This window comes from Pseudomonas sp. MF6767, assembly GCF_016405475.1.
Lineage (GTDB): Bacteria > Pseudomonadota > Gammaproteobacteria > Pseudomonadales > Pseudomonadaceae > Aquipseudomonas > Aquipseudomonas paracarnis.
Genome location: NZ_JAEKCY010000001.1, coordinates 227,685 through 283,505, shown reverse-complemented (window position 1 = coordinate 283,505; position 55,821 = coordinate 227,685). Strand labels below are relative to the sequence as shown.

The window sequence follows — 55,821 nt, the reverse complement described above, 5'->3', positions numbered from 1 at the left end:
TTTCCACCGGGCAATCGGTGAGTTTGGCCAGTTCGCCGATCTTCATCGCAGCAATCTCCAAATGGGTGCTTGACCCTATAGTGGCTACAGGGTCTTTACTTGGCAACAGGCACCTTTACGGACGCGACCTGATGAGCCACTCCATTCATACCCCGCACAAGCACGACCACAAGCATGATCACGATCACGATCACGATCACGCTCATGACCACGGCCATGATCACAAACATGACCATGGGCCCGCCAAACTCACGCCTGTGGATAACCACGGCCATTCCGGCTCCTGCTGCTCCGGCGCTGCCGGGCCTGCCATCGTGACCTTGAGTGAAGCGCCCACCGCCGGCTCGCGCCTGAGCACCTTCCGCATCGAAGCCATGGATTGCCCTACCGAGCAGACGCTGATCCAGAACAAGCTGGGCAAGCTCGCTGGCGTGCAGCAACTGGAATTCAACCTGATCAACCGCATCCTCGGCGTCACCCATGACCTGCCGAACACGGCGCCGATCATTGAGGCAATCAAGTCCATCGGCATGCAGGCCGACCCTATCGAAGAAGGCAGCCCCGCCGCCGCGCCGCCCGCCAAGAAACATTGGTGGCCGCTGGCGGTGTCGGGCGTGGGTGCCCTGGGGGCCGAGGTGTTGCATTTCACTGGTGTGGCACCCACCTGGGTAATCGCGCTGGTGGCGTTGGTGTCGATTCTCAGCGGCGGCCTTACCACCTACAAGAAGGGCTGGATTGCCCTGAAGAACTTCAACCTCAATATCAATGCCTTGATGAGCATCGCGGTGACGGGCGCGATCCTGATTGGCCAGTGGCCGGAAGCGGCGATGGTGATGTTCCTGTTCACCGTGGCCGAGTTGATTGAGGCCAAGTCCCTGGACCGGGCGCGCAACGCCATCAGCGGCCTGATGCAGATGACCCCGGAACAGGCCACGGTGCGCCAGGCCGATGGTTCCTGGCTGGAACAAGAGGTCAAGAGCATTGATCTTGGCGCGATTGTCCGAGTAAAACCCGGCGAGCGCATCGGGCTCGACGGTGAAGTCACGGCCGGCCAGTCCACCATCGACCAGGCACCGATCACCGGGGAAAGCCTGCCGATCGAAAAAACCGTGGGCGATAAGGTGTTTGCCGGCACCATCAACCAGGCCGGTTCCCTGGAGTACAAGGTCACCGCCGCGGCCAACAACTCCACGCTGGCGCGGATCATCCACGCGGTGGAACAGGCTCAAGGCGCACGCGCACCGACCCAGCGCTTTGTCGACAGTTTCTCCAAGGTCTACACCCCGGCTGTCTTCCTGTTTGCCCTCGGTGTGGCGGTGATTCCGCCGCTGTTCATGGCGGGCGTGTGGTTTGACTGGATCTACCGCGCCCTCGTGCTGCTGGTGGTGGCCTGCCCTTGTGCCTTGGTGATCTCCACCCCGGTGACCATTGTCAGCGGCCTGGCGGCGGCGGCGCGCAAAGGCATCCTGATCAAGGGCGGCGTGTACCTGGAGGGCGGCTACAAGCTCGACTACCTGGCCCTCGACAAGACCGGCACCATCACCCACGGCAAACCGGTGCAAACCGACTACCTGCCGCTGTTCCCGAACATCGAAGACAGCGCGCCGGCCCTGGCGGCCAGCTTGGCATCGCGTTCCGATCACCCGGTGTCCCTGGCGATTGCCAACGCGGCTGTGGATAAAAACCTGTCGACTCACGCTGTGGATAACTTCGAAGCCCTGGCCGGGCGCGGTGTGCGGGGTGATATCAACGGCCAGACCTATCACCTGGGTAACCACCGCCTGGTGGAAGACCTCGGTCTGTGTTCCGAGGCCTTGGAAGAGAAACTCTTTGCCCTGGAAAAACAAGGCAAGTCCGTGGTGTTGCTGTTGGACAAGTCTGGCCCGCTGGCGCTGTTTGCCGTGGCCGACACGGTCAAGGAGAGCAGCCGCGAAGCCATTCAGCAGTTGCACGACCTAGGCATCAAGACCCTGATGCTCACCGGCGACAACACCCACACTGCCAAGGCCATTGCGGCCCAGGTGGGTATCGACCAGGCCCAGGGCGACCTGTTGCCCACCGACAAGCTGCAAGCCATCGAAACCCTCTACGGCCAGGGCCATCGGGTGGGCATGGTCGGTGACGGTATCAACGACGCCCCGGCCCTGGCCCGTGCCGAGATCGGCTTTGCGATGGCCGCAGCGGGCACCGATACCGCTATCGAGACCGCCGACGTGGCGCTGATGGACGATGATTTGCGCAAGATTCCGGCTTTCATTCGGTTGTCGCGGCAAACGTCGAGTATCCTCAAGCAGAACATCGCCCTGGCGCTGGTGATCAAGGCGATCTTCCTGGCCGTCACGTTCATGGGCATGGCGACCATGTGGATGGCGGTCTTCGCCGACATGGGCGTGAGCCTGCTGGTGGTGTTCAATGGCCTGCGCCTGGTGCGCAAATAGAGGATGAGAGGGTGGTGTGCTGAGTGCTGAGTTAAAGGCGTTTTTCATGGTCGCCCGCCTGGGCAGCATTACCCAGGCGGCGAAGAAACTCGGCTTGAGCCAGCCCACGGTGACCACCCAGATTCGCAACCTGGAAAGCCACTACGGCGTCGAGTTGTTCTACCGTGGCGGCCGCCGCCTCACCGTCAGCGACGAAGGCGCGCGGCTATTGCCGATGGTCAAGGCGCTGTTGCAGCAGGAAGCGGATATCGAGTTTTTCCTGCGCAACAACGGCCAGGTCCAGGGTGCGCTGAGAATTGCCGCAACGGCGCCGTATTACATCCTCGATCTGGTCAAAGCCTTTCGCGAGCGCCTGCCCCAGGTGGACGTGTCGGTGGAAATCGGCAACTCCCAGCAGGTGCTTGAGGCGCTGGACGATTACCGCGTCGATGTCGCGGCCTCATCGCAATTGCTGGAAGACGCCCGTCTGATCCGCCGCGTGCTGGGCACCGACCCGCTGGTACTGGCGGTGCACCGCAATCACCCGTTGGCCAAGCTCGATCACGTACCGTTGAGCGCGCTAGTCGGGCATACCTTGCTGATGCGTGAAGCGGGCTCCACTACCCGCAGGCTGACGGAAGAGATGTTGAAGAATGCGGGCGTCGGATATGGGCCGTTGTTGGAGATTGGCAGCCGTGAGTCGATTCGCGAGGCGGTGCTGCGCAATATCGGCATCAGCATCATCGCCCGCCAGGAAGTGCCCCACGACCCGCAGTTGCGCGTGCTGACCATCGAGAATGCACCGCAGATTCCGGAGTATCTGTATTGCCTCAAGGAGCGCAAAGGAGCGCGCCTGCCGGCGGCGTTCCTTGGCCTGGCTCAGGAAATGTCACCCCTCTGATCGTTCCCACGCTCCGCGTGGGAACGCCGCCCAGGACGCTCCGCGTCCGTGACGCGGAGCGTCACTAGAGACATTCCCACGCAGAGCGTGGGAACGATCATGATAGCGGTCGTGAGTCCTACACAAATCCACCAATACCACTATCACCTCTTTTTGCCTTTCTGCCACACCCGCTACGCATTGCCCTCCTAGCATGGCCTTCATCCGTTCGATGAGGTGCCACCATGCACACAGCCCTGACCCAACCCGGCGCACCGATGAAAGTGCGCGCAATCCAGAAACGCTTTGGCGCCTTCACCGCGCTGGACAACGTCTCCCTGGACGTCGCCGCCGGCGAGCTGGTGTGTCTGCTGGGCCCTTCCGGCTGCGGCAAGACCACACTGCTGCGTTGCATCGCCGGCCTGGAGCGCCAGGACAGCGGTGAGCTCTACCTGGGCGAACGGGACGTGTCCCTGCTGCCACCCCAGGCGCGGGACTACGGCATCCTGTTCCAGTCCTATGCGTTGTTTCCCAACCTCAGCGTTGAAGCGAACATCGGCTACGGCCTCACCGGCAGCGGCCGCGATGAAGTGCGCAAGCGGGTCGCGCAGATGCTCGAACTGGTCGGCCTGGTGGGCAGCGAAAAGAAGTACCCCGGCCAACTCTCCGGCGGCCAGCAACAGCGCGTCGCCCTGGCCCGCGCACTGGCGCCGGCGCCGTCGTTATTGCTGTTGGATGAGCCGATGTCGGCCCTCGATGCCCGGGTGCGCGAGCACCTGTGCACCGAACTGCGCCAACTGCAGCGGCGCCTGGGTATCACCACCTTGATGGTGACCCACAACCAGGACGAAGCCATGTTGATGGCCGACCGCATTGCCGTGATGAACAACGGCAAGGTCGAGCAGTACGCCACGCCCCAGGAAATCTACGACCGCCCGGCCACGCCGTTCGTGGCGGAGTTTGTCGGCCAGGGCAACTGGTTGCCGTTCAGCCGTAACAGCGCCAGCCATGCCCAGGTGGGTGGGTTGAACATGCGCCTGGCTGAGGACGCGGGTGTCGCCCAGTCCGGCCGCTTGTTCTGCCGCCCGGAAGCCATTTGCGTCAACCCGCTGGTGCATGAAGAAAACCTGTTCCCGGCCAAGGTTCGCGAGATCACCTTTCTCGGCAACCGCTGCCGCATGAGCTTTGAGCTGGAACAATTGCCGGGCCATGCGTTGCTGGCTGAACTGGCGCCGGAAGCGATGCCGCGCCTGGGCGCCCAGGACATCTGGGTGGCGTTGCCGCCGCGCAGCCTGCAGGTGTTTGCCTGAGATGGGGGCTGTGATGACATTGCCGGTACCGCGCCAGGTGTCCCGCGCCGAGTGGGGCGACCGCCTCTTCGTGGTCGGCGGCAAGTGGCTCTGGCTGGGCCTGTTAGTGGTGGCGGTGCTGTTGCCGCTGTTGGCGATCTTCTGGCGCGGCTTCAGCAGCGAAGCCGGGCAGGGCGGTGGCCTGGTAGCCGCTCGCGAACTGCTGAGCAGCGCCAACTTTCACTGGTTGCTGGGCAATAGCCTGAAAGTTTCCCTCAGCGTGGCGGCCATCGTCGTGCCGCTGGCCTACTTGTTTGCCTATGCCCTGCAACGCACGCTGATCCCCGGCAAGTCCATCTGGCGCGGCCTGTCATTGCTGCCATTGATGGCGCCGTCGATGCTGCCAGGTATTGCCCTGGTTTATCTGTTCGGCAACCAGGGCCTGCTGCGCGGCTTGTTCTCGGAAAATATCTACGGTTTCTGGGGCATTGTGCTCGGTGAGGTGATCTACACCTTTCCCCATGCCTTGATGATTTTGCTGTCGGCGTTGTCCTTGGCGGATGCACGCTTGTTTGACGCTGCTTCGAGCATGGGCGCCAGCCCGGCACGGGCGTTTCGCAGCATTACCTGGCCAGCCACGCGCCAGGCGGTGTTCGCCGCTTTCTGCCTGGTGTTCACCCTGACCATCACCGACTTCGGAGTACCGGTGGTGGTGGGCGGCGATTATCAGGTGCTGGCGCTGGAAGCCTACAAGGCGGTGGTGGGCCAGCAACAGTTCGGTCGCGGCGCGTTGATCGGCATGGTGTTGCTGCTGCCGGCGCTGTTCAGCTTTGGCGTGGATGCGTGGTTGCGCCGTCGGCATGGCGACGCGATGAGCGGCCGCGCCCAGGTGTTCCAGCCAGCGCCATCGCGGCTGCGCGACGGGTGCTACCTGGCCGTCGTGCTGCTGATTTGCGCGGCGTTGCTGCTGGTGTTCGGCATGGCGGTGTACTCCTCGCTGGTGAAATTCTGGCCGTACAACCTGTCGCTGTCGCTCAACCACTACCAATTCGAAGACACCGCCGGCGGCGGCTGGCTGGCCTATCGCAACAGCCTGACCATGGCGCTGTGCACGGCGTTGATCGGCAGCGTGCTGATTTTCACCGGTGCCTACCTGATGGAAAAGACCAAGGGCCAGAAGAACCTCAACCTGGCGCTGCGCATGCTCAGCTTCGTGCCGATGGCCGTGCCGGGCCTGGTCCTGGGGCTGGGCTACGTGTTCTTCTTCAACCTCAACGGCAACCCGTTGCATGTGTTGTACGGCAGCATGGCGTTGCTGGTGGTGTGCACCATTGCGCACTACCTGACCACCGCGCAGATGACTGCAACCACCGCCTTGCGCCAGTTGGACGCCGAGTTCGAAGCCGCCGCGTTGTCCCTCAAGGCACCGTTGTACCGCCATTATCTGCGCGTCACGGTGCCGATCTGTCTGCCGGCGCTGCTGGACATCCTGCGCTACCTGTTTGTCTCGGCGATGACCACCGTCTCCGCCGCGATCTTCCTCTACAGCCCCGACACCATCCTCGCCGCCGTCGCCGTGCTGAACATGGACGACGCCGGCAATGTGGGGGGCGCGGCGGCCATGTCGACCCTGATCCTGTTCACCTCGGCCAGCGTCTCGCTGCTGCTGGCGTGGGCTTCACGTGGCGCGCTGCGCCGCTCCCAAGCCTGGCGCCAGCGCGCACCTGGCCAATAAACATCCCTGAAGGAGGTGCTCCATGTTCAAGCCCCTGGCGCTGGTCGCTGCAGTCCTCACGGCATTCAGTCTGAATGCCTTCGCCAAGACCGAGTTGACCGTGTACACGGCCCTTGAAGCCGAGCAATTGAAGACCTACAAAAAAGCTTTCGAACAGGCCAATCCCGACGTCGAGATCAAGTGGGTGCGCGACTCCACCGGCATCATCACCGCCAAACTGCTGGCGGAGAAAGACCGCCCCCAGGCTGACGTAGTGTGGGGCCTGGCCGCCTCCAGCCTGGCGATCCTCGATCAGCAAGGCATGCTCGACAACTACGCGCCCAAGGACCTGGACAAGATCGGCAAGCATTACCGCGACGCCGCCAACCCTCCGGCCTGGGTGGGCATGGACGTGTGGGCCGCCACCCTCTGCTTCAACACCGTCGAAGCCGAGAAGCAGGGCCTCACCAAACCGGTGAGCTGGCAGGACCTGACCAAGCCCGAATACAAGGGCAAGATCGTGATGCCTAACCCGGCGTCTTCAGGCACCGGCTTCCTGGATGTCAGCGCCTGGCTCCAGACCTTCGGCGAGAAGCAAGGCTGGCTGTACATGGACGACCTGCACCGGAACATCGGCCAGTACGTTCACTCCGGCTCCAAGCCGTGCAAGCTGGCGGCGTCCGGTGAGTTCCCGATTGGCATTTCCTTCGAATACCCGGCGGTTCAGCTCAAACGCCAGGGCGCGCCGCTGGAGATCATCCTGCCCAAAGAGGGCCTGGGCTGGGAGATCGAAGCCACCGCTGTGATCAAGGGCACTGCCCATGCCGACGCGGCGAAAAAACTCGCCGACTTCTCTGCCAGCACCGCGGCGATGGACCTGTACAAGGAAAACTTCGCCGTGCTCGCGCAACCGGGTATCGCCAAGCCGCAGACCGAATTGCCGGCGGACTATGAGCAACGGTTGATCAAGAACGACTTTGTCTGGGCTTCCAGGAACCGTGACAGCATCCTGGCCGAATGGCGTAAGCGTTATGACGGCAAGTCGGAAAAACAGTAACCGATCGTTCCCACGCTCCGCGTGGTAACGCCGCTCTGGACGCTCCGCGTCCGCTTTTAAAGGTCGTGACGCGGAGCGTCACCGGATGAATTCCCACGCGGAGCGCGGGAACCAGAGGACAGTATGAGTAGTGATCTGTTAGTCGTCGGCGCCGGCATCCTCGGTCTCTCCCACGCCTATGCCGCCGCCAGGCGCGGCCTCAAGGTCAAGGTGTTCGAGCGCAGCGCCATGCCATTGGGCGCCTCAGTGCGCAACTTCGGCCAGGCACTGGTCACCGGTCAACCACCAGGGCCAATGCTCGACCTGGCGCGGGAAAGCCGCGAAATCTGGGGCCAGTGGGCGCAAGCGGCGGGCCTGGCGCTCAAGCGCAATGGCTCCTACCTGTTCGCCCGCACCGAAGCCGAAGAGCATCTGCTCGAAGCCTTCTGCGCCGGGCGCGCGCGGGAGCACGGCTACAACGTCCAGCTGCTGCAAGGCGCTGCAATGAACGACCTGTACGCCGGCCAGTTCCGCCATCACCGCGCCGCCCTGCATGGCAAGGATGACCAGCAGTTGTACTCCCGCGAGGCGATCCCGGCGCTGATCCATTACCTGAGCCAGCACTTGAACGTGGAGTTTCACTTTTCCACGCTGGTACGCGACGTAGAGCCGGGCCAGCTGCACAGCACGGCCGGCAGCTTTCGCGGTGAGCAGATCGTTGTCTGTTCAGGCCACGACTATCAGACCCTGCTGGCCGAATCCATCGCCCCGCTCAACCCGCACACCTGCCGCCTGCAAATGCTGCGTGCGCGGCCGGTGCTTAATCTGAACCTGCAACACGCCCTGCTCACCGGCTTGAGTTGCGTGCATTACGGCGCTTTCGCCGACCTTCCGGAAGCCGCTGTGGTCCAGGCGCAGATCCTGCGCGAAACGCCGCATCTGCAGGAGCACGGCATTCACCTGCTGATCAGCCCCACGCCCCATGGCGAACTGATCATCGGCGACTCCCACCATTACGACAGCGACCCGTCGCCCTTCAATGCCGAGCGGATCGATGACTGGATGATCGAACTGGCGCAGCAGACCCTGGGGTGCAACATCCAGGTGGTCGAGCGCTGGCAAGGCGTCTACGGCGCTCGCGGCCCCGGGCCGTTTTCGTTTGTGCAGGCGGCACCTGGCGTCAGCGCTGCCTTGATGCACACCGGCGTAGGGATGAGCGTGGGGCCGGCCATGGCCGAGCGCAATATCCGCAGGTTATGGGGAGAAGCGTGATGAACCCGGAACAGGCAGGCATTGGCGGTTCAGGTCTGGTCCAGGCGTTGGGCCAGGGCTTCAACCTGCTCTTGGCGCTCGGCCTGGCTTAGTTTCGCGTGGGGGTTGAGGGATGACCATTGCGGATAGGCGCGGGCTTTGTTCAAGGCGTCGGGCAGTTTGCCCTCGCGCCAGGTTTTGTCCTGGGGCGTATCGACCTTGATGCTGTGCATTGCCGCATGGCCGCGCAGGTTCAGGGCCTTGAGCAACTGGCGCTGGCGCAGGGCTAGCAGGCGCAGCACGCTGTCGTCGACGGTCAGCTCGCGCTGGCCCTTGATCTTGCCGAGCAGGCGACTGCCGTAGCTGCGTGCGGTTTGCAGGGCGCCACCGGCGATAGCGCCTGCCAGGGCCGCGGCGCCAAGGGTCAGGCCGCCGACCAGTAGATCCACGCCAGCACCGGCAGCGGCTCCGGCAGCTATCCCGCCGCCGACCCGCACGCCAAGTTGCTTGAGGGTTTCGGGGTTGAACAAGTCATCGCCCCAGCGACCGTCGAGCAGCGGCAGGTCGCTGGCCGCCGCGTCCTGTGGGCGAAAGCCGAACAGTTTGAGCAGGGCTTCAACGCACTTTTGTTCGCGTTGGCGCACGGCCTTGCGTAAGTCGCTGACGGCTTGGGGCTCATTCTCGGTTGTCACACTGCGACGGCAGGCCGCGCAGTCGATCAACAGTTCGGCGATCAAGCGGGCGGCGCTTTGCTGGCGAGCCTGGCGCTGGGCTTCTTGATCGAGGATCAGGCGTTCCAACTGCGGCCGTGAGTTTTCCAGCAGCAGGGCCAGGCTTTCATACAGCCGGCGTTCGCCGTCTTCGGGCGGTGCCACGCTGTCAAAACGCACCAGCGCATGCAGGCCGAGGCGGGCCAGGGCTTCGCGCCAGTCCGGTTCGCGGTGGTCGCTGCTGCTGACAAAGTTGAGCACCGGCAACAACGGCTTGCCGCAACTGGCCAGCACTTGCAGTTCGTCGCGGTACTTGGCCAGCACCGGCTCGCGAGCGTCGATCACGTACAGGCCGGCATCGGAGGCCAGCAACTGGCGCAGCACCTTGGCTTCCTGTTCGAAACGCTGGCGCGCCTCGCTGCCTTCCAGGAAACGCGTCAGCCGCGCAGGGCCATCCAGGCGTTCGCCGGGGCGGTCGAGGCGTTCCAGGTAATCGAGCAGGGCGATGGCGTCTTCCAGGCCGGGAGTGTCGTACAGCTCCAGCAAAGCTTCGCCATCTACCGATAGGCGTGCACCTTCGACGTGCCGCGTGGTGCTGGGGCGATGGGACACTTCGCCAAAGCCGACATCACGGGTGAGGGTGCGCAACAATGAGGTTTTGCCCACGTTGGTATGGCCGACCACGGCGAGTTTCAGCGGTTTAGTCATGACCTGTCTCCAGCCAAGTGAGCGGCGCGCAATCGGCAAACGACACTTCAAGCTGTTGCAACGCGGCATGCCAGTCGCCCAGGCGCTCGGCGTCCAGCGCCTGGCCCGGTGGTGCCTGCAGCAGCCATACGCGAGTGTCGGTGGCGCTGCGTGCCAGCTCGGCGATCAGTGCCAGGCTGCCACGGTCGGGCGAGCGGCGCGGGTCACAGGCGATGGCCAGGCGCGCGGGTGGGAAACGGCTGAGTTGCTCCAGCAGTTTGTTGCGTGATTCGCGGCTGTCGAGGATGCCGGCGTTCTTGACGTTGGCAGGCAGTTTGGGGGGCCAAGGGTGTTGGTCGTCGAGTTCGATGGCGACCAGCAAGGCGCCATCACTCTCCAGCTCACTTGCGCCGCCGCTGATCGAGTGCAGGTGATCGGGCGCCACATCGTTGACCCCCAGGCGCTCGCTGCTGGGCATCAGGCGTTCGCGCAGTTGGGCGTAGCCGGGGAGGTTGAGGTCCAGGTGCAACGCTGCGCGCCCGCGTTTCCATCGCCACAGGCACAGCAAGGCAAGGATCAACCGCGGCAGCAGACCGTAGACCAGCAACACGCCCACCAGCCAGGCCGCCCAGGCCTGGCGGGCGCTTTCGATATTCAGCGCGGAGTCGCCGCTGGCGCGGATCATCTCCACGGTGGGCACATTGAAACCGAGCAGAGCCGGGAGTGTGCCGAGGGCCTGGGTCACGGCGACAAAGGTATCGGCGCCGAGAATGGTGGTTTCCCACACAAACCCATAGCGGCGGGTGGCGAGCAGAGTCAGCAGGATCACCAGGGCGCTGAGCAAGGCCAGCAACCACAAGCTGTTGACCAGCACACCCACCGCCCAGCGATTGAGTTTTTGCCGTTGCAGCAACAGCAACAACGCCGGGGCCAGTTGCGCGGCCTTGGCGTCACGGGCCAGTTTCTCGCTGAGCCACAACCACAGCCGGCCAAGGCTGGCGCTGTGTTCGCCGGCAAACAGCAGGCCCAGGGCCCAACTGATCAGCAAGATCAGGTTCAGGCCGAGCAGGCTGCCCAAGGCCCAGAACACATTCACCGGGGCCAGGCCATTACCCAGCGCGGCGAACGCCAAACCGGCGCCGCTGATGACGGCGACCGCCGCCAGTAACACCAGCGCCAGGCGTGCGCCTTGCAGCCAGCGGCTGAGCGCGGCGGCCAAACCATCGCGCTCGGCCAGGTGCAGCGCACGCTGCTGGATGCGCGTGGCCAGGTCGCCCCCGGCGGTGCGGGCCAAGCGGTTGGCTTCCAGGTCTTCCAGAGGGCCGGCGTGTTCTTCCCGCAGGCGCACGGTTTCTGTCAGCCAAAGTCTGTGCAGCGGGTTCAGTGCAGTCACGCGCCGTCCTGTCGTGTTGATGAGGTTGGAGCATAACCGCTGGCTCGCCGCTCTGGTATTCTCGTCGCCATGAAAAAAACTCTCCCTTTAAGCCTGATCGCAGCCCTCGGTGAAAACCGTGTGATCGGCGTCGACAACAGCATGCCCTGGCATTTGCCGGGGGATTTCAAATATTTCAAAGCCACCACCCTTGGCAAGCCGATCATCATGGGGCGCAAGACCTGGGATTCCCTGGGCCGACCGCTGCCGGGGCGCTTGAACCTGGTGGTCAGCCGTCAGACCGATCTTGTGCTGGAAGGTGCGGAAGTTTTTCCTTCACTGGGTGCAGCGGTCGAGCGCGCTGAGGAATGGGCCAAGGCGCAAGGCGTGGACGAGCTGATGCTGATTGGCGGCGCGCAGTTGTATGCGCAGGGGCTGGAACAGGCCGATCGCTTGTACCTGACCCGCGTGGCGCTGAGCCCGGGAGGGGATGCGTGGTTTCCGCAGTTTGATGGGAACCAGTGGAAGCTGGTGTCGAATGTCGAAAATCCGGCTGAAGGTGATAAGCCGGCCTACAACTTCGAGGTGTGGGAGCGCAACTAGTGTAGGAGCGAGCTTGCTCGCGAAGATCGTCAACGATGACGCGTGCATTCTGAATGAACGCGGCGCCCTCAGGTTCTTCGCGAGCAAGCTCGCTCCTACAGGTTATAAGCCTTTATGCCTGCGCCAGTTCGGCATGCTCATCGGCATCCAGCAACGCTTTATCCGTCTGCCCCATGATCTGGCTGGTAATCGCCCCCGCCGTCATCGAACCATTGACGTTCAACGCCGTACGGCCCATGTCGATCAGCGGCTCCACGGAAATCAACAGCGCCACCAGTGACACCGGCAAGCCCATGGCCGGCAGCACGATCAGCGCGGCAAAGGTCGCACCGCCGCCCACGCCGGCAACGCCCGCCGAACTCAAGGTCACTATCGCCACCAGGGTCGCGATCCACAGCGGGTCCAAGGGGTTGATGCCCACAGTCGGCGCGACCATCACCGCCAACATCGCAGGGTAAAGACCGGCACAACCGTTCTGGCCGATGGTCGCGCCAAACGAGGCGGCGAAGCCGGCGATGGATTGCGGGATGCCCAGGCGACGGGTCTGCGCTTCAATGCTCAGCGGGATGCTTGCAGCGCTGGAGCGGCTGGTGAAGGCGAAGGTCAGCACCGGCCACACCTTGCGGAAGAAGCGCAGCGGGTTGATCCCGGCCAAGGACAGCAGCAGGCCGTGCACCACGAACATCAGGCCCAGGGCCAGGTACGACACCACCACGAAACTGCCCAGCTTGATGATGTCTTGCAGGTTGGAACCGGCGACCACTTTGGTCATCAGCGCCAGCACACCGTAGGGGGTCAGCTTCATCACCAGGCGCACCAGGCGCATCACCCAGGCTTGCAGGGTGTCGATGGCGTTAAGGACTTTCTGGCCTTTTTCCACGTCGTCCTTGAGCAGTTGCAGCGCGGCAACCCCAAGGAACGCGGCGAAAATCACCACGCTGATGATCGACGTCGGCTTGGCCCGGGCCAGGTCGGCGAACGGGTTGGCCGGTACGAACGACAGCAGCAACTGCGGGATATTCAGGTCGGCAACCTTGCCCGCGTAATCACTCTGGATCACTTGCAGGCGCGCCATTTCCTGGGTGCCGGCCACCAGGCCTTCGGCAGTGAGGCCGAACAGGTTGGTCAGGCCGATGCCGATCAGGGCCGCGATGGCCGTGGTGAACAGCAGCGTGCCGATGGTCAGGAAGCTGATCTTGCCCAGGGACGAGGCGTTGTGCAGGCGCGCCACGGCACTGAGGATCGAGGCGAATACCAGCGGGATCACGATCATTTGCAGCAGCTGCACATAGCCGTTGCCGACCAGGTCAAACCAGCCGATCGAAGCTTTGAGCACCGGGTTGCCGTCGCCGTAGATCGTATGCAACGTCGCACCGAACAGCACGCCAAGCACCAGGGCGAACAGCACCTTCTTGGCGAGGCTCCAGTTAGTACGGCCAGTTTGTGCCAGGCCCAGCAACAGGGCCACGAACACCAATAAATTGAGAATCAGGGGCAGATTCATTGAAGCTCCGTTGAGAAGGCAGCCAATCGCGTGAGCCTGCGATTGCGAACCGGGAAGCCTAACAGCTTGAAATATATTGATTTAATACCAATATGGAATGGCGACTGTCGTTTTTGGAATAAGCGTTTGACGCCCAGGCGTATGCGCTTGGCGCAATCGCGACGTCAGCGGTCGCGCTCGGGCGATAAGTGTCATACGGATTTGTTAGCGTCGATGTCTTTCACTTGAGGGAGACAACGCCTATGAAGCTCGCGCCGAAACTACTGTTATCCGCCGCCTTTTGCCTCGGGCTCGCCAGCCAGGCGTTTGCCGCCACCGAGTTGAAACACTGGCCGGCACCTGCCGCCAAACAACTCAATGAAATGATCGCCGCCAACGCCAACAAGGGTAACTACGCGGTGTTCGATATGGACAACACCAGTTACCGCTACGACCTTGAAGAGTCCTTGCTGCCGTTCATGGAAAACAAGGGCCTGATCACCCGCGAAACCATGGACCCTTCGCTCAAGCTTATCCCCTTCAAAGACACCGCCGACCATAAGGAAAGTCTGTTCAGCTACTACTATCGCCTGTGTGAAGTCGACGACATGGTCTGCTACCCCTGGGTTGCGCAGATTTTTTCCGGCTTCACCCTCAAGGAACTCAAAGTGCAGGTCGACGAGCTTATGGCCTCCGGCAAGCCCGTGCCGGTCAGCTATTTCGAAGGCGACGTGGTGAAAAAATCCGAGGTACAGCCGCCAAAAGTCTTCACCGGCCAGGCCGAGCTGTACAACAAACTGATGGAAAACGGCATCGAGGTATATGTGATGACCGCCGCGTCCGAGGAGTTGGTGCGCATGGTCGCGGCTGATCCGAAGTACGGCTACAACGTCAAACCCCAGAACGTCATCGGCGTGACCACCTTGCTCAAGGATCGCAAGACCGGCGAGCTGACCACCGCACGCAAACAGATCACTGCCGGCAAGTATGACGAGAAGAGCAACCTCGGCCTGGAACTGACCCCCTACCTGTGGACCCCGGCGACCTGGATGGCCGGCAAGCACGCGGCGATCCTCACCTACATCGACGAATGGAAAAAACCAGTGATTGTCGGCGGTGACACACCGACCAGCGACGGCTACATGCTGTTCCACGATGTGGACGTGGCCAAGGGCGGCGTCCACCTGTGGATCAACCGCAAAGACAAGTACATGACCCAACTCAACGGTATGATCGCCAAGCACGCGGCGGCGCAAGCCAAGGAAGGGCTGCCGGTGACGGCGGACAAGAACTGGGTGATCGTCAAGCCGGAAGAGATCCAGTAAGACCGAGTCACCTGCATCGCAGACAAGCCAGCTTCCACCGTCGACCGCATTCTCATGTTGGGGAGCGGTCAACTGTGGGAGCGGGCTTGCCCGCGAAGGCGGTCTTAAGAACACCGCAGACTCAAAGGCAAAATAGATATCAATTGCGAACTAATCTCATTCTTTGCTAGCGTGCGCACTCCCTGAACCGTCCGTTCTTCTCAAGGTAGTGCTGTGTCCTCCTGGAATACGCAGATCGCGCGCCTGTTCGCGGAGCAGAAGAAAGCCCTCGAAGCCTTCGTCACGCGCCGCACCGGCAGCGCCCAGGTGGCTGCCGACCTGACCCAGGAATCCTTCCTGCGCCTGGCGCGCCTGGAGTCCGGCGAGAAGATCGATAACCTACCCGCGTTCCTCTTCACCATTGCCAGCAACCTGGTGCGCGACCACCAGCGCCAGGCTATCCGCCGCGAGCGTCTGGATGCCGGCGCACCGAGCGAAGAACTGCCCTGCAGCAACCCCGGTGCCGACGAACAACTGGCCGCCTATCAGCAGGAGCAACTGATGCAGGATGCGATCCTGGGCCTGCCCGAGGCGACTCGGCAGATCTTCCTGCTCTATCATGTCGACGAGCTTTCCTACCGCGAGATTGGCGAACGCCTGTCGATCAGCCCGCGCAGTGTGGAATACCAATTGCGTCGCGCCTTGATTGAATGCCGTGGGTACATCAAGACGCGCCTAGCCTGCGATGCACAAGGACGTCGGTCATGACTGCCCTGCCTACTGCTGATGTGTTGTTCGAAGAGGCGTCCGGCTGGTATTTCCGCCTGCACGCCGAGGACTTGACCCCGGCTGAAATGGACGCCTTTGCTGCGTGGCTCGGTCAGGGCCAGGCCCAGGATGATGCCTGGCAGGAAGTGCAGGCGATGCTCGGCGGCCTGCGTGAGCCGGCGCGCGTCATTCGCCGTGGCGAGCAGGCCAACTGGCGTAAACCGCTTCGGCGCTGGGCGTATGCGGCTGCCGTGTTGCTGGCCGTGGGCCTGATCGTGCAGAACACTCCCTGGCTTGACCGCTTGCGTGCCGACTACGCCACCGGCACTGGCGAGTCGCGCACCATCGAACTGGCCGATGGTTCCCACCTTCAGCTCAACACCGACAGTGCGGTGCAAATCCGCATGACTGCGGGTGAGCGGCAGATTCGTTTGCTGCGTGGCGAAGGTTTCTTCGATGTGACCAAGGACCCCGCACGGCCCTTCGTGGTGCAGTCGGGCGACGGCTGGGTGCGAGTGGTCGGCACCCAGTTCAGTGTGGCGCGGCGTGATGACCAGACGCGTGTGCAGGTGGCGCAGGGCAAGGTTGAAGTCAGTGCAGGGAGCGGCACGCCGGTCTATCTGGAACCGGGGCGGGCCGTGGAGTATCAGAGCCGGCACCTTGCACACGTCCACGGTTTCGACCCGGCCAGCGGCTTTGCCTGGCGTCAGCGGCAACTGGTGTTCCGTCAGCAACCTTTGTCGGTGGTGGTCTCTGAACTGAACCGTTACTGGCCCGGCAAGACGCTGGTGCTCGGTGATGCGTTGCGCAGTCGGGTAGTGTCCGGCGTGTTCGAAATCGACAAGCCCGATGCCGTGCTCAAGGCGTTGGAATACACCCTCAGCCTGCGTGCCGAGCACTACACCCCGTATTTGCTGGTGTTGCGTGAAGGCAATGCGTCCTGACGGCAATTTCTCAAAATATTTTCAGGGTTTCCCCGCAAGCCATCGTCCTTGATCACTGAGGCGTAAATAGTAAGCACTCTCAAGTAGTGCGGCGCCGATCACAGACTTTTGTACCGGGGAGCACCATTCATGGCACACCGATTCGCCACACGGCCCTTGCTGGCCTTGGCCATTTCCTTGGCCAGCTGTATCGCGCCGTCGTACCTGCAGGCCGCTGAGGCCAAGCAGGCCCAGACCTACCGCTTCGATATTCCCGGGCAGGGCCTGGACGCTGCGCTGGCGGCGTTCTCGGCGGTGACGCGGGTTCAGGTGCTAGTGAATGGGGAGTTGACCCAGGGGGTGATATCGCCGGGTGTGAAGGGCAACCTGGGGCAGCGTGAAGCCTTGGGGCAACTGCTCGGCGGCACGGGACTGAGCGCGGCGTTTATCAATGCCGATACCGTCACCCTGGAAAAACGTGTGGTACCAGGTTCTGCCCTGGAAGTGGGCGCCACCACCATCACGGCCGAACGCCTGGGCGTCACCACCGAAGGCACGGGCTCGTACACCACGGGGGCCGTGACCCTGGGCAAGGGCGAGCAAAAACTCAAGGACATCCCGCAGTCGGTCAGCGTCATGACCCGCAAGCAGATGGATGATCAGAACACCACCAAGCTCTCTGAAGTGGTCAAGCGCACGCCCGGCCTGACAGCGACCAAGTCTCCCGGCTCCGGTATGTTCATCTTCTCCCGTGGCTTCGAGGTTGGCACCCTGCAATACGACGGTGTGGGGATTCCACGTAACACTTACACCTTGGGCAGCTATCTCACCGAAAACATGGCCATTTACGACCGCGTCGAGACGCTGCGCGGCCCGGCCGCCTTGCTGCAAGGTGCCAACAGCCCCGGCGGCACCATGAACCTGGTGCGCAAGCGCGGGCAGCAAGCGCCGACGGCGACCATTACCGCCAAGGCTGGCTCATGGGACAACTACGGCACTCAGGTCGATGTCGGTGGCCCGCTGAACGCCGAAGGCACCTTGCGCGGACGCTTCGTGGCGGATTACGACACCACCGACTCCTTCGTCGACTATGCGGGCGGCTGGAACCAGACGGTTTATGGCGCCGTCGACTACGATTTCACTCCCGACACCACCGTCGGCCTGGGCATCAGTAACCAGAAGGGCCATTCGCGCCCCAACTTCATGTCGTTGCCCCGTTATGCCGACGGCAGTGATATCGGTCTGCCGCGTTCGACATTTGTCGGCGCCAGTTGGAACCGCAGCGTCAACAATCAGACTCAGGTGTTTGCCGACATCGAGCACCGCTTCAACGATAACTGGAAAGTGAAAGCCGCACTGGTAGCCATGGATGAGCACAACGACGCAACCTACCAGGCGACGTGGGACACGGTACCCGTCGGCGGTGGCACTGTGCCCTATGTAGATTGGATCACCGACTTCAATACCAAGAGCCGCGGCGCGGATGTGTATGTAAACGGCAAGTTTGAGGGGCTGGGCTTCCAGCAGGAAGTGGTGCTGGGCGCCAACTATTCCAAGCTCACCACCGACGACCAGTGGGCACGGGCTTCAAACCCCGGCGCGGATATCTTCAACATCGACCACAACCGCCCACAGCGCGACAAATACCAATTGTTCCAGGAGGGTGCCGCCTCGAAGAGCTGGTATGACATTCGCCAGAAAGGCATCTATGGCACCTGGCGTGTGAAAGCCCTGGACCCGCTGACGTTGATCGTCGGTGCGCGTACCAGTTGGTATGACTATTCCTACATTGGCCAGAGTGGTTTCAAAGGCACATATGGTGCCCCGCAGGACAATACCACCCAGTCCAATGGCAAGGTTACGCCCTACGCCGGCCTGGTCTATGCGCTCAACGAGCAGTGGTCGGCCTACGCCAGCTATGCCGATGCCTTTGAGCCGCAAACCAACCTGACCACCTCCGGCTCCCTGCTCAAGCCTATCGAGGGCAAAAACTACGAGTTGGGCATCAAGGGAGAGCTGGCTGACGGGCGCCTCAATACCTCGTTTGCGATCTTCCGTTACGATCAGGAAAACCGTAGCGTGCAGGACCTGCAAGGGCCAATGAACTGCAATGGTTGGTACTGCTCGGTCGCCTCTGGCAAGGTCCGCAGCCAAGGCTTTGAAGCCACACTCAGTGGTGAGGTGCTGCCAGGCCTGCAGCTGGCCTCTAGCTACACCTACAACACCACTGAATTCCTCAAGGACGACACCTACCAAGGCAAGATTTTCAGCACTTGGACCCCCAAGCACTTGCTCAAGGTCTGGGGTGATTACCAGTTGCCGGGCGATTGGCAACATTGGAGCGTGGGTGCCGGTGTGACCGCGCAAAGCAGCACCGAAGCCTATGACCGTACGTTCAGCGTGCCGGGCAATGCATTGTGGGATTCGCGGGTGGCCTACAAGATCAACCAGGAATTCACCGTGGCGGCAAACCTGAACAACATGTTCGACAAGAAGTATTACATCCCGGCCTACAACGCGAACTGGGGCAGCAATTACTACGGGGACCCACGCAATGTGATGTTCACCATGACCTATACCCCACAGTTCTAAAGCTTGACGCATCATTGCTGTAGGAGCGAGCTTGCTCGCGAAAAACTCAAAGGCACCGCGTTTATTCAGTAAGTACGCGTTATCGTTGACGCTTTTCGCGAGCAAGCTCGCTCCTACACTGGCATTAGGGGTAAGCCCCGTCCCATATGGGATTTCCAGGCATAAAAATGCCCCGCACCTGGCGGGGCTTTTTTATGCGCGGGGCTTACAGGCCGTCGAGCATGGCTTTGTTGCGTACGGCACCCTTGTCGGCACTGGTGGCCAACAACGCGTAGGCCTTCAATGCGGTGGTGACTTTGCGCGGGCGCTTCTCCACTGGCTTCCAGCCTTTCTTGTCCTGCTCAACGCGGCGTGCTGCCAGTTCTTCATCGCTGATCAACAGGTTGATCGAGCGGTTCGGGATGTCGATCAGCACCTTGTCGCCATCCTGCACCAGGCCAATCGCGCCACCGGCAGCGGCTTCCGGCGAAGCGTGGCCGATGGACAGGCCTGACGTGCCGCCGGAGAAACGGCCGTCGGTCAGCAGGGCGCAGGCTTTGCCCAGGCCTTTGGATTTCAGGTAGGACGTGGGGTAAAGCATCTCCTGCATACCCGGGCCGCCTTTGGGGCCTTCGTAGCGGATGATCACGATATCGCCTTCCTTGACTTCGTCCGCGAGGATGCCGCGTACCGAGCTGTCCTGGCTTTCGTAGATCTTGGCGCGGCCTTCGAAGACGTGGATGGACTCATCCACACCTGCCGTTTTGACCACACAGCCGTCGAGGGCGATGTTGCCGTACAGCACGGCCAGGCCGCCTTCTTGAGAGTAGGCGTGCTCGACACTGCGGATGCAGCCGTTTTCACGGTCGTCATCCAGGGTGTCCCAACGGGTCGACTGGCTGAACGCCGTCTGCGTCGGAATACCGGCCGGGCCGGCCTTGAAGAAGGTGTGCACGGCTTCGTCGTCAGTCTGAGTGATGTCCCATTTGGCGATGCCTTCGGCGATGGACTTGCTGTGCACGGTCGGCAGGTCGGTGTGCAGCAGGCCGCCACGGGCCAGGGAGCCGAGGATCGAGAAGATCCCGCCGGCGCGGTGCACGTCTTCCATGTGGTACTTCTGGATGTTCGGCGCGACTTTGCACAGTTGCGGCACGTGACGGGACAGGCGGTCGATGTCGCGCAGGTCGAAATCGATCTCGGCTTCCTGGGCCGCGGCCAGCAGGTGCAGGATGGTGTTGGTGGAACCGCCCATGGCGATGTCCAGGGTCATGGCGTTTTCGAACGCCTTGAAGTTGGCGATATTGCGCGGCAACACCGACTCATCGTTCTCGCCGTAGTAACGCTTGCACAGCTCGACGATGGTGCGGCCGGCCTGCAGGAACAACTGCTCGCGGTCGCTGTGAGTGGCCAGTGTGGAACCGTTGCCCGGCAAGGCGAGACCCAAGGCTTCCACCAGGCAGTTCATCGAGTTGGCGGTGAACATGCCGGAGCACGAACCGCAGGTCGGGCAGGCGCTGCGCTCGTATTCCGCGACCTTCTCGTCAGAAGCGCTGGAATCGGCGGCGATCACCATGGCGTCGACCAGGTCGAGGCCGTGGGAGGCAAGTTTGGTCTTGCCGGCTTCCATCGGCCCGCCGGAGACGAAGATCACCGGGATGTTCAGGCGCAAGGCAGCCATCAACATGCCGGGGGTGATCTTGTCGCAGTTGGAAATGCACACGATGGCGTCGGCGCAGTGGGCGTTGACCATGTACTCCACGGAGTCAGCGATGATCTCGCGGCTCGGCAGGGAATACAGCATGCCGTCATGGCCCATGGCGATGCCGTCGTCCACGGCGATGGTGTTGAATTCTTTAGCCACGCCACCGGCGCGTTCGATCTCGCGGGCGACCAGTTGGCCCAGATCCTTGAGGTGGACATGGCCCGGCACGAACTGGGTGAACGAGTTGGCAATCGCGATGATCGGCTTTTTGAAGTCGTCATCTTTCATCCCTGTGGCACGCCACAGTGCGCGCGCACCGGCCATGTTGCGGCCGTGGGTGGATGTTTTCGAGCGGTAATCAGGCATTGGAGCACTCCGGGCGGCTAATCAAGTACTAAAGGGGAGTGAGCTTCTAATTGACGACTGGAACACTCAGAAAATGGCCGTGTGTCCGGAAGTTGCCACTCGCGTCGCGGGATCGCCGCTTGCTTGGGCCTCGAGCTCATAAACCCGCCGGGGGATGACTGGCGATGAATAGGGCCGATTCTACACCGCTGGCGGCTGGAGGGAATGGGCGCAACCTTGAAGTTAGCCGCTACAGGACGTGCGGGTGGCGCCTTGCCCATGAGTTCAACGCAAGGGCGGCGAGGCTCAGGATCAGAAAACACAAGCCAAGCGAAGTACTCAACTGGTGGGTAAAGGTGCTGATAAACGCACTGATACAGCCGCCAGCAATGAACAGCACTGCCGCAACGGCGGAAGCCGCGGCTCCCGCATTGTCTGGAAACAGGCTCATGGCCTTGGAGTTGGACATGGGCCGGGTGATGGTGGTGCCCGCCGTGCAGAGCAGCATGGGCACCAACACTGTCGGGGTTGATAAGCCGAACAGGTAGGCCAACAGCAGTATGACCACGCCAGAGATAGCGATCAGAATCAGCCCGACTGCCATCTGGGTAGCCGCCGCCAGCCGTTTGTGCAGGACGCCTGCACAGAGGCCACCCACTACGTAGGCGGCGCCGTAGAGAAGCAAGGTCAATGAGTACTCATGGGGTGACAGCTTTAACTGGTCCATGAAAATGAGCGGTGACACAACGATGAATGAGAAATGACAGGCGAAGGTGATCGCGGAGATCGTGGCGTAGCTGGCGAAATGTCTGTTGGCGAAAACCTTGGCGTAGGCCCTGAAAATACCCCGCTCGCCTGGCGCGGTTGGAGGGAAGCCGCCATGCAGTAATCGGTGAGCCATAATCCACGTTGCGGCACAGAGGGCGATAAACGCGTAGAAGCTGGCTTTCCATCCCCAGTGCAATTGCAGCCATGCGCCCAGCACTGGGGAAATCGAGATGAAAATGCCTCCGGCCGTGGCCATTGCTATGCGCAACCGCTCCTGTTCCCTGCCGAAAAAAAGGTCCTGCACCAGCGCTTGGGACAGTATGAAACCACCGCAGCCTATGGCCTGAATGACTCGGAAGAACAGGAATTGGGGCGTGTTTCTGGCGGCCAAACACCCGACTGCACCCAGGATGGCTACTACCATACTGGCCAGGAGTAGCTTCTTGCGACCGATTCTGTCGGACAGCGGGCCGATCAGCAGCATTGAGCAGGAAAATCCAATGGCGAACAGGCTGACGGATCGAGCGATATGGGTGGTCGAGGTATGGAAGTGTTCAGCCAGGGCGGGAAAGGAGGGCAGTACGACGTCAAGGGGGAAGACGCCCAGCAAAGTCATGGTCATCAGCCAGAAAACCAAGAGCGGTTTTTCAGCCTGTGTAATTGCCTTCGACATGCGCGAGCCTCGGTTCCATGAGAGGGGCGAGGATCGAGTCTGCGCTACGGAAAGTCAAAGCCTGGGGCAGTACGACATTTCCTGAAAACCTGTAGGAACCCGAAAGTCCCTACAGGGGAACAGCATCAGCTATTGGGTAGCAACCGGCAGGTAATGCTCTTGATGTAGCGCGTCTCGACAATCGCCGGGTGCACCGGGTGGTCCGGGCCTTGGCCGCCGCGTTCGAGCATCTGGATGTTGCGGTCCAGATGGCGGGCGCTGGTGAGCAGGATGTTTTGCAGGTCGTCTTCCGGCAGGTGCATGGAGCACGAGGCGCTGACGAGGATGCCGTCTTTGCTGAGCAGGCGCATGGCTTGCTCGTTGAGGCGGCGGTAGGCGCCTTCGCCGTTTTTCATGTCTTTTTTGCGTTTGATGAAGGCCGGTGGGTCGGCGACGATCACGTCGAAGCGTTCTTCGCTGGCTTTCAGTTCTTTAAGCGCTTCAAAGACGTCGCCTTCGATGCAGGTCATCTTCTCGGCAAAGCCGTTCAGCGCGGCGTTGCGCTCTACGCCGTCGAGGGCGAAGGCCGAAGCGTCGACGCAGAACACTTCACTGGCACCAAAGGCGGCGGCTTGCACGCCCCAGCCGCCGATGTAGCTGTACAGGTCCAGTACACGCTTGCCCTTGGCATACGGGGCCAGGCGGGCGCGGTTCATGCGGTGGTCGTAGAACCAGCCGGTTTTCTGGCCCTGGATCACCGGGGCTTCGAATTTCACGCCGTTCTCTTCCAGCGCCACCCACTCCGGCACCAGGCCGAACACGGTTTCGACGTAGCGGTTGAGGCCTTCGGCGTCACGCGCGGCGGAGTCGTTCTTGAACAGGATGCCGCTGGGCTTGAGTACTTGGGTCAGCGCGGCAATCACATCTTCTTTATGGGCTTCCATGGTCGCCGAGGCGATCTGTACCACCAGGATGTCGCCGAAACGGTCGACCACCAGGCCCGGCAGCAGGTCGGAATCACCGTAGACCAGGCGGTAGAACGGCTTGTCGAACAGGCGGTCACGCAGGGACAGCGCGACGTTGAGGCGGTGCACCAGCAGCGACTTGTCCAGCGGCAACTTGATGTCGCGCGACAGCAGGCGGGCGCAGATCAGGTTGTTCGGGCTCATGGCCACGATGCCCAGGGTCTTGCCGCCGGCCGCTTCCAGGATAGCCTGGTCACCTGCCTGGAAGCCGTGGAGTGGGGTGGCGGCCACGTCGATTTCGTTGCTGTAGACCCACAGGTGGCCGTTGCGCAAACGACGATCGGCGTTGGCTTTGAGACGCAGGCTTGGCAGGGACATGACGTCGCTCCGGAAAAAAGAGCGGGAGTATACCCTTTGCGCACTCTTTCATGTGGGAGCTGGCTTGCCTGCGATGCGGGCGGCGCGGTGTATCAGACGTACGGTGGTGAGGCTATCGCAGGCAAGCCAGCTCCCACATTCGATCGGGTTTCAGTTGGGTTTTTGGGTGTCGGCCACATCGGCATAAGGGGTAGAATTCGCGCCTAGCCCAGAGTGTGTACTTATGTCCCAAGAGCTTTCCCCCGAGCAGATCCAACAGGCCCTGCAAGGCATCAGCGTGCCGCCCCAACCGCAAATCATGGTGGATTTGCAGATGGAGCAGTACATGCCCGACCCGGACCTGGAAGTGATTGCAAGGTTGATCTCCCAGGACCCGGGCTTGTCCGGCGCGCTGCTCAAGATCGTCAATTCGCCGTATTACGGCCTGAGCAACAAAATTGCATCGATCCAGCGCGCGGTAAACCTGTTGGGCAGCCGCTCGATCATCAATTTGATCAACGCGCAGTCAATCAAGGGCGAGATGTGCGACGACACCATCGTCACCCTCAACCGCTTCTGGGACACTGCCCAGGATGTGGCCATGACCTGCCTCACACTGGCCAAGCGCACCGGCTCGCAAACCGTCGACGAAGCCTATGCCCTGGGCCTGTTCCACGATTGCGGCGTGCCGTTGATGCTCAAGCGCTTCCCCAACTACATGTCCGTGCTGGAACAGGCTTACGCCAACGCCGGCCCGGATTGCCGCGTGGTCGATACCGAGAACAATGCGTTCCACACCAACCATGCGGTAGTCGGCTACTACACCGCCAAGTCCTGGCGCCTGCCGGAGCATGTCACCGACGCCATCGCCAATCACCATAACGCCCTGGTGATTTTCAGCGATGAGACGACGCGCAACCCGCAGCTCAAGAACCTGCTGGCCATTTTGAAGATGGCGGAGCATATCTGTTCGTCTTACCGCGTACTGGGTAACCAGGCGGTGGACCATGAGTGGAATGCCATCGGCCACCTGGTGCTGGATTACGTGGGCCTGTCGGACTACGACTTCGAGAGCCTGAAGTTGTCGATCCGCGAACTGGGCGCGCACTGACCCGTCATTCAAGAGGTACACATGCCCGAGTTACCAGAAGTCGAAACCACCCGACGCGGCATTGCCCCGCACCTGGAAGGCCAGCGCGTCAGCCGCGTGGTAGTGCGTGAGCGGCGCCTGCGCTGGCCAATTCCGGAAGACCTGGATGTGCGCCTGTCAGGGCAGCGCATCGTGCTGGTGGAGCGCCGGGCCAAATACCTGTTGATCAATGCCGAGGTGGGCACCTTGATCAGCCACCTGGGCATGTCGGGCAACTTGCGCCTGGTGGAGGTAGGTATGCCGGCGGCCAAGCATGAACATGTGGATATCGAGCTGGAATCGGGTATGGCCCTGCGCTACACCGACCCGCGGCGCTTCGGTGCGATGCTCTGGAGCCTCGACCCGCACAACCATGAGTTGCTGATGCGGCTGGGGCCGGAGCCGTTGACCGACCTGTTTGATGGCGAGCGTTTGTTCCAGCTGTCTCGCGGCAAGTCGATGGCGGTGAAGCCGTTCATCATGGACAACGCGGTGGTGGTAGGCGTGGGTAATATCTATGCGACAGAGGCGCTGTTTGCAGCGGGGATTGACCCGCGCCGCGCCGCCGGGGGAATTTCACGCGGGCGTTATTTGAAGCTGGCGATTGAGATCAAGCGGGTGCTGGCCGCTGCCATCGAGCGGGGCGGTACCACGTTGCGGGACTTTATCGGCGGCGATGGGCAGCCGGGGTATTTCCAGCAGGAACTGTTCGTGTATGGCCGGGGCGGCGAGGCGTGCAAGGTCTGCGGCACTGAGCTGCGCAATGTGGTGCTGGGGCAGCGGGCGAGTGTGTTTTGCCCTAGGTGTCAGAGCTGATTGCTGGGTGAAGGCTGATATTGCTATCGCAGGCAAGCCAGCTCCCACATTTGAATGTATTCATATATCCAAGTGTGGGAGCTGGCTTGCCTGCGATGAGGCCCTTACGGGCAATGAAGAGGCTTAGGCCTTACCGGTAATCTTGCGGTACTTCTCCATCAACTGCTCTTCAGTCTCAGGGTGTGCCTCGTCCAGCGGAATGCAATCCACCGGGCATACCTGCTGGCACTGCGGTTCGTCGTAGTGACCGACGCACTGGGTGCACAGGTTGGGGTCGATCACGTAGATCTCTTCGCCTTGGGAAATGGCGGCGTTCGGGCACTCGGGTTCGCAGACGTCGCAATTGATGCAATCGTCGGTGATGATCAGGGACATGGAAACTCCTGCCAGGGCACTCTGCCAAGGCATCTGAAAACTAATGCGCGCAATTGTGCCGCATTGACGCCCGCAGTGCGAGCCTGTCTCTGTGGTGAGGGATGAAAGGATTGGGACTGCTGCGCAGTCCAGCGGGAGCAAGCTCCCTCGCCACAATGAGCCTTACTTCTTGAAGCGCAATGTCAGTGCGTCTGCTACAGCTGGATGCACGAACTTGGTGATATCTCCGCCCAAAGCAGCGATTTCACGAACCAACGTCGAGGAAATGAACGAATAACGCTCCGACGGCGTGAGGAACAGGCTTTCCACGTCCGGCGCCAATTGGCGGTTCATGTTGGCCAGCTGGAATTCGTATTCGAAGTCCGACACCGCACGCAGGCCACGCAGGAACACATTGGCGTTCTGCTCCTTGGCGAAATGCGCCAGCAGTGTCGAAAAGCCCACTACTTCCACATTCGGCAGGTGCTTGGTGACCTCTTGCGCCAGCTCCACACGTTGTTCCAGGGGAAACAGCGGGTTTTTCTTGGGGCTGGCCGCGACCGCGATGATCACATGGTCGAACAGGCGAGAGGCGCGTTCGACCAGATCGCCATGGCCTTTGGTAATCGGGTCGAAGGTACCTGGGTACAACACTCGGTTCATCGCGTCGTCCTGGCGGAGTCCGTTGGGGAACCGGATGGTATCGCAGCATTACCGGTGGGCCAAGTCGACTTATGTAGATAGATACCGTGAATACCCTGTCTTTTCATGCCGTTTTCAGACGTTCGGCCAATGCGCTCGCCAGTTGCGCGGTCAATCCGTACACCGACAATTGCGGGTTGGCGCCAATGCTGGTGGGGAACAGCGAGCCATCGTGGATCGACAGGTTACGCAACTGATGATGGCGACCCAGGCTGTCGGCGACGGCATTTTTCGGATCTTCACCCATGGCACAACCGCCCATCACGTGGGCGCTGCCCAGGGTGGTGCGATGCAGTTCCAGGTTCAGACCGTCGATCACGCTGCGCGCTTCGGCCAAGTTGTTCACAAAACGCGCGTCGTGATGCAGGGGCTTGACCGATTTGGCCCCCGCCGCGAACTGAATCTCGGCCATGCTGTGGAAGGCCCGGCGCAGGCCGTCCCAGGCGTAGGGCGAGACCTGATAGTCGAGCACTGGCGTGCCGTCACCGCGTAACTCCACCGTGCCGCCTGGGCTGTCGGGGTGAAAGCCGTCGCGCAGCAGGGCGAGCATGGCGTGGGTGTGGGGTAATTGGTTCATGTCCAGGGCGTTCTGGTTGCCGTAGCCACCAAACAGGGTGCTCGCCAGGCCTGGATGCAGGGGCGGTGCTTCCAGTTTGTAGGACATTTTGCCGGTAGTGCCGTCCTGCCATTGGAAGTGGTCGGAGTAGATGGATTGCGGCGCACCGTAGAAGGGGTTGATCACTTCGTCGAACAGCCCGGCGGAGAAATTGACCAGGTGCAGGAAGGTGCGCTTGCCCAGCCGCGAGTGTGGGTCGGGCGCGTCGGAGCGCATCAGCAGGGCCGGGCTGTTGATGCCGCCGCCCGCCAGCACATAGTGCTTGGCTTTCACCCTGATCTTGCGCCCTGTGGGCGCTACGCAGCGGTCGTCCATGGCCACGCATTCGAGGCTGCTGATGGTGTCGCCGCTGTAGATGAGCCGTTCGGCGCGGGCCAGGTAAAGCAGTTCGCCGCCCTTTTCCAGGGTGGACGGGATGGTCGTCACCAGCATTGACTGCTTGGCGTTGACCGGGCAGCCCATGCCGCAATACCCCAGGTTGAAGCAGCCGCGCACATTGCGCGGGATCACATGCCAGCTGTAGCCGAGCTTTTCACAGCCTTTGCGGATCACATCGTTGTTGGCATTCGGCGGCAGCGCCCAGGGCGCGATGCCCAGGCGCTGCTCCATTTTTTCGAACCAGGGCGCCATTTCGGCGCTGCTGTGGCCTTTGACCGCATATTCGCTGGCCCAATGCGCGAGGGTAGCGTCAGGGGTGCGAAAGCTGGAGGTCCAGTTGATCAAGGTGGTACCGCCCACCGCCCGGCCCTGCAGGATGGTGATAGCGCCGTCCTTGCTCATGCGGCCGATGCCTTCCTGGTAAAGGCTGGCGTAGGCTTCGTCTTCCAGCAGCTTGAAATCACTACTGGTCTTGAGCGGGCCTTCTTCGATCAGCAACACTTTGTAGCCGGCGGCGCTGAGGATTTCGGCGGTGGTACCGCCCCCGGCGCCGCTGCCGATGATGGCGACATCCGCTTCCAGGGTCAGGTCGTGATCCAGGGCGGCGCCATTGTGGGTTTTCCAGCCACGGGCCAGGCCGTCGCGGAACAGATCGGGTACGGGCATAGGTGTGCTCTCTTATTCTTGTCGGAAGATGCAATCTTGGGGGATTGCCCAGGCTAGATCTTGGGCGGGCCGGGGTAGCCGCAATGGGCCCAGGACTCGGGCCGGAAGTACCAGGCCATGATCACTAGTTTGAGCAGCGAGCCCTGGCCCATGCGCAAAAGGTTCAGGTAACTGTTTTCCCAGCGGTGCAGGAAATTGCGGATCTGTTCGCTGCTGGCGTTTTCCCAACTGCCCCAGATACCGGTCAGCGGGCCGCGGGTAATGCCCATGCCCAGTACGTCGAATAATTGCTGGGTGAGCTTGAACATCTCGGGCGACAAGTGCTGCAGGCTGTAATCGAGCTTTTTCAGGGTGCCCTCAATACCTGCAAGCACTTGTTCGGCACTGGCCGCGCCTTCTAGCAGCACCGGGATCACCGCCCGCAAGAACGACAAGTCGCTGGTGCGCAACATCGCAAAGCCGCTGGCCGGCGTACTGCTGGAGCAACCACTGAGGCTGGCGCCCAACCCGGCGGTGGCGAGGAAGGCGCTGGCACACAGGCCGATTTTCAAGACGCCGCGCCGTGACAGCGCGGGTGAATCAGTCAGGCTGGGGTTCATTGTTTTTATAGTCCCGAAGGTGGCGGTTATCAGCGGATAAACAGCTTCTGGATCAGCTTCTGGATCGACTTGCCATAGGGCGGGTAGATCAACTTCGCTGCGTTCAGGCGCTGTTTGACCAGCACACCCTTGGCCTTGCTGAACGTCAGGAAACCTTCGTGACCGTGGTAATGGCCCATGCCTGACGGGCCGATGCCACCGAACGGCATATCGTCCTGGGCGACGTGCAGCAAGGTGTCGTTCAGGCACACACCGCCGGAATGGGTTTCGTGGAGCACCCGCGCTTGTTCGCCTTTGTTGTAGCCGAAGTAATACAAGGCCAGTGGGCGAGGGCGCTGGTTGATGTAGGCAAAGGCTTGGTCAAGGCCGCGATACGGCACGATGGGCAGGAGCGGGCCGAAGATTTCGTCCTGCATCACGGTCATGTCGTCGCTGACATTCAACAGCAGGCTGTGGGCCATTCGCCGCGCCTGGCCTTGCTCGTACAGCGGGATCAAGGTGGCGCCTTTGTCGGTGGCGTCCTTGGCGTAGGCATTGAGCCGGGCCAGTTGGCGTTCGTTGATGATGGCGGTGTAGTCTGGGTTGTCGGCCAGCGTCGGATAAAACCCGCGCACGGCTTTGGAATACGCCTCGACAAAGCCCTCCAAGCGATCTTCCGGTACCAGCACATAATCCGGCGCCACGCAGGTTTGTCCGGCGTTCAAGGCTTTGCCGAAAGCGATGCGTTCGGCAGCATCCTTGAGCGGCACGTCGGCCGAGACAATGGCTGGCGATTTGCCGCCCAGCTCCAGGGTCACCGGCGTGAGGTTTTCGGCCGCCGCACGCATCACGTGCTTGCCTATGCTGGTAGCGCCGGTGAACAGCAGGTGATCGAAGCGCAACTTGGAAAACGCCATGCCCACGTCAGCTTCGCCCAGCACGACGCACACCAAGTCCTCGGGGAAGATCCTGGCCAGCAACGCCTTGAGCAGCTCGCCGGTGGCCGGCGTGGACTCGCTGAGCTTGAGCATCACCCGGTTACCGGCAGCCAATGCCCCAACCAGCGGGCCGATGGCCAGGTACAGCGGGTAGTTCCACGGCACGATGACGCCGACGACGCCCAGTGGCTGGTAAATGACTTTGGCTGAGGCGGGCTGGAAGGCAATGCCTACAGCGCGGCGGGAAGGTTTCATCCAGCCCTTGAGGTGTTTGCTCGCGTAGTGAATGCCATGCAGGCTAGGCATCAATTCGGCAAACAGGGTTTCGTCGGCGCTGCGATGGCTGAAATCCTGGCTGATCGCATTGATCAGCGCCTGGCGTTCGTCGCTCAGCAGATCCCGCAGAGCCTTGAGCCATTGCTGGCGCTGCCCGGCCGGCGGCATCGGGTTGGCGGCATAGGCGCGGCGTTGGGCGTCGAACAGGTCCTGGAGTTGATCCAGCGCCTGGGAATCTTGCAGGTAGGCAACGTTGGCAGACATGGCGCGGCACCGATTGTTATTGGTCTGCCTGGATTTTTAGAGTCATTGCTCTAAATTGTCAAATAACATTGCAGTAACATCCAGATTTATCCTGGCCGGGTTAGGCCGTAAGATGCCCCATCCCGTGTATAGAAGCTGATCCCCTATGGCACCACGAGTAAAGACCAGCGAGCGCATTGTGCAAACCAGCCTGGAGCTTTTTAACCAGCAGGGCGAGCGCAGTGTCAGTACCAACCACATTGCCGCCCACATGGAAATTTCCCCGGGCAACCTGTACTACCACTTCCCTAACAAGCAGGCGATCATCGCCGTGCTGTTCCGCGAATATGAAGCGTTGGTAGACAGTTTCCTGCGCCCACCCCAGGGACGCACGATGGTGGTGGAGGATAAACGCTTTTACCTGCAAGCCGTATTGGCCGGCATGTGGCGTTATCGCTTCCTGCATCGCGACCTCGAACACCTGCTGGAGAGCGACCCGGAACTGGCGACCGGCTACCGGCGTTTTTCCCAGCGTTGCCTGATTCAGGGCGGCGCGATCTACCAGGGCTTTGTCGATGCCGGCATTCTCAATATGGACCCGGTGCAAACAGAAGCCCTGACCCTGAATGCGTGGATCATCCTCACCTCGTGGGTGCGCTTTTTGTGTACCACCAATGAAAAATCCACCCACCTGAGCGCCGAGGCGATCAAGCGTGGGGTTTATCAGGTGCTGGTGCTGGAGGCGGGGTTTGTCACGCCACAGGCCAAAGAGGCGGTGGACGCCTTGTTCAAAGAGTTTTACGTGCCGTTGAATCAGGCACTGGAAGAAGTGAAGTAAGACCTTTCCCCTTTGTATTCACAGGAGTCAGTCATGCCGCTTGCCCAACTGATCAGCCCCCAGCAATTGGCCGAGCGCCAACAGTCGAGCGGGTGGGTGATCCTGGATTGCCGCTTTGCCCTGGAAGACCCGGACTACGGCTTGTGCAGTTACGCCGAAGGGCATATCGAGGGCGCGCAATACGCCGACCTGGAGCGCCACCTGAGCGGCCCGGTGACCAAGGGCGTGACCGGTCGTCATCCTTTGCCGGCGGCGGACACGTTCGCCAGGCAACTGCGGGCCTGGGGTATCAGTGCCGACACCGATGTGGTGCTGTATGACGACGGCCCCGGTGCCTACGCCGCCCGTGCCTGGTGGCTGCTGGCCTGGCTGGGCAAGCGTGATGGTGTGTTTATTCTGGATGGTGGCCTCAAGGCCTGGCATGCCGCCGGTTTCCCCCTGAGCCTGGACGCGCCCGTGGTTGAGCCAGGTACCTTCGCCGGTACGCCGGATCATCGTCTGTTGCTGGATGCCGAACACCTGCAAAAACGCCTGGGCCAACCCGGCCTGACCTTGATCGACGCCCGCGCCCAGCCGCGCTTTCGTGGCGAAGTAGAACCCATCGACCCGATTGCCGGGCATATCCCTGGCGCGCAATGCGCGGCGTTCAGTGAAAACCTGGGCAGTGATGGTCGTTTCTTACCGGCTGATCAGCTCAAGCAACGCTTTGCCGCGCAGCTGCAAGGGCGCCCGCCGCAGGAGTTGGTGGCGTATTGCGGGTCTGGGGTGACGGCGTGCCATAACCTGTTTGCGTTAAGCCTGGCGGGGTACCCGTTGGGTAAGTTGTATGCGGGGTCGTGGAGTGAGTGGATTACTGATCCAGCTCGGGAAATAGCCACGGGCGAGTAAACGACCGGTGTAAACGTTTCATTGAAATGTGGGAGCTGGCTTGCCTGCGATAGCAGAGTGTCAGCCACCTCAACATTGGCTGGCCCACCGCTATCGCAGGCAAGCCAGCTCCCACACTATTGACCGTATTGGGTCTGGAGCCACTGCGGGATCCGGCGTTCCAGGTAGTAACCAGGGCGCTTCAACGAACCCTCCACAAACCCCACATGCCCGCCCTTGGCCAGCAACTCGAACTCGGTGCAGGCCGACAGCTCACTGGCGTCAGGCAAGCTGTGCGCAAACACAAACGGATCATCAGCCGCCTGGATAATCAGCGTCGGCGTGCGGATACCGCCCAGGTAATAGCGGCTGGAAGCGCGGCGATAGTAATCCTCGGCACTCAAGAAACCGTGCAGCGGCGCGGTTACCCGCCCGTCGAAGTCCCAGAACGTGCGCATCTTTTCCAGGGAGCCAAGGGCCTCCAGGGTTTTGAGCCCATCCTCACGACCGTCCTGCAGGAATTGGCGTTGCTTGACGCGGATATACGCCAGCATCTCGCGCATGAAGTGCTTTTGATACACCCGCGAGAACCCCAGCCCAATGCGATCCGCGCATTGATCCAGGCGAAACGGCACCGACACCGCCGCCGCGCCCTGCAGCCCTGAGGCCTCGCCGGTTTCCCCCAAATGCTTGAGCAACACGTTGCCGCCCAGGGAGTAACCCACCGCGTACAAGGGCGCCAAAGGCCGCTTGGCGCGCAGATGAGCAATCGCGGCTGCCAGGTCTTCGCTGGCGCCGGAGTGATAGCTGCGAGCCAGCAGGTTGGGCTCGCCCGAGCAGCCGCGCCAGTTCAACGCAGCACTGGCCCAGCCTTGGGTGGCGAGGACTTTTTGCAGGCCGGCCACATAGGGCGAATTGGACGAACCGGTCAGCCCATGCAACACCAGCACCAAAGGCGCTTGCACGTCATGAGGCCCGTGCCAGTCGAGATCGAGGAAGTCGCCATCCTCCAGCCACAGGCGCTCACGCTGACGCTCGATGTGGGTGGTCGGGCGCCACAGCGGCCCCCACAGTGTCTGCAAGTGTGGATTGCCGAGGCCGAAGGCGGGTTTGAACAGGTCGCAAGAAGGGGTCATGACGCTCTCGGTGGCAAGTGAACTCACTGTGGCGAGCGAGCTTGCTCGCGCTGGGCCGCGTAGCGGCCCCATCAAGAACACTGCGTTTATTCAGTCGGAACACCTTGGCAGGTTTCAGGGCCGCTTCGCAGCCCAGCGGGAGCAATCTCTAGCCACACGATCAGGCGGCGTTTTCGACCAAACGATGCCACAACGCGTAATACACCCGCCCGGACTTCTGCTCCCGGTGCAGGCGCCAGCCACTTGGCAGGCCGAGCGTGGACGGCGCGGTCTCGCTCTCAGTGTAGATCCAGGCATCCGGTGCCAGCCACTGGCGTTCTTCCAGCAGTGTGCAGACGGTCGGCAGCAGGTTCTGGTTGAACGGTGGGTCGAGGAACACTACGTCGTATTCAGTCGCTGCCTGGGTTTCCAGGTAGCGCAGCGCGTCGGCCGTCTGCACCTGGCCGGTGGTGCAACGCAGCGTGCCCAGGTGCTCCTTGAGGCTGGACACCGCCACATTGCTGGCGTCCAGCGCCTGGCCCTGCGCCGCGCCACGGGACAGCGCCTCCAGGAACAGCGCGCCGCTGCCGGCGAACGGGTCCAGCACTTTGGCCCCGCCTATGTACGGCGCGAGCCAGTTGAACAGGGTTTCACGCACGCGATCGGGCGTCGGGCGCAGGCCCACGACGTCGGGGAAGCTCAGCTTGCGGCTGCCCCATTCACCGCCAATGATGCGCAGTTGGCCCACACCGTTATGCACGTTGTGGACAGGTTTTTTCGGGCGAGATGAACTGGCCATTAATGCTCCGGAACCCCGAGCGGCTGCTCGGCAGGTTTATCAGTGGGGGGCGGTAGTGGCTTTTGCGCAATCGTCGGGCCGGCGGTCACGATGACCATCTTGTCGGCGCTCAAGTGTTTGTTCATTGCAGCCTTGACCTGATCGACGGTCAGGGCCTGGGATTGTTTCATGAAATCTTCCAGATAGCTCAGCGGCAGGTTGTAGAAACCCATGGCGCCCAACTGCCCGACGATATCGGCGTTGCTGGCGGTGGACAGCGGGAAGCTGCCGGCCAGTTCGCGCTTGGCGTCGTCCAGTTCTTTTTGTGTTGGGCCGTTCTTGAGGTAATCAGCCAGTACATCCTCAACCAGGCGCAGGGTGCCGCCGCTCATTTCGGCGCGGGTCTGCAGGTTGATCATGAACGGGCCGCGCACCTGCATCGGTGAGAAACCGGAGTACACGCCGTAGGTCAGGCCGCGTTTTTCACGCACCTCGCTCATCAAACGGGTACCGAAGCCGCCGCCGCCAAGGATCTGGTTGCCCAGGGACAAGGCTGCGTAGTCCGGGTCGGCGCGGTCGATGCCCAATTGCGCAAACAGCAGGTGGGTTTGCTTGGACGGAAACTCGATACGGCTCAGGCCGGCTTTTGGCTCGGTCGGCTGGGCGATCTTGGCCATGGCCGGGCCTTTGGGCAGCGAGGCTGACACTTTGGCCGTCATGGCCTCGGCTTCTGCACGGGTCAGGTCGCCGACGACCGCAATCACGGCATTGCCCGCCGCATAGGCTTTGGCATGGAACGCCTGCAACTGTGCCAGGGTAATTTTCGGCACGCTTTCTGGGGTGCCTTCGCTCGGATGCGCGTAAGGATGGTCGCCGTACAGACGCTTGAACAGCTCGATGCTCGCCAGTTTGCCGGGGTTCTGTTTCTGGTACTCGAAACCGGCCAGGATCTGGTTCTTGATCCGCGCCAGGGAATCCGCCGGGAACGTCGGCTGGCCAATCACCTGGTCGAACAGGGCCAGGGCGGCGGTGCGCTTATCGTTGTCGCTCAGGCTGCGCAGGGTCACCAGCGCCATGTCGCGATAGGCGCCGTTGCCGAAATCGGCCCCCAGGCCTTCGAACCCACTGGCGATCTGGCTGACATCCTTGCCCGGCACACCTTCGTTAAGCATGGCGTTGGTCATCAGCGCCAGGCCTGGCACGTCGCCATCCTGGCTGCTGCCGGCGGCAAACAGCAGGCGCATGTCGAACATCGGCAATTCGTGGGCTTCGACGAACAGCACCTTGGCGCCTTCGGCGGTGGTCCAGGTTTGTACGTCGAGCTTGCGGTTGGTCGGTGCCTTGCCATCCAGTTCCGCCAGGGACTGCAGGGTGCTGGCCGTTTGAGCCTTGTCCAGGGCCTGACTGGCGACCGACTCGCTCGGGCGCAAAAAGTAAACGGCGCTGGCCGCCATCAGGGTGACGGCGATCAGGCCGGGCAGGATCAGGCGGCTGTTTTTGCGATCACTCATGAGCGGTCTCCTCTGGCAAAACATGGGCGACGCTCAGACGTTCGCGGGTGAAGTAGGTGCGCGCGGCTTTCTGGATATCTTCCGGCGTCACGCTTTGCAGGTCGGCAAGCTCCGTGTCCATGAGCTTCCAGGACAGACCAACGGTTTCCAGGGAGCCGATGGCCGTGGCCTGGCTGGTGATGGAATCACGCTGGTACACCAGGCCCGCAATGACCTGGGCACGGATGCGCTCCAGTTCTTCAGCGGTCGGCGGCTTGGCCTTCAACTCATCGAGCAGGCGCCACAGGCCGGCTTCGGCTTGGGCGACGGTTTTCTTCTTCTGCTGGTTCGGCGTGGCCGAGAGGGTAAACAGGCTGTCGCCACGGGTGTAGGCGTCGTAGTTGGTGGAAGCCGCGGACACAAGTTCCTCACCGCGCTCCAGTTGCTCGGAGATCCGTGCACTGTAGCCGCCGTCCAGCAGCGCCGAGATCAGGCGCAGGGCCTGCACCGAGCGTTTGTCTTCGGCGGTGGCCAGGCCAGGCACGTTGAAGCCCAGGAACACGCTTGGCAGTTGGGTCTGCACGTGCAGGGTCAGCAGGCGCTCGCCGGGCTCGGCCAGTTCCATCGGGATTTTTGCCGGCGGCACGTCACGCTTGGGGATCGGGCCGAAGTAACGTTGGGCGAGGTTTTTCACCTCGTCCGGGGTCACGTCGCCGACCACCACCAGGGTGGCGTTGTTCGGCACGTACCAGGATTGGTACCAGTGGCGCAGTTCCTCGACCTTCATGCGGTCCAGGTCGGCCATCCAGCCGATGGTCGGCGTGTGGTAGCCACTGGCGGGGAAGGCCATGGCCTTGAAGCGCTCGTAGGCCTTGGACATCGGGTTGTCGTCGGTGCGCAGGCGGCGCTCTTCCTTGATTACCTCGATTTCCCGGCTGAACTCGTCGGCCGGCAGGCGCAGGCTGGCCATGCGGTCGGCTTCCAGCTCAAAGGCCACACCCAGGCGATCACGGGCCAATACCTGGTAGTACGCGGTGTAGTCGTCGCTGGTGAAGGCGTTTTCTTCGGCGCCCAGGTCGCGCAGGATCAGCGAGGCTTCACCGGGGCCAACCTTGGCGCTGCCCTTGAACATCATGTGTTCCAGGGCGTGGGACAAACCGGTCTGGCCCGGTGTTTCGTAGCTTGAGCCAACCTTGTACCAGACCTGGGAAACCACCACCGGCGCGCGATGATCTTCGCGCACGACCACCTTGAGGCCGTTATCGAGGGTGAATTCATGGGTGGGTTGTGGATCGGCAGCCAAAGCTGAGAGAGGCAGACAAACTGTGCTGAACAGCAGGCCTGCGGCGCGGCGGGCTAGAGCATTCATTCGTTTTTAAACCTGTTGGGCTGCCCGCTTGGTCTTAGCGTCGGCGGGCGAGGAGGTGCTAGGATACTGATCCGACCTAGGGACGGCCACTGTGGCTGTCTTGTTGAGGCCCTATTTAGGCCTTACAAAATGTTGCGCATGAACGAGCTGGCTAAAAAACAGTCTGTTACGCATCGAATTTTATTTACCGAAGCGCCCCTTGGCGCGTCGCTACCTTGAGATAGCCGTCTCCATGTTTGGTTCCAACGACGACAAGAAGACCCCAGCTGCGGCTGGCGAGAAGAAAGGCCTGTTCGGATGGCTGCGCAAAAAGCCGCAGGAAACCGTCGTCGAACAGCCACAGGTTCACGCTGAACCCACCCCTGAACCCGTAATAGAAGCCGAACCGGTTGCCGAGACGCCAGTTCCGGTGGTGTTGCCGATGGCTGAGCCGGTGTTGCAGCCGGTCGTCGAGGCCGAGCCGGAACTTGAGCCTGCGCCTGAGCACAAGCCTTGGTTGGAACTGCCGGTGGCCGAAGAGCCTGTGGCGTTGGTGGAGGATGTTCAGGCCGAGCACGTCGTGCCGCCGATTCCTGCAGTGGTTGAGCCGGCGCCGGTAGAGGTTGTGGCTGAAGTTCCGCCCGTCGTTGAAGTGCCGGCACCGGTTGTTGCCGCACCTGCCGTCGTCGAGCCAGAGCCTGTCGTCGCCACCACCGAAACCAGCAAAACCGGGTTTTTTGCCCGTCTCAAGCAGGGCCTGAGCAAGACCAGCGCCAGTATTGGCGAAGGCATGGCCAGCCTGTTCCTGGGCAAGAAAGTCATTGATGACGAGCTGCTGGAAGACATCGAGACCCGCCTGCTCACCGCCGACGTGGGCGTCGAAGCCACCGCCGTGATCATCCAGAGCCTGACGCAGAAGGTCGCGCGCAAGCAGTTGACCGACGCCGACGCCCTGTACAAATCCCTGCAGGCTGAGCTGGCCGCCATGCTCAAGCCGGTTGAAGCGCCGCTGGTGATCACGCCGAAAAAGCCGTTCGTCATCCTCGTGGTAGGGGTTAATGGCGCTGGCAAGACCACCACCATCGGCAAGCTGGCCAAGAAGCTGCAAGGTGAAGGCAAGAAAGTCATGCTCGCCGCCGGTGACACCTTCCGTGCCGCCGCCGTCGAGCAGTTGCAGGTGTGGGGCGAGCGCAACAAGATCCCGGTGATTGCCCAGCACACCGGTGCCGACTCTGCGTCGGTGATTTTCGATGCTGTGCAAGCCGCCAAGGCGCGCAACATCGATGTGCTGATCGCCGATACAGCCGGCCGCCTGCACACCAAAGACAATTTGATGGAAGAACTGAAGAAAGTGCGCCGCGTGATCGGCAAGCTTGACGCCGATGCACCCCACGAAGTCTTGCTGGTGCTCGACGCTGGTACCGGCCAGAACGCCATCAGCCAGGCCAAGCAATTCAACCAGACGGTGCAACTGACCGGCCTGGCATTGACTAAGCTCGACGGCACGGCCAAGGGCGGTGTGATTTTCGCCCTGGCCAAACAGTTCGGGTTACCGATTCGCTATATCGGCGTCGGTGAAGGCATCGACGACCTGCGCACCTTTGAAGCCGAACCCTTTGTACAGGCACTGTTTGCCGAGCGGGAGCGTTCATGATTCGATTCGAACAGGTCGGTAAACGCTATGCCAACGGGCATGTGGGCTTGCATGAGCTGAGCTTTCGAGTGCGTCGCGGCGAATTCTTGTTTGTCACCGGCCATTCGGGCGCGGGCAAAAGTACGCTGTTGCGCCTGTTGCTGGCCATGGAACGCCCGACCACCGGCAAGTTGCTGCTGGCGGGCCAGGACCTGGCTACCATCAGCAATGCGCAAATTCCATTCTTGCGCCGCCAGATCGGCGTAGTGTTCCAGAACCATCAGTTGCTGTTCGACCGTACGGTGTTCAACAACGTGGCCCTGCCGTTGCAGATACTGGGGCTGTCCAAGGCCGAGATCGTCAAGCGCGTGGACTCGGCCCTGGAGCGTGTAGCCTTGTCGGACAAGACCGACCTCTTCCCCGGCGACCTGTCCACCGGCCAGCAACAGCGTGTCGGTATCGCCCGCGCCATCGTCCATCGCCCGGCTTTGCTGCTGGCGGACGAACCCACCGGTAACCTCGACCCGCGCCTGGCGGCCGAGATCATGGGGGTGTTCGAAGATATCAACCGCCTGGGCACCAGCGTATTGATTGCCAGCCACGACCTGGCCCTGATTGCCCGTATGCGTCATCGCATGCTGACCCTGCAGCGCGGCCGCCTGATCGGCGATGGGGAGGCGGGCGTATGAGTGCTACACGCAGCCCTAAAGTATCCGAACGCGTGGCGCCGAAACCGGCCGACCCGCAACCGAAAAAGAAAAAACACGACGACGACGACGGCCCGGACTTCGGTACCCTGGTGCACGCCTGGATTGAAAGCCATCGCGCTAGCCTGCTGGACAGCCTGCGGCGCCTGGGCAAACAGCCGATCGGTAGTTTTTTCACTTGCCTGGTGATGGCGGTGGCCTTGAGCCTGCCGATGGGCTTGTCGCTGTTGCTTAATAATGTGGAGCGCCTGGGCGGTTCCTGGCAGCGGGCGGCGCAGATTTCGCTGTACCTGAACCTGGACACCAGCAGCAAGGAAGGCGAAGCGCTGCGTGACGACATCAAGAACATCCCGGGGGTAGCCGAGGCCGAGTACATCAGCCGCGACCAAGCCCTCGAAGAGTTCCAGCAGCAATCGGGCCTGGGCGAGGCGCTCAAGGAGCTGCCGCAGAACCCGCTGCCGGGCGTGGTGTTGGTAACGCCGAACGAGGTCGACAAGCCGGCGCTGGAAGCCCTGCGACAAAAACTCGCAGAGATGCCGAAGGTGCAACAGGCGCAACTTGATCTAGTCTGGGTAGAGCGCCTGGCCGCAATCCTCAAGCTGGGTGACCGCTTTGTGTTCGGCCTGACGGTGTTATTAGTGTCTGCATTACTTTTGGTGATAGGTAATACCATTCGTCTTCATATTGAAAACCGTCGCACCGAGATAGAAGTGATTAAACTGGTGGGCGGCACAGACAGCTATGTGCGTCGGCCTTTCCTGTACATGGGCGCGCTGTATGGCCTGGGTGCGGGGATCTTGTCCTGGGGCGTACTGGCGTTTGGCCTGGATTGGTTGAACGACGCGGTTGTCGGCTTGGCCGGGCTCTACGGCAGTGATTTCGCTCTGGCCGGTGTGCCGGTAGCCGATGGTCTGAGTCTCTTGCTTGGCGCGGTGTTGTTGGGGTATATCGGTGCGTGGATTGCGGTGGCACGGCATTTACGTGAGCTGGCGCCGAAGTAGTTAATGCCAGATTAATGTGGTTTCGTTTGTATTGACCGTATCAGCGGTTTAGGGAACTTGTCCTACGGTTCCCAGGTCAATTTTCGCAGTGCTGAACTGCACGAGTTATGTGAGTCGGAGGTTTTTTCGTATGACCACTTCTTTGCAACCTGCTTATGCCTTGGTCCCGGGTGCGAACCTGGAGGCTTATGTGCACACGGTCAACAGCATTCCATTGCTGACGCCCGAGCAGGAGCGTGAACTGGCCGAGAGTCTCTACTATGAGCAGGATTTGGGGGCGGCTCGGCAGATGGTGCTCGCCCACCTGCGTTTTGTCGTACATATCGCCCGTAGCTATAGCGGCTACGGTCTGGCCCAGGCCGACCTGATTCAGGAAGGCAACGTAGGCCTGATGAAGGCTGTAAAGCGCTTCAACCCTGAAATGGGCGTGCGCCTGGTGTCGTTTGCCGTGCACTGGATCAAGGCGGAAATCCACGAGTTCATCCTGCGCAACTGGCGCATCGTGAAAGTGGCCACCACCAAGGCCCAGCGCAAGCTGTTCTTCAACCTGCGCAGCCAGAAAAAACGCCTGGCGTGGCTGAACAACGAAGAAGTCCACCGCGTGGCCGAAAGCCTCGGTGTGGAGCCGCGTGAAGTGCGCGAGATGGAAAGCCGCCTGACCGGCCATGACATGGCCTTCGACCCAGCCGCCGAAGCGGATGACGACAGCGCCTTCCAATCGCCGGCCAACTACCTGGAAGACCACCGGTACGACCCGGCGCGTCAACTGGAAGACGCCGACTGGAGCGACAACTCCAACCACAACCTGCACGAAGCGCTGGAAGTGCTGGACGACCGCAGTCGTGACATCCTCTACCAGCGTTGGCTGGCAGAAGAAAAGGCCACGCTGCACGACCTGGCGCAGAAGTACAACGTGTCGGCCGAGCGGATTCGTCAGCTTGAGAAAAGCGCGATGAACAAGCTGAAGTTGTCGATCGCCGCTTAAAATGCAGCGAACAAAAAATGCCCCGGTCGAAAGACCGGGGCATTTTTGTTTGTGTTCGAAAAGTCTCAAGCCCAACTCGGTTTAATGTGGGAGCTGGCTTGCCTGCGATGAGGCCGTGTCAGCTGAAGCATGGGTTACTGACCCACCGCTATCGCAGGCAAGCCAGCTCCCACAGGTCCCATATTGTGTCAGTCGGACCAGGGTGCCTTTCGAGAGTTGTTCAGCTCCATCAGGTAACCATCCCCGCCCAATTGGCTCATCTGCTGGCGAATCCACGCCGCCCGCCGTGCCACATAAGCCGTCGGATGGCTGGCACTCCACACTCTAGGATTGGGCAATACCGCCGCCAGGTAGCTGGCCTGCTGCCGCGAAAGGCCCTTGGCGCTCACGCCAAAATGGTGCCGCGCCGCTGCCTCTGCGCCAAACACACCTTCATCCCATTCCACGCTGTTGAGGTACACCTCAAGAATCCGCTGCTTGGGCCACAACACCTCGATCAAACCGGTAAACCACGCCTCCAGGCCTTTGCGCAAATAGCTGCGGCCGGCCCACAGGAACAGGTTTTTCGACACCTGCTGGCTCAGGGTGCTGGCACCGCGAATCGAGCCGCCGCGTTCGTTGTGCAGAATCGCCGCCTGGATCGCGCCGAAATCAAAACCCCAATGTTGTGGGAAGCGCTGGTCTTCACCGGCCATCACCGCCACTTTCAGGTCATCGGATATTTCATCCCATGGCACCCAGCTGCGTTGCAGGTCGATAGGCTCACCGTCGACCCAGGACTCGACCTTGCGCTCCACCATCAGCGCAGTGAACGGTGGCGGCACCACACGAAACAGCAGCACCAGCAACACACTGCCGATGGCAAACCATTTCACGACGTTGAGAAAGCGTTTGAAGAGGACACGCAGCATAGAGATGGCTTGGCCGAACCCGTTGAGCGGGCCATTATACAGACCCTGCCCGATGAGTCTGACTGGAGTTCCCCATGCTGCGTAGCTTTCTGATGCTGGCTGCCTTTTTCGGCTTTACCGGTGTCGCCCTGGGCGCGTTCGCCGCCCACGGCCTGAAAAACCGCCTGAGCACCGACTACCTGGCGATCTTTCATACTGGTGTGACCTACCAGTTGGTGCATGCCCTGGCACTGTTCGGCGTGGCCTTGCTGGCGGCGCATATTCCGGGCCGGCTGGTCACTTGGGCGGGTATTTCGTTTACCGTCGGTATCCTGCTGTTCTCGGGCAGCCTGTATGTGCTGACGATGACCGGCATCAGTAAACTGGGGATCATCACGCCGTTTGGCGGGCTGGCGTTCCTGCTCGGCTGGTTCTTCCTGGGCCTGGCGGCGTGGCGTTTGCAGCTTTGACCGCTTGACGCTTGGAGCTGACCTTCAGGTTCCAATCGCGCTAGAATGCGGGCCCCTAAAAACGATGGCGGCCCGTGGCATGCGCATTCAGTTGAACGGCGAACCCTTTGAACTGCCCGACGGCGAAACCGTTGCGGCCCTGCTGACCCGTCTGGACCTGACCGGGCGTCGCGTCGCAGTGGAGCTCAACCTGGATATCGTCCCGCGTAGCCAGCACGCCGAGACTGCGCTCACCGAAGGTGACCAGATCGAAGTGGTCCACGCCATCGGCGGCGGCTAGCCCGCCACGGCCGCAACGCATTCTGCAGAACCTCATCCAACCAGAGGATTTCCCATGAGCATCGTTCGTAGCGACAAGCCTTTCGTCCTGGCCGGTCGTACCTACCAGTCCCGTCTGCTGGTCGGCACCGGCAAGTACCGCGACATGGAAGAAACCCGCCTGGCCATCGAAGCCTCGGGTGCCGAGATCGTCACCTTCGCCGTGCGCCGCACCAACCTCGGCCAGATCGAGGGCGAGCCGAACCTGCTCGAAGTGCTGTCGCCGGAGCGCTACACCTTCCTGCCAAACACCGCGGGCTGCTACGACGCCATCGAAGCCGTGCGCACCTGCCGCCTGGCCCGTGAGCTGCTCGACGGCCACAACCTGGTGAAGCTGGAAGTGCTGGCCGACCAGAAAACCCTGTTCCCCAATGTGATCGAAACCCTCAAGGCCGCCGAAACCCTGGTCAAGGAAGGTTTCGACGTGATGGTCTACACCAGCGATGACCCGATCATCGCGCGCCAACTGGCAGAAATCGGCTGCATCGCGGTGATGCCGCTGGCCGGTCTGATCGGTTCCGGCCTGGGGATCTGCAATCCGTATAACCTGCAGATCATCCTCGAAGAAGCCAGGATTCCAGTACTGGTGGATGCGGGCGTGGGCACAGCCTCCGACGCGACCATCGCCATGGAGCTGGGCTGCGACGCCGTATTGATGAACTCGGCCATTGCCCATGCCCAGCAACCAATCATGATGGCCCAAGCCATGAACCACGCCATCGTCGCGGGCCGCCTGGCCTACCTCGCCGGGCGCATGCCGAAAAAACTCTATGCCAGCGCCTCTTCGCCGCTGGATGGTCTGATCAAGTAAGAGCTATTGATGACTGAATCAAACGAAACGCCGAACACCGTGGAAGAAGGCGACGAGTCCAAGCACCGCCGCATCAAGAGTTTTGTGATGCGCGCCGGCCGCATGACCGAAGGCCAACAAAAGGGCCTGGAACAGGGCACGCCGCTGTTCGTGTTGCCCCTGGCCGACGCGCCGGTGGACTATGACCAAGTGTTCGGCCGTTCGGCCCCGCGCTCCCTGGAAATCGGTTTCGGTATGGGCCATTCCCTGCTGGAAATGGCCGCAGCCGCGCCGGAACAGGATTTCATCGGTGTGGAAGTGCACCGCCCAGGCGTCGGCGCACTGCTCAACGGTGTGCTGACCCAAGGCCTGAAAAACCTGCGGGTCTACGACTGCGATGCGATTGAAGTGCTCAACCGCTGCATCGCCGACAACAGCCTCGACCGCCTGATGCTGTTCTTCCCCGACCCATGGCACAAGGCCCGTCACCACAAGCGCCGCATCGTCCAGGCGTCCTTCGCGGAACTGGTGCGCAGCAAGCTGAAAGTGGGCGGCATCCTGCACATGGCCACCGACTGGGAACCGTACGCGGAATACATGCTGGAAGTGATGAACGTCGCCCCCGGCTACCGCAACCTGGCCGAAGACGGCAAATGCGTGCCACGCCCGGCCGAGCGGCCGATCACCAAGTTCGAACGCCGTGGCGAGCGATTGGGGCATGGGGTGTGGGATTTGAAATTCGAGAAGCTGGCTTAAACAGTCATCAGCTTGAAACGCAATCAAATGTGGGAACTGGCTTGCCTGCGATAGCATCACCTCGGTATCACTGATACACCGAGGTGTCTGTATCGCAGGCAAGCCAGCTCCCACATTTGTTTTGTAGTGCCTGCTGAGTCAGCGGCGGTCTGCTACCACGCCAATCAACACCAGCACCACGATCAACACCGGCGCCAGGCTGTAGTTATTGAACTGGCTCAACCCTCGCACAATCCACGGCGTGGCGTAGATCAACGCCGCGCCGCTGCCGATCAGGCACAGCAGGGCCATCAAGGGTACGCGCAAGGCGCCGGCGATGCTGCCCAGGCGCGCTTCGACCCAGCCCTTGATGTCGGCGCCGAACAGCACCAGCAAACAGCCCACAAGGGCCAACGAGATTTCCGACAGGTTGCTACGGCTCCAGCGGGATACGGTGGCGAGCAGGTCGAGTACCAGATCCATTCGATTTCCTTAAGAGCTATCAGCTCAAAAACTTCTGCAACAGGTCATTGAGAAAGAGTTGCCCGCGGTCGGTGGCCGCCAGGCGTGACGGTTCGACCTGCATTAATCCACTTTGTTCTGCGTCGCGGCGGCCTTCATCGAGGCTCGCCAGATCGAGGCCGGTGCGCTCGGCGTAGAGCTTGGCATCAACCCCTTCGGTGAGGCGCAGCGCGTTCATCAGAAACTCGAACGGCAGTTCATCGTTGGTCAGTTCTTTCGCGCCGGCCTGGAAGCTTTTGGCCGGGTTGAGGTAGTCCTTTGGTGCACGGGTTTTCCAGGTGCGGATAATGCGCCCGTCCGGGTGGCTGAGCTTGCCGTGGGCCCCGGCGCCGATGCCGATAAAGTCGCCAAAACTCCAGTAATTGAGGTTATGCCGCGCCGGCCGCCCCGGTTGGGCGTAGGCCGAGACTTCATATTGTGCGTAACCGTGTTCGGCGAGCAGTGCCTGGCCGGCTTCCTGGATATCCCACAGCGTGTCGTCTTCCGGCAGCGCGGGCGGCTGGTTCCAGAACACGGTGTTGGGTTCCAGGGTCAGTTGGTACCAGGACAGGTGCGTCGGCTTGAGTGCAATGGCCTGGCGCAGGTCGCCCAAGGCGTCCTCCAGGGACTGGTTGGGCAGGCCGTGCATCAAGTCCAGGTTGAAGTTGTCGAACCCGGCCTGGCGCGCCATACCGGCTGCGCGCACGGCTTCATCGCCATTGTGGATGCGGCCCAGGGCTTCAAGCTTCTCTTGCTGGAAGCTCTGGATGCCGATGGACAGGCGATTGATCCCCAGTTTGCGGTACGCCACGAACTTCTCTTGTTCGAACGTCCCTGGGTTGGCTTCCAGGGTGATCTCGATATCGTCAGCAAACGGGATACGTGCTTGAACGCCCTTGAGCAGGCGGCCCAGTGCAGCCGCACTGAACAGGCTGGGCGTGCCGCCGCCAAAGAAGATCGAACTCAGCTTGCGGCCATATACGGCGTGCAGGTCTTGGTCCAGGTCGGCCAGCAGGGCATCCACATACTCTTCTTCCGGCAGCACTTTGCTCGCGGTGTGGGAGTTGAAGTCGCAATACGGGCATTTGCGCACACACCACGGGATATGGATGTACAGCGCCAGGGGCGGCAGATGGGGCAGGGCCGCCCGTGGTGTTTGCGCGCCACCGTGGATCAGCGGCTGCGCAGAGGTGTTCTGGGTCATTTCAAACCCAGGCGCTGGCGCAGCAACGCCATGGCGCGGGCGCGGTGGCTGATCTGATTTTTGTCGGCCGGGCTCAGTTCAGCGCTGGAGACATTGCGCTCCGGCACCCAGAACAGCGGGTCATAGCCAAAGCCATGTTCACCGCTGGCCGCGTGCAGGATGCGCCCGTGCCACAAGCCTTCGCACAGAATCGGCAGCGGGTCGTCGGCATGCCGTACCAGGGCCAACACGCAGACGAACTGCGCACCACGCTCGGCCTCCGGCACGTCTTTGAGGGCGTCGAGCAGCTTGGCGTTGTTGGCTGCATCGCCCTGGCCGTCGGCGTAACGGGCCGAGTAGATACCAGGGGCGCCGCCGAGGAAATCCACGGCCAGGCCCGAATCATCCGCCAGGGCCGGCAGGCCGGAGATGCGTGCCGCGTTGCGCGCCTTGAGGATGGCGTTTTCAACGAACGACAGGCCGGTTTCTTCCGGTTCGACCTGGCTGAACTCGCCAATCGAACGCAGTTGCACGGACTCACCGAGCATGGCCTGCAGTTCTTTGAGTTTGCCGGCGTTATGGCTGGCCAGTACGAGTTGAGTAAGGTTCATCATTCGGCCGGGAACAGTTCTTGGTTGAATTGGAAACCATGGGCCTTGCCACCGGTTTCAACGTTAATGGTAAACGTCTTGTATTCACGCTGGGTCACCGAGTAGGGCGCCAGATAGCTGATGCCGCCTTTCTCTTCGATTTGCTTGAAGGTCAGGATCTCGCTCTTGCCGCCCAGGTCCTTGATGGTGCCCGTCACTTGGGCCGCGACCGGGGCCACGCCCTTGATCACGGTCACATTGATCAGGCCCTTCTCTTTGCTGCGCACCACGCCAACATTCTGTGCGGTCTCCGGTGGCAAGAAGCTGGAGGTGAAGGTGTTGTAATGAACGGTGATATCGCCAAAGTCTTTTTTGCGATTAGCGTCGATAGTGTCGGCGGCCATGGCGCTGGCGCCCAGGCATGCGGTCAATAGAAAAATAGCCAAACGACTCATGAACGTCCCTCTTGAAGATGATTAGACGGCAACTTTGTGGTCGGTCAGGCCAGGACTGCTGACCCGGTAGATACCAATTTCGCCCAACAGGTTGGGCCATAGCTTACTCGCCCAGCCGTGGCGGTGCTGTTGATCGACGGCAAGGCGGTTGATCACCTTGGCTTCACGTTCGCCACACAGGGCTTCGAAGTCTTCGAAGGTGCAAAAGTGGATGTTCGGCGTGTTGTACCAGGTGTACGGCAGGAAGTCGGAGACCGGCATGCGCCCCTTGGTGGCCAGGTACCAGCGGCAGCGCCAGTGGCCAAAGTTGGGGAAGGTGATGATGCATTGGCGGCCCACGCGCAGCATTTCGTCGAGGATGCGGTCCGGGTAGTGCACCGCTTGCAGGGCTTGGGTCATCACCACGATGTCGAAGCTGTTGCTGGCAAAGTTGCCCAGGCCCTTGTCCAGGTCCTGCTCGATCACGTTGATGCCCTTGGCCACGCATTGGGCGATGTTGTCCGGGTCGTTTTCCAGGCCGTAGCCGGTGACTTGCTTGTGGTCGCGCAGCCAGCTCAGCAGTTCGCCGTCGCCGCAGCCCAGGTCGAGCACGCGGCTGCCGGCGGGGATCCAGTCTTGGATGATTTCCAGGTCGGCTCTCATGGCGTTCTCACAAGCGAAATACGGTTCATGTAGTTACTGAACGCCTGCAGGTAGCGTGGGATCGGAATCAGGAAGGCGTCGTGGCCTTGCGGTGCATCGATCTCCAGGTAGCAGACGTCTTTCTTGGCGGCCATCAGGGCATCCACCAGCTCACGGGAGCGCGCTGGCGAAAAGCGCCAGTCGGTGGTGAACGACATCACGCAGAACTTGGCCGTGGCGTGCTCGAAGGTTTTCGCCAGGTCGTCATCGTGATTGGCGGCCGGGTCGAAGTAGTCCAGGGCCTTGGTCATCAGCAGGTAGGTATTGGCGTCGAAACGCCCCGAGAACTCCTCGCCCTGGTAACGCAGGTAGCTTTCCACCTGGAACTCGACGCTGTGGAAGTCGTAGTTGAGCTTCTCGCTCTTGAGGCCACGGCCGAATTTCTCGCCCATGGAGTCGTCGGACAGGTAGGTAATGTGGCCGACCATCCGCGCCAGCATCAAGCCGCGCTTGGGGATCACGCCTGCTTCCTGGAACGAACCGCCGTGGAACTCGGGATCGGTGAGGATTGCCTGGCGCGCCACTTCGTTGAAGGCGATGTTCTGCGCTGACAACTTGGGCGCCGAGGCGATAGCCAGGCAATGGCGCACACGGTCCGGGTAAGTGATGGTCCATTGCAGGGCCTGCATGCCGCCCAGGCTGCCGCCAATCACGGCGGCCCACTGGCTGATGCCCAACAGGTCGGCGAGGCGTGCCTGGCTGTGCACCCAGTCCTCTACCGTCAGCACCGGGAAGTCGGCGCCGAACGGCTTGCCGGTTTCCGGGTTGAGGCTGCTGGGGCCGGTGGAGCCGTTGCAGCCGCCGAGGTTGTTCAGGCTGACCACAAAGAACTTGTTGGTGTCGATGGGCTTGCCGGGGCCGATGCAACTGTCCCACCAGCCGGGCTTGCGGTCGTCAACGCTATGGAAGCCGGCGGCGTGATGATGGCCGGATAAGGCATGGCAGATCAGCACGGCGTTGCTCGCCGTGGCGTTCAGTTGGCCATAGGTTTCGTAGATCAGGTCGTAGGCTGGCAACGAACGGCCGCAGGCCAGGGCCAGGGGTTCGCTGAAATGCGCCACTTGTGGCACGACCAGTCCAACAGAATCGGGGGGGAAGGCAGCTGGCATCGACCCTGCTCTCGTTTAAATGAGGCGTAAGTCTAAAGAGCGGGGACCCTAGCGGCAAGCAATGGTCGGGGGTTAGCGTGATCGTTCCCACGCTCCGCGTTTGATCGTTCCCATGCTCCGCGTGGGAATGCCTCTTGGGACGCTCTGCGTCCCGTCCTTGTGACGCGGAGCATCACGGGCTGCATTCCCACGCAGAGCGTGGGAACGATCTATCGGTCAGATCAGGCCAAACAACTCTTTTGGCATGTAGGCAAAGTACGCCAGGCGCGGAATCACCCAGCTCTGCAGCAACTGAATCACGATAAACGCAAAGATCGGCGAGATATCCAGGCCCCCCAGGTTCGGGATCAGGCGACGGAAGGGTGCCAGCACCGGTTCGGTGATCTGAGCCACCAATTCGGCGCCCGGGCTACGGCTGCCTGGCGCGACCCACGAAAGAATCACGCTGATGATCATCGACCAGAAAATGATCTTCAGGAACAGCGAGAAAATACCGATCAGGCCCCATGGCAACAGCAGCACGGTGAAGGCCTGGTAGCCATTGAGCATCAGGATCACCACGAACAGCAAAATCTGCAGCAACAGCGCCAGCACCAGCGACGACATGTCCAGGCCGAACAGGCTCGGGATCACCCGGCGCAGCGGCTTGAGCAGCGGTTGGGTGGCCTTCACCACGAATTGGCACAGCGGGTTGTAGAAGTTCGCACGCACCAGTTGCAGGATAAAGCGCATCAGCACGATCAGCAGGTACAGGCTGCCCAGGGTCTGGATGATGAAAACGGCAGCGTCATTGATTCCGAGCATGTTTGATTACCTTGGTAAGGGACGACTATTTGCCCAGTTGCTCAGCCATCTCGGCTGAACGATGTGCGGCGGCACCCAGTGCTGTTTCCACCAGGGCTTCAAAGCCCCCGGCCTGGAACGACTCGATAGCCGCTTGTGTGGTGCCACCTGGCGAGGTGACGCGACGGCGCAGTTCGGCGGCATCGACATCGCTGCCCACAGCCATTTTCGCGGCGCCCAGGGCCGTTTGTTCAGCCAGTTGTTCGGCAACGTCGTGGGGCAGGCCCAGCTTGACGCCGGCGGCGGTCATGGCCTCGATCAACAGGAAGAAGTAGGCCGGGCCGCTGCCGGAAACGGCGGTGACCGCATCCAGTTGCTGTTCCTGCTCCAGCCATACGGCGAGGCCCACCGCAGACAGCAGCTCCTGAGCCTGGTCACGCTGTTGCGCGCTGACTTCGGCGGTGGCGTACAAACCGCTGACGCCCTGGCGCAGCAACGCTGGGGTATTGGGCATGCAACGTACGATCGGCTGGTCGCCGAGCCAGGTTTTCATGCTGGCACAGGTGATGCCGGCGGCAATCGACACCACCAACTGATGCGGCTGCAGGCTCGGGCGCAGGCTCTCGCACACGGCCTTCATGGCCTGGGGCTTGACCGCCAGCACGATCACATCGACGCCGTGGATGGCCTCGGCGTTATCGGCGAAGGTCTGGATACCGTGTTCGGCGCCGACGCGCTCGCGGGTCTCGGCGCCCGGGTCGCTGGCGCGGATCTGCTCGGCGTCCAGGCCCTTGGCCCGCAGGCCACCGATCAGGCTGGCCGCCATGTTACCGGCGCCGATAAAGGCAATACGCGTGTTGCTCATGACAGGTCCTTATTTTCGAGGGATGTCAGCCATTTCACGGCTGGCCGTAGTCGCGGGCGCCAAACAGGGCGGTACCGATCCGCACCCAGGTGGCGCCTTGGGCAATGGCCGACTCAAGGTCATGGCTCATGCCCATGGAAAGTGTGTCCAGCGGCAGGTTCAAGCTGGCTTGCAGGTCGCGCACTGTGGCAAACGCCGCATCCTGCTCCGCCCGGTCTTCAGTCGGCTCGGGAATTGCCATCAAACCCCGCAGCTTCAAGCGCGGCAGGGCGCTGATCGCCGTGGCCAGGGCCGGCAGGTCGGCGGGTGTGCAGCCGGACTTGCTGGCTTCGCCACTGACATTGACCTGAATGCAGATATTGAGCGGCGGCAGGTCGGCCGGGCGTTGCTCGGACAGGCGTTGCGCGATTTTCAGGCGGTCCACGGAATGCACCCAAGCGAAGTTCTCGGCGATGGCGCGAGTCTTGTTCGATTGAATGGGGCCGATGAAGTGCCAACTCAAGGGCAGGTCGGTCAAATCCGCCTGTTTGCCCAAGGCTTCCTGCAGGTAGTTTTCCCCAAAGTCGTGCAGCCCGGCGGCATAGGCGTCGCGTACCGCCTGCGCGGGTTTGGTCTTGCTCACGGCCAGCAGTTGGATGCTGCTTGCGTCACGTTGCACGGCGTCGGCTGCGGCGCGGATGCGCTGGCTAACCAGGCCGATGTTGTCTGCTATCGTCGACATTCAAGATGCGCCCGTGGATATGGAGTCCGCGGCATTCTACTGGAAATGGAAAGCCCTATGGATATCACGCAATTGCTGACGGCCAGCGTAAGCCGAGGCGCCTCAGACCTGCATCTGTCAGCCGGCCTGGCACCGATGCTGCGCATTGATGGCGAGGTTTGGCCGCTGGATGGGCCAGCGCTGAACGCTACCCAAGTGGTCGACTTATTGAGCCCTTTGCTGAATAAACATCAACAAAAGGATTTCGAAACATCTCTTGAAACGGATTTTGCCTTCGAATTGCCAGGCGTCGCCCGGTTCCGGGCGAACGTGTTCCGCCAGGATCGCGGCGTGGGTGCGGTGTTCCGGGCTATTGCGACTGAGGTCCAAAGCCTGGAGGACCTGGGACTGGGCGAGGTGTTCCAGCGTATCGCCCGCCTTCCTCGCGGCCTGGTGCTGGTGACCGGGCCCACCGGGTCGGGCAAGTCCACGACCCTGGCGGCGATGATCGACGACCTCAACCGGCATCGACGCCAGCATATCCTCACGCTGGAAGACCCCATCGAGTTTATCCACAGGCCGAAACTGGCGCTGGTCAACCAGCGCCAGGTGCATCGAGACACCCACAGTTTCTCGGTGGCCCTGCGTTCAGCCCTGCGAGAAGACCCGGATGTGATCCTGGTGGGTGAATTGCGCGATCTGGAAACCATCCGCCTTGCGCTGACGGCGGCAGAGACCGGGCACCTGGTGTTCGGCACACTGCACACCTCGTCGGCGGCAAAGACAGTGGACCGGCTGGTAGACGTCTTCCCGGCCGGGGAGAAGGCCATGGTCCGCTCGATGCTGTCGGAGTCGTTGCAGGCGGTGGTGTCTCAGGTGCTGGTGAAGAAGGTGGGCGGTGGGCGCGTGGCCGCTCATGAAATCATGCTGGGCACCCCGGCAATTCGTAACTTGATTCGCGAAGACAAGGTGGCGCAGATGGTTTCGGCTATCCAGACGGGAGGGGCGTTGGGGATGAAGACCCTGGATATGAGTTTGAAGGCGTTGGTCGGCGCGGGGCTGGTCAGTCGGGAAGAGGCCCGGGAGAAGGCGAGGGTGCCGGCAGATATCTAGAACAGACAGATACACAATGTGGGAGCTGGCTTGCCTGCGATAGCGGACTGTCAGGCACTCTCTCTGCCAACTGACACACCGTCATCGCAGGCAAGCCAGCTCCCACATTTGATCGCATTTCAAATGGGGAGCTTCAGTAGTGCCTGGCTTAGCGCTGCACGATCCGCAGGTTGTTGTTCTGCTCTTTAGGCAGTACCCGCTTGGCAATCACGTAGTTCTTGTCCCAGAACGGTTTTTTCAGTGTGTCGATGCTCACCGACTTGCCACGGCGCGGTGCGTGGATAAAGCGGTCGTTGCCCAGGTAGATGGCGACGTGATTGACCTGGCGGCTCTTGAGTTTGAAAAACAACAGGTCGCCCGGTTTCAGGTCTTTGCGGTCAACCTTCAACCCATGGCCGGCCGCCATGGCGTTGGAAGTGCGTGGCAGGTCCACCGCTTTTACATCGTTAAATGCATATTTCACCAGGCCGCTGCAGTCGAACCCTTTACTTGGGCTGCTGCCGCCCCAACGATAAGGTGTACCGAGCACGTTGACGGCACGGCTCAAGACGTTGCTGCTTTGCTTGGTGTTCACGGCCAGCTGGGTGGAAAGCGCTTTGCCGTGGGCCTTGCTCAGTTGAGTCGGACGGCTGACGGTCGGCTTTGCCGATTTGGCAGTGCTGGGCGTGCTATGGACTTTAGGGGTGAAACCGTTAACGTTCGGAAGTCGTTGCTCACGATTGGTGGCGTGGGCGGCCAGTGGCATTAATAGGCAAATGGTTAGCCATGTCTTGAAAAATGGTCGCATTAGGCGTGGCTCTTATGGGTTTGCGCGCAACTTTATAACAGCTTTTTGTGCTGTTCTCAGCCCGTTTGTCGATTGAACCTTGGGGTCAAATTCAGGAAAAACGCGACGATTCGCCGCAATTGTCCTACACAAGTCAGGCCCTACAAGGCTTTGAGGGCAGGACGATAACATTTGCCGTACGTCGGGCGCCCGTAAAAAAGTCACAAAGAAAATGAAAAAATTTATCTATCGAAGCAAAAGAGGTCCTTCATGAACACCTATCAACAGGTTGCTCAGCAGCAAGACACCCACAGCAAGGCGATTGGTTACCTGCTGTGGATTTTCGGTTTTACCGGGGCTCATCGTTTTTATTACGGCAAGCCTGTGACGGGCACGATCTGGTTTTTCACCTTCGGCTTGTTCGGCATTGGCTGGTTGATCGACTTGTTCCTGATCCCGGCCATGGACCGTGAAGCCGACCTGCGGTTTACCGCTGGGCCGATTGAATACAGCGTCGCGTGGATTCTGTTGGCGTTTCTGGGGGTGTTTGGTGTGCACCGTATGTACCAGGGCAAATGGATCACCGGCCTGATCTACCTGCTGACCGGCGGTTTGTTCCTGATCGGGGTGCTGTATGACTTCTGGACGCTGAACACGCAGATCTCGATCCGCAATGCCGAGCGCAACAGCGGGCGCTGAGCACTGATCGTTCCCACGCTCCGCGTGGGAATGCAGCCCAGGACGCTTCGCGTCCACCTTTGGAGTGCTGACGCAGAGCGTCACAGGATGCGTTCCCACGCAGAGCGTGGGAACGAGCTTGCGCGTCAAGCCTGGTAGCTGATCCGCCCATCCATCAAGGTATACCGCACCGTCGCCGGCAGGCTGTGGCCGATGAACGGGCAGTTTTCGCCCTTGGACAACCAACGCTCACCAGCCACCGTCGAGTTTGCCAGGTCGAACAGCACCAGGTCCGCCGGTGAACCCACCGACAACTGGCCCGCCGGCAAGCGCAGGGCCTCGGCCGGGCCGGCGCTCAGGCGTGCCAGCAGTGTCGGAAGGTCCAGCAAGCCGTCTTCCACCAGCGTCATCGCCAGTGGCAACAACAACTCCACGCTGCTGATGCCTGGCTCGGTCGCGCCAAACGGTGCCAGCTTGGCGTCTCGCTCGTGAGGTTGGTGATGGCTGGAAATCGCCGACACCACACCCGACTTCACCGCCGCACGCAAACCGTCACGGTCAGCCTTGGTGCGCAGCGGGGGCTGTACGTGGTACAGGCTGGAGAAGTCGATCAGCGCCTCATCCGTCAGGATCAGTTGGTACAGGGCGACATCTGCGGTGACCCGCAAGCCACGGGCCTGGGCCTGGGCGATCAGAGCCACGCCCCGGGCGCTGGTCAACTGGCTGAAATGCGCACGCACGCCGCTTTGCTCCACCAGCAACAGGTCACGAGCGAGAGCCACGGTTTCTGCTGTTTCCGGAATGCCCGGCAGGCCGAGGAAGCTGGCCACTGCGCCTTCATGGGCCAGGCCGCCTTCGGCCAGGTCGCGGTCCTGGGAATGGAAGATCACCGTCAAGTCGAAGGTGGCCGCGTATTCCAGGGCGCGGCACAAGGTGCGCGTGCTGCGAAAGCTTTCCAGGCCATTGCCGAAGGCCACGCAACCGGCGTCACGCAGGGCGATCAATTCGGCGAGTTGTTCGCCATCCAGGCCCTTGCTCAAGGCACCAATGGGAAACACTTTGCAGTTGCCGGCTTCGCGGGCGCGGTCAAGGATCAGCTCGGTCACGGCCGACGTGTCCAGCACCGGCTTGGTGTTGGGCGGGCAACACAGGCTGGTCACGCCACCGGCCGCGGCGGCCTGGGTTTCGCTGGCGATATTGCCTTTGCGGCTGTAGCCCGGCTCGCGCAGTGCGACATTCAGGTCCACCAGCCCAGGCGCGGCCACCAGGCCCTTGGCATCGATGCTCTGGCCGGCGTTGAAGCCTGCGGGGGCGGAGCCCATGGCGACGATCTTGCCGGCGTCCAGGTGTAGATCGGTAACTTGGTCCAGGCCACTGGCCGGGTCGATGACTCGGGCGCCGAGAATGCTGAGCTTCACTGGGCCTGCTCCTGCTCGAATTGACGTTGCGCGGTTTGCCCGCTCATGGCCATGGACAGCACGGCCATGCGCACGGCGATGCCGTAGGTCACTTGGTTGAGAATCACCGACTGCGGGCCATCGGCCACCGCCGACTCAATTTCCACACCGCGGTTGATCGGCCCCGGGTGCATCACGATTGCATCCGGCTTGGCCATGGCCAGGCGTGCGGTGGTCAGGCCGAACAGGCGGTAGAACTCACCTTCGCTGGGCAACAAGCCCCCGGCCATGCGCTCGCGTTGCAGGCGCAGCATGATCACTACGTCCACATCCTTGAGGCCCTCGGCCATGTCGGTGTAGACCTTCACGCCATACTGTTCGATGCCGATTGGCAACAGAGTCTTGGGCGCGATCACGCGGATATCCGGGCAACCCAGGGCCTTGAGAGCCAGCATGTTCGAACGTGCAACCCTCGAATGCAGGATGTCGCCGACGATGGCTACCGAGAGGTTTTCAAAGCTGCCCTTGTGCCGACGAATGGT

At 61.5% G+C, this 55,821-nt stretch carries 54 protein-coding genes (2 of these 54 running past the window's edge); 25 read left to right on the top strand and 29 right to left on the bottom strand.

Features of this window, described 5'->3' with window-relative positions; genetic code table 11:
* On the bottom strand, positions 1–46 hold the 5' portion of the coding sequence (gene cadR / locus JFT58_RS01300; protein ID WP_003195185.1) for a Cd(II)/Pb(II)-responsive transcriptional regulator. Its footprint begins 395 nt before the window's first position; 46 of the gene's 441 nt are visible here — the first part of the coding sequence; it begins with the start codon at positions 44–46; its stop codon lies beyond the left edge, outside the window.
* Positions 47–131: 85 nt separating this feature from the next.
* Here cadR and JFT58_RS01295 point away from each other — a divergent pair, with 85 nt between their 5' ends.
* The 6 genes from JFT58_RS01295 to JFT58_RS01270 all read left to right on the top strand — a co-directional run bounded on the left by JFT58_RS01295 (position 132) and on the right by JFT58_RS01270 (position 8,608).
* Positions 132–2,438 (top strand): heavy metal translocating P-type ATPase, encoded by a 2,307-nt coding sequence (locus JFT58_RS01295; protein WP_198790972.1) that lies wholly within the window; start codon positions 132–134, stop codon positions 2,436–2,438.
* 16 nt (positions 2,439–2,454) lie between these two features.
* Positions 2,455–3,318, top strand: coding sequence for a LysR family transcriptional regulator (locus tag JFT58_RS01290; protein WP_054898683.1), 864 nt, complete (start codon positions 2,455–2,457; stop codon positions 3,316–3,318).
* Positions 3,319–3,542: 224 nt separating this feature from the next.
* Positions 3,543–4,607, top strand: coding sequence for a putative 2-aminoethylphosphonate ABC transporter ATP-binding protein (locus JFT58_RS01285; protein WP_054898684.1), 1,065 nt, complete (start codon positions 3,543–3,545; stop codon positions 4,605–4,607).
* Between the two features lies 1 nt (position 4,608).
* Positions 4,609–6,321 (top strand): putative 2-aminoethylphosphonate ABC transporter permease subunit, encoded by a 1,713-nt coding sequence (locus tag JFT58_RS01280; RefSeq protein ID WP_054898685.1) that lies wholly within the window; start codon positions 4,609–4,611, stop codon positions 6,319–6,321.
* Positions 6,322–6,343: 22 nt separating this feature from the next.
* Entirely contained in the window at positions 6,344–7,357 is a 1,014-nt protein-coding gene (locus tag JFT58_RS01275; RefSeq protein WP_034128970.1) for a putative 2-aminoethylphosphonate ABC transporter substrate-binding protein, read from the top strand.
* Between the two features lie 123 nt (positions 7,358–7,480).
* On the top strand, positions 7,481–8,608 hold the full coding sequence (locus JFT58_RS01270) for a TIGR03364 family FAD-dependent oxidoreductase (RefSeq protein WP_054898686.1): 1,128 nt from the start codon (positions 7,481–7,483) through the stop codon (positions 8,606–8,608).
* A gap of 29 nt (positions 8,609–8,637) precedes the next feature.
* Here JFT58_RS01270 and JFT58_RS01265 read toward each other — a convergent pair whose 3' ends face one another.
* Together JFT58_RS01265 and JFT58_RS01260 are read right to left on the bottom strand one after the other, a co-directional pair.
* On the bottom strand, positions 8,638–10,005 hold the full coding sequence (locus JFT58_RS01265; protein WP_054898687.1) for a DUF3482 domain-containing protein: 1,368 nt from the start codon (positions 10,003–10,005) through the stop codon (positions 8,638–8,640).
* On the bottom strand, positions 9,998–11,377 hold the full coding sequence (locus tag JFT58_RS01260; RefSeq protein ID WP_054898688.1) for a DUF2868 domain-containing protein: 1,380 nt from the start codon (positions 11,375–11,377) through the stop codon (positions 9,998–10,000). Before JFT58_RS01260 ends, JFT58_RS01265 begins: the two co-directional genes overlap by 8 nt.
* Before the next feature lie 69 nt (positions 11,378–11,446).
* Between JFT58_RS01260 and JFT58_RS01255 the strand changes: the two genes are divergently transcribed.
* Positions 11,447–11,959, top strand: coding sequence for a dihydrofolate reductase (locus JFT58_RS01255; protein ID WP_054898689.1), 513 nt, complete (start codon positions 11,447–11,449; stop codon positions 11,957–11,959).
* A 112-nt stretch (positions 11,960–12,071) separates the two neighbouring features.
* Here JFT58_RS01255 and JFT58_RS01250 read toward each other — a convergent pair whose 3' ends face one another.
* Positions 12,072–13,463 (bottom strand): L-cystine transporter, encoded by a 1,392-nt coding sequence (locus JFT58_RS01250; RefSeq protein WP_054898690.1) that lies wholly within the window; start codon positions 13,461–13,463, stop codon positions 12,072–12,074.
* A gap of 242 nt (positions 13,464–13,705) precedes the next feature.
* Between JFT58_RS01250 and JFT58_RS01245 the strand changes: the two genes are divergently transcribed.
* The 4 genes from JFT58_RS01245 (at position 13,706) to JFT58_RS01230 (ending at position 19,029) form a co-directional block, all read left to right on the top strand.
* Positions 13,706–14,767 (top strand): hypothetical protein, encoded by a 1,062-nt coding sequence (locus tag JFT58_RS01245; RefSeq protein WP_054898691.1) that lies wholly within the window; start codon positions 13,706–13,708, stop codon positions 14,765–14,767.
* A 213-nt stretch (positions 14,768–14,980) separates the two neighbouring features.
* The gene (locus tag JFT58_RS01240; protein WP_034128963.1) at positions 14,981–15,514 is read left to right on the top strand and encodes an RNA polymerase sigma factor; all 534 of its coding nucleotides are present in this window, start codon (positions 14,981–14,983) and stop codon (positions 15,512–15,514) included.
* Entirely contained in the window at positions 15,511–16,458 is a 948-nt protein-coding gene (locus tag JFT58_RS01235; RefSeq protein ID WP_054898692.1) for a FecR family protein, read from the top strand. Before JFT58_RS01240 ends, JFT58_RS01235 begins: the two co-directional genes overlap by 4 nt.
* A 129-nt stretch (positions 16,459–16,587) precedes the next feature.
* Positions 16,588–19,029: a TonB-dependent siderophore receptor gene (locus JFT58_RS01230; RefSeq protein WP_103299452.1), complete on the top strand. Its 2,442-nt coding sequence runs from the start codon at positions 16,588–16,590 to the stop codon at positions 19,027–19,029.
* Between the two features lie 205 nt (positions 19,030–19,234).
* Here JFT58_RS01230 and ilvD read toward each other — a convergent pair whose 3' ends face one another.
* The 3 genes from ilvD to JFT58_RS01215 all read right to left on the bottom strand — a co-directional run bounded on the left by ilvD (position 19,235) and on the right by JFT58_RS01215 (position 23,818).
* Entirely contained in the window at positions 19,235–21,076 is a 1,842-nt protein-coding gene (gene ilvD / locus JFT58_RS01225; RefSeq protein ID WP_003195159.1) for a dihydroxy-acid dehydratase, read from the bottom strand.
* A gap of 229 nt (positions 21,077–21,305) precedes the next feature.
* On the bottom strand, positions 21,306–22,496 hold the full coding sequence (locus JFT58_RS01220) for an MFS transporter (RefSeq protein ID WP_054897593.1): 1,191 nt from the start codon (positions 22,494–22,496) through the stop codon (positions 21,306–21,308).
* 125 nt (positions 22,497–22,621) lie between these two features.
* Positions 22,622–23,818: a class I SAM-dependent rRNA methyltransferase gene (locus JFT58_RS01215; protein ID WP_005792302.1), complete on the bottom strand. Its 1,197-nt coding sequence runs from the start codon at positions 23,816–23,818 to the stop codon at positions 22,622–22,624.
* A gap of 277 nt (positions 23,819–24,095) precedes the next feature.
* Here JFT58_RS01215 and JFT58_RS01210 point away from each other — a divergent pair, with 277 nt between their 5' ends.
* Entirely contained in the window at positions 24,096–24,908 is an 813-nt protein-coding gene (locus JFT58_RS01210) for an HDOD domain-containing protein (protein WP_169918786.1), read from the top strand.
* Between the two features lie 21 nt (positions 24,909–24,929).
* Entirely contained in the window at positions 24,930–25,742 is an 813-nt protein-coding gene (gene mutM, locus JFT58_RS01205) for a bifunctional DNA-formamidopyrimidine glycosylase/DNA-(apurinic or apyrimidinic site) lyase (protein WP_003195148.1), read from the top strand.
* A gap of 123 nt (positions 25,743–25,865) precedes the next feature.
* On the opposite strand, the gene JFT58_RS01200 is transcribed toward mutM, so the two are convergent.
* From JFT58_RS01200 to JFT58_RS01180, 5 genes are all read right to left on the bottom strand, one after another.
* Positions 25,866–26,117, bottom strand: coding sequence for a YfhL family 4Fe-4S dicluster ferredoxin (locus JFT58_RS01200; RefSeq protein ID WP_003195146.1), 252 nt, complete (start codon positions 26,115–26,117; stop codon positions 25,866–25,868).
* A 162-nt stretch (positions 26,118–26,279) separates the two neighbouring features.
* Entirely contained in the window at positions 26,280–26,759 is a 480-nt protein-coding gene (gene coaD / locus JFT58_RS01195; RefSeq protein WP_003195136.1) for a pantetheine-phosphate adenylyltransferase, read from the bottom strand.
* Positions 26,760–26,862: 103 nt separating this feature from the next.
* Positions 26,863–28,458 (bottom strand): GMC family oxidoreductase, encoded by a 1,596-nt coding sequence (locus tag JFT58_RS01190; protein WP_054897591.1) that lies wholly within the window; start codon positions 28,456–28,458, stop codon positions 26,863–26,865.
* 53 nt (positions 28,459–28,511) lie between these two features.
* Positions 28,512–29,057: a hypothetical protein gene (locus JFT58_RS01185; RefSeq protein WP_054897590.1), complete on the bottom strand. Its 546-nt coding sequence runs from the start codon at positions 29,055–29,057 to the stop codon at positions 28,512–28,514.
* A 29-nt stretch (positions 29,058–29,086) separates the two neighbouring features.
* A complete protein-coding gene (locus JFT58_RS01180; RefSeq protein WP_054897589.1) occupies positions 29,087–30,514 on the bottom strand; it encodes a coniferyl aldehyde dehydrogenase in 1,428 nt (475 codons plus the stop codon).
* Positions 30,515–30,659: 145 nt separating this feature from the next.
* Between JFT58_RS01180 and JFT58_RS01175 the strand changes: the two genes are divergently transcribed.
* Complete coding sequence (locus JFT58_RS01175) at positions 30,660–31,331, top strand: TetR/AcrR family transcriptional regulator (RefSeq protein ID WP_005792294.1); 672 nt, start codon at positions 30,660–30,662, stop codon at positions 31,329–31,331.
* 33 nt (positions 31,332–31,364) lie between these two features.
* Positions 31,365–32,219, top strand: coding sequence for a sulfurtransferase (locus JFT58_RS01170; RefSeq protein ID WP_054897588.1), 855 nt, complete (start codon positions 31,365–31,367; stop codon positions 32,217–32,219).
* Positions 32,220–32,335: 116 nt separating this feature from the next.
* On the opposite strand, the gene JFT58_RS01165 is transcribed toward JFT58_RS01170, so the two are convergent.
* The 4 genes from JFT58_RS01165 to JFT58_RS01150 all read right to left on the bottom strand — a co-directional run bounded on the left by JFT58_RS01165 (position 32,336) and on the right by JFT58_RS01150 (position 36,950).
* Entirely contained in the window at positions 32,336–33,334 is a 999-nt protein-coding gene (locus JFT58_RS01165; RefSeq protein ID WP_054897587.1) for a hydrolase, read from the bottom strand.
* Between the two features lie 160 nt (positions 33,335–33,494).
* Positions 33,495–34,112: a 16S rRNA (guanine(966)-N(2))-methyltransferase RsmD gene (gene rsmD / locus JFT58_RS01160; RefSeq protein ID WP_034128953.1), complete on the bottom strand. Its 618-nt coding sequence runs from the start codon at positions 34,110–34,112 to the stop codon at positions 33,495–33,497.
* Entirely contained in the window at positions 34,112–35,602 is a 1,491-nt protein-coding gene (locus JFT58_RS01155) for a M16 family metallopeptidase (protein ID WP_034128952.1), read from the bottom strand. The genes rsmD and JFT58_RS01155 overlap by 1 nt, the downstream gene beginning before the upstream one ends.
* Complete coding sequence (locus JFT58_RS01150; protein ID WP_054897586.1) at positions 35,595–36,950, bottom strand: M16 family metallopeptidase; 1,356 nt, start codon at positions 36,948–36,950, stop codon at positions 35,595–35,597. The genes JFT58_RS01155 and JFT58_RS01150 overlap by 8 nt, the downstream gene beginning before the upstream one ends.
* A gap of 232 nt (positions 36,951–37,182) precedes the next feature.
* Between JFT58_RS01150 and ftsY the strand changes: the two genes are divergently transcribed.
* From ftsY to rpoH, 4 genes are all read left to right on the top strand, one after another.
* Complete coding sequence (ftsY, locus tag JFT58_RS01145) at positions 37,183–38,583, top strand: signal recognition particle-docking protein FtsY (protein ID WP_054897585.1); 1,401 nt, start codon at positions 37,183–37,185, stop codon at positions 38,581–38,583.
* A complete protein-coding gene (ftsE, locus tag JFT58_RS01140) occupies positions 38,580–39,251 on the top strand; it encodes a cell division ATP-binding protein FtsE (protein ID WP_003195112.1) in 672 nt (223 codons plus the stop codon). Before ftsY ends, ftsE begins: the two co-directional genes overlap by 4 nt.
* On the top strand, positions 39,248–40,270 hold the full coding sequence (gene ftsX, locus JFT58_RS01135; RefSeq protein WP_054897584.1) for a permease-like cell division protein FtsX: 1,023 nt from the start codon (positions 39,248–39,250) through the stop codon (positions 40,268–40,270). Before ftsE ends, ftsX begins: the two co-directional genes overlap by 4 nt.
* Positions 40,271–40,400: 130 nt before the next feature.
* Positions 40,401–41,255 carry an RNA polymerase sigma factor RpoH gene (gene rpoH / locus JFT58_RS01130; protein WP_003176698.1) on the top strand — a complete coding sequence of 285 codons (855 nt, stop codon included), beginning with the start codon at positions 40,401–40,403 and terminating at the stop codon, positions 41,253–41,255.
* Between the two features lie 188 nt (positions 41,256–41,443).
* On the opposite strand, the gene mtgA is transcribed toward rpoH, so the two are convergent.
* Entirely contained in the window at positions 41,444–42,166 is a 723-nt protein-coding gene (gene mtgA / locus JFT58_RS01125; RefSeq protein ID WP_054897583.1) for a monofunctional biosynthetic peptidoglycan transglycosylase, read from the bottom strand.
* 74 nt (positions 42,167–42,240) lie between these two features.
* Here mtgA and JFT58_RS01120 point away from each other — a divergent pair, with 74 nt between their 5' ends.
* The 4 genes from JFT58_RS01120 to trmB all read left to right on the top strand — a co-directional run bounded on the left by JFT58_RS01120 (position 42,241) and on the right by trmB (position 44,479).
* Positions 42,241–42,615 (top strand): DUF423 domain-containing protein, encoded by a 375-nt coding sequence (locus tag JFT58_RS01120; protein WP_054897582.1) that lies wholly within the window; start codon positions 42,241–42,243, stop codon positions 42,613–42,615.
* Between the two features lie 79 nt (positions 42,616–42,694).
* Complete coding sequence (gene thiS / locus JFT58_RS01115) at positions 42,695–42,895, top strand: sulfur carrier protein ThiS (RefSeq protein WP_020301926.1); 201 nt, start codon at positions 42,695–42,697, stop codon at positions 42,893–42,895.
* A 54-nt stretch (positions 42,896–42,949) separates the two neighbouring features.
* Complete coding sequence (locus tag JFT58_RS01110) at positions 42,950–43,744, top strand: thiazole synthase (RefSeq protein ID WP_054897581.1); 795 nt, start codon at positions 42,950–42,952, stop codon at positions 43,742–43,744.
* 9 nt (positions 43,745–43,753) lie between these two features.
* A complete protein-coding gene (gene trmB, locus JFT58_RS01105; RefSeq protein ID WP_003195101.1) occupies positions 43,754–44,479 on the top strand; it encodes a tRNA (guanosine(46)-N7)-methyltransferase TrmB in 726 nt (241 codons plus the stop codon).
* A 138-nt stretch (positions 44,480–44,617) separates the two neighbouring features.
* Here trmB and JFT58_RS01100 read toward each other — a convergent pair whose 3' ends face one another.
* From JFT58_RS01100 to JFT58_RS01060, 9 genes are all read right to left on the bottom strand, one after another.
* A complete protein-coding gene (locus JFT58_RS01100; RefSeq protein ID WP_003195099.1) occupies positions 44,618–44,941 on the bottom strand; it encodes a DUF3392 domain-containing protein in 324 nt (107 codons plus the stop codon).
* Positions 44,942–44,960: 19 nt separating this feature from the next.
* Positions 44,961–46,163, bottom strand: a complete 1,203-nt coding sequence (gene hemW / locus JFT58_RS01095; protein ID WP_054897580.1) for a radical SAM family heme chaperone HemW — start codon at positions 46,161–46,163, stop codon at positions 44,961–44,963.
* Entirely contained in the window at positions 46,160–46,756 is a 597-nt protein-coding gene (gene rdgB, locus JFT58_RS01090) for an RdgB/HAM1 family non-canonical purine NTP pyrophosphatase (RefSeq protein ID WP_034128946.1), read from the bottom strand. Before rdgB ends, hemW begins: the two co-directional genes overlap by 4 nt.
* Positions 46,753–47,187 carry a DUF4426 domain-containing protein gene (locus JFT58_RS01085; RefSeq protein WP_005792275.1) on the bottom strand — a complete coding sequence of 145 codons (435 nt, stop codon included), beginning with the start codon at positions 47,185–47,187 and terminating at the stop codon, positions 46,753–46,755. Before JFT58_RS01085 ends, rdgB begins: the two co-directional genes overlap by 4 nt.
* Before the next feature lie 21 nt (positions 47,188–47,208).
* A complete protein-coding gene (gene metW, locus JFT58_RS01080; RefSeq protein ID WP_003195091.1) occupies positions 47,209–47,829 on the bottom strand; it encodes a methionine biosynthesis protein MetW in 621 nt (206 codons plus the stop codon).
* Complete coding sequence (gene metX / locus JFT58_RS01075; protein WP_034128945.1) at positions 47,826–48,977, bottom strand: homoserine O-succinyltransferase MetX; 1,152 nt, start codon at positions 48,975–48,977, stop codon at positions 47,826–47,828. Before metX ends, metW begins: the two co-directional genes overlap by 4 nt.
* A 216-nt stretch (positions 48,978–49,193) precedes the next feature.
* Positions 49,194–49,781, bottom strand: a complete 588-nt coding sequence (locus tag JFT58_RS01070) for a YggT family protein (protein ID WP_054897579.1) — start codon at positions 49,779–49,781, stop codon at positions 49,194–49,196.
* Between the two features lie 25 nt (positions 49,782–49,806).
* On the bottom strand, positions 49,807–50,625 hold the full coding sequence (proC, locus tag JFT58_RS01065) for a pyrroline-5-carboxylate reductase (protein ID WP_054897578.1): 819 nt from the start codon (positions 50,623–50,625) through the stop codon (positions 49,807–49,809).
* 34 nt (positions 50,626–50,659) lie between these two features.
* A complete protein-coding gene (locus JFT58_RS01060; protein ID WP_198834277.1) occupies positions 50,660–51,346 on the bottom strand; it encodes a YggS family pyridoxal phosphate-dependent enzyme in 687 nt (228 codons plus the stop codon).
* Positions 51,347–51,403: 57 nt separating this feature from the next.
* Here JFT58_RS01060 and JFT58_RS01055 point away from each other — a divergent pair, with 57 nt between their 5' ends.
* Positions 51,404–52,438: a type IV pilus twitching motility protein PilT gene (locus JFT58_RS01055; protein WP_054897576.1), complete on the top strand. Its 1,035-nt coding sequence runs from the start codon at positions 51,404–51,406 to the stop codon at positions 52,436–52,438.
* 148 nt (positions 52,439–52,586) lie between these two features.
* Here JFT58_RS01055 and JFT58_RS01050 read toward each other — a convergent pair whose 3' ends face one another.
* Positions 52,587–53,225, bottom strand: a complete 639-nt coding sequence (locus JFT58_RS01050) for a C40 family peptidase (RefSeq protein ID WP_034128941.1) — start codon at positions 53,223–53,225, stop codon at positions 52,587–52,589.
* A 249-nt stretch (positions 53,226–53,474) separates the two neighbouring features.
* Between JFT58_RS01050 and JFT58_RS01045 the strand changes: the two genes are divergently transcribed.
* Complete coding sequence (locus tag JFT58_RS01045) at positions 53,475–53,903, top strand: NINE protein (RefSeq protein WP_054897575.1); 429 nt, start codon at positions 53,475–53,477, stop codon at positions 53,901–53,903.
* 125 nt (positions 53,904–54,028) lie between these two features.
* On the opposite strand, the gene JFT58_RS01040 is transcribed toward JFT58_RS01045, so the two are convergent.
* Together JFT58_RS01040 and JFT58_RS01035 are read right to left on the bottom strand one after the other, a co-directional pair.
* Positions 54,029–55,300, bottom strand: coding sequence for a dihydroorotase (locus JFT58_RS01040; RefSeq protein ID WP_054897574.1), 1,272 nt, complete (start codon positions 55,298–55,300; stop codon positions 54,029–54,031).
* Positions 55,297–55,821, bottom strand: the 3' portion of a protein-coding gene (locus JFT58_RS01035) for an aspartate carbamoyltransferase catalytic subunit (protein WP_034128938.1). It continues 480 nt past the right edge of the window; 525 of the gene's 1,005 nt are visible here — the last part of the coding sequence; the start codon falls outside the window, past its right edge; its stop codon occupies positions 55,297–55,299. Before JFT58_RS01035 ends, JFT58_RS01040 begins: the two co-directional genes overlap by 4 nt.

What these genes read in the sequence shown, in the direction of transcription:
- JFT58_RS01110 (WP_054897581.1), top strand. Translation starts at nt 42,950, where the DNA reads ATGAGCATCGTTCGTAGCGACAAGCCTTTCGTCCTGGCCGGTCGTACC.
- mutM (WP_003195148.1), top strand. Translation starts at nt 24,930, where the DNA reads ATGCCCGAGTTACCAGAAGTCGAAACCACCCGACGCGGCATTGCCCCG.
- rdgB (WP_034128946.1), bottom strand. Translation starts at nt 46,756, where the DNA reads ATGATGAACCTTACTCAACTCGTACTGGCCAGCCATAACGCCGGCAAA.
- trmB (WP_003195101.1), top strand. Translation starts at nt 43,754, where the DNA reads ATGACTGAATCAAACGAAACGCCGAACACCGTGGAAGAAGGCGACGAG.
- coaD (WP_003195136.1), bottom strand. Translation starts at nt 26,759, where the DNA reads ATGAACCGAGTGTTGTACCCAGGTACCTTCGACCCGATTACCAAAGGC.
- ftsY (WP_054897585.1), top strand. Translation starts at nt 37,183, where the DNA reads ATGTTTGGTTCCAACGACGACAAGAAGACCCCAGCTGCGGCTGGCGAG.
- JFT58_RS01170 (WP_054897588.1), top strand. Translation starts at nt 31,365, where the DNA reads ATGCCGCTTGCCCAACTGATCAGCCCCCAGCAATTGGCCGAGCGCCAA.
- JFT58_RS01275 (WP_034128970.1), top strand. Translation starts at nt 6,344, where the DNA reads ATGTTCAAGCCCCTGGCGCTGGTCGCTGCAGTCCTCACGGCATTCAGT.
- JFT58_RS01200 (WP_003195146.1), bottom strand. Translation starts at nt 26,117, where the DNA reads ATGTCCCTGATCATCACCGACGATTGCATCAATTGCGACGTCTGCGAA.
- proC (WP_054897578.1), bottom strand. Translation starts at nt 50,625, where the DNA reads ATGAGCAACACGCGTATTGCCTTTATCGGCGCCGGTAACATGGCGGCC.
- hemW (WP_054897580.1), bottom strand. Translation starts at nt 46,163, where the DNA reads ATGACCCAGAACACCTCTGCGCAGCCGCTGATCCACGGTGGCGCGCAA.
- ilvD (WP_003195159.1), bottom strand. Translation starts at nt 21,076, where the DNA reads ATGCCTGATTACCGCTCGAAAACATCCACCCACGGCCGCAACATGGCC.
- JFT58_RS01085 (WP_005792275.1), bottom strand. Translation starts at nt 47,187, where the DNA reads ATGAGTCGTTTGGCTATTTTTCTATTGACCGCATGCCTGGGCGCCAGC.
- thiS (WP_020301926.1), top strand. Translation starts at nt 42,695, where the DNA reads ATGCGCATTCAGTTGAACGGCGAACCCTTTGAACTGCCCGACGGCGAA.
- JFT58_RS01155 (WP_034128952.1), bottom strand. Translation starts at nt 35,602, where the DNA reads ATGAGTGATCGCAAAAACAGCCGCCTGATCCTGCCCGGCCTGATCGCC.
- JFT58_RS01220 (WP_054897593.1), bottom strand. Translation starts at nt 22,496, where the DNA reads ATGTCGAAGGCAATTACACAGGCTGAAAAACCGCTCTTGGTTTTCTGG.
- JFT58_RS01045 (WP_054897575.1), top strand. Translation starts at nt 53,475, where the DNA reads ATGAACACCTATCAACAGGTTGCTCAGCAGCAAGACACCCACAGCAAG.
- JFT58_RS01055 (WP_054897576.1), top strand. Translation starts at nt 51,404, where the DNA reads ATGGATATCACGCAATTGCTGACGGCCAGCGTAAGCCGAGGCGCCTCA.
- JFT58_RS01060 (WP_198834277.1), bottom strand. Translation starts at nt 51,346, where the DNA reads ATGTCGACGATAGCAGACAACATCGGCCTGGTTAGCCAGCGCATCCGC.
- JFT58_RS01180 (WP_054897589.1), bottom strand. Translation starts at nt 30,514, where the DNA reads ATGTCTGCCAACGTTGCCTACCTGCAAGATTCCCAGGCGCTGGATCAA.
- ftsX (WP_054897584.1), top strand. Translation starts at nt 39,248, where the DNA reads ATGAGTGCTACACGCAGCCCTAAAGTATCCGAACGCGTGGCGCCGAAA.
- JFT58_RS01280 (WP_054898685.1), top strand. Translation starts at nt 4,609, where the DNA reads ATGGGGGCTGTGATGACATTGCCGGTACCGCGCCAGGTGTCCCGCGCC.
- JFT58_RS01050 (WP_034128941.1), bottom strand. Translation starts at nt 53,225, where the DNA reads ATGCGACCATTTTTCAAGACATGGCTAACCATTTGCCTATTAATGCCA.
- metX (WP_034128945.1), bottom strand. Translation starts at nt 48,977, where the DNA reads ATGCCAGCTGCCTTCCCCCCCGATTCTGTTGGACTGGTCGTGCCACAA.
- JFT58_RS01245 (WP_054898691.1), top strand. Translation starts at nt 13,706, where the DNA reads ATGAAGCTCGCGCCGAAACTACTGTTATCCGCCGCCTTTTGCCTCGGG.
- JFT58_RS01100 (WP_003195099.1), bottom strand. Translation starts at nt 44,941, where the DNA reads ATGGATCTGGTACTCGACCTGCTCGCCACCGTATCCCGCTGGAGCCGT.
- rsmD (WP_034128953.1), bottom strand. Translation starts at nt 34,112, where the DNA reads ATGGCCAGTTCATCTCGCCCGAAAAAACCTGTCCACAACGTGCATAAC.
- JFT58_RS01270 (WP_054898686.1), top strand. Translation starts at nt 7,481, where the DNA reads ATGAGTAGTGATCTGTTAGTCGTCGGCGCCGGCATCCTCGGTCTCTCC.
- JFT58_RS01175 (WP_005792294.1), top strand. Translation starts at nt 30,660, where the DNA reads ATGGCACCACGAGTAAAGACCAGCGAGCGCATTGTGCAAACCAGCCTG.
- mtgA (WP_054897583.1), bottom strand. Translation starts at nt 42,166, where the DNA reads ATGCTGCGTGTCCTCTTCAAACGCTTTCTCAACGTCGTGAAATGGTTT.
- JFT58_RS01190 (WP_054897591.1), bottom strand. Translation starts at nt 28,458, where the DNA reads ATGCCCGTACCCGATCTGTTCCGCGACGGCCTGGCCCGTGGCTGGAAA.
- JFT58_RS01265 (WP_054898687.1), bottom strand. Translation starts at nt 10,005, where the DNA reads ATGACTAAACCGCTGAAACTCGCCGTGGTCGGCCATACCAACGTGGGC.
- metW (WP_003195091.1), bottom strand. Translation starts at nt 47,829, where the DNA reads ATGAGAGCCGACCTGGAAATCATCCAAGACTGGATCCCCGCCGGCAGC.
- JFT58_RS01070 (WP_054897579.1), bottom strand. Translation starts at nt 49,781, where the DNA reads ATGCTCGGAATCAATGACGCTGCCGTTTTCATCATCCAGACCCTGGGC.
- JFT58_RS01295 (WP_198790972.1), top strand. Translation starts at nt 132, where the DNA reads ATGAGCCACTCCATTCATACCCCGCACAAGCACGACCACAAGCATGAT.
- JFT58_RS01250 (WP_054898690.1), bottom strand. Translation starts at nt 13,463, where the DNA reads ATGAATCTGCCCCTGATTCTCAATTTATTGGTGTTCGTGGCCCTGTTG.
- ftsE (WP_003195112.1), top strand. Translation starts at nt 38,580, where the DNA reads ATGATTCGATTCGAACAGGTCGGTAAACGCTATGCCAACGGGCATGTG.
- JFT58_RS01255 (WP_054898689.1), top strand. Translation starts at nt 11,447, where the DNA reads ATGAAAAAAACTCTCCCTTTAAGCCTGATCGCAGCCCTCGGTGAAAAC.
- JFT58_RS01215 (WP_005792302.1), bottom strand. Translation starts at nt 23,818, where the DNA reads ATGTCCCTGCCAAGCCTGCGTCTCAAAGCCAACGCCGATCGTCGTTTG.
- JFT58_RS01165 (WP_054897587.1), bottom strand. Translation starts at nt 33,334, where the DNA reads ATGACCCCTTCTTGCGACCTGTTCAAACCCGCCTTCGGCCTCGGCAAT.
- JFT58_RS01230 (WP_103299452.1), top strand. Translation starts at nt 16,588, where the DNA reads ATGGCACACCGATTCGCCACACGGCCCTTGCTGGCCTTGGCCATTTCC.
- JFT58_RS01120 (WP_054897582.1), top strand. Translation starts at nt 42,241, where the DNA reads ATGCTGCGTAGCTTTCTGATGCTGGCTGCCTTTTTCGGCTTTACCGGT.
- JFT58_RS01185 (WP_054897590.1), bottom strand. Translation starts at nt 29,057, where the DNA reads ATGAACCCCAGCCTGACTGATTCACCCGCGCTGTCACGGCGCGGCGTC.
- JFT58_RS01150 (WP_054897586.1), bottom strand. Translation starts at nt 36,950, where the DNA reads ATGAATGCTCTAGCCCGCCGCGCCGCAGGCCTGCTGTTCAGCACAGTT.
- rpoH (WP_003176698.1), top strand. Translation starts at nt 40,401, where the DNA reads ATGACCACTTCTTTGCAACCTGCTTATGCCTTGGTCCCGGGTGCGAAC.
- JFT58_RS01285 (WP_054898684.1), top strand. Translation starts at nt 3,543, where the DNA reads ATGCACACAGCCCTGACCCAACCCGGCGCACCGATGAAAGTGCGCGCA.
- JFT58_RS01235 (WP_054898692.1), top strand. Translation starts at nt 15,511, where the DNA reads ATGACTGCCCTGCCTACTGCTGATGTGTTGTTCGAAGAGGCGTCCGGC.